This is a genomic window from Chelativorans salis (genome assembly GCF_025336525.1).
GTDB classification, from domain to species: Bacteria; Pseudomonadota; Alphaproteobacteria; order Rhizobiales; family Rhizobiaceae; genus Chelativorans; species Chelativorans salis.
Window position 1 is genome coordinate 169132 of sequence record NZ_JAOCZP010000008.1, and the last position, 55997, is coordinate 225128.

A 55997-nucleotide genomic window follows, 5' to 3' on the forward strand; every position below is an offset into this window, starting at 1 on the left:
GCGGCGTCAAAGTCGAACCTGTCGAGCGACTTTGGGAAAGGTGCCGCCAGGTAGGAATGCTGAAGCAGCACGTGAAGACGCTCCTCGTCCGCCGTACCGGCGGCGGCGATTTCTCCGTCGCGGTCCATGGTGCCGGCGTCGTGCCTAGCGATCCAATCGTTGAGGGGTGCATTGGCCGGCCCCGTATCGAAGGCGATCAGCTGCTCCTCGCTCGCCCAGGTGATGTTCGCCACGCCGCCGAGATTTAGGATGGCGGTGTCGCCGCCGGCGCCGATCTTCTCGAGCATCGCCTTGTGGTAGATCGGTGCAAGAGGCGCGCCGTGACCACCGGCCGCCACATCGACAGAGCGGAAATCATAGACCACGTCGGTGCCGACGATCGCCGCCATCCGCGCGCCATCCCCCAACTGCCGTGTGTGTCCACGTCTGCCGCCCTCCGGCGCGATATGCAGCACGGTCTGCCCGTGAAAGCCCACCGCCGCGATGTCCGCGGGTGTAAAGCCGTGCTCTTCCAGAAACGCCTTCACCGCATGCGCCTGTGCCTCGCTGAGCGCAATCTCCGCCTCGTGGAAGATCGCCGGCTCCGGCCCCTCGAAGCCCCACGCGCGGGCGGCCTGCAACGTCTCGGCCAGCAATTCGCGCATTCCGGCAGGGTAGGGCGCCAGCGCCCAAGGCCCGAACGCCTCGATCCGCTCCCCATCCGTCTTGATCGCCGCGATGTCGATGTTGCCGTCGAGAACGGTCCCGGTCATCAGGCCGATTGCCCACACTGGCTGCATTCTTCTGTCTTCCTTATCCCGCGGGTTGTGGTGTGGAGCTTAGCGGCTTTTCGCGCCGTGAGCGATGTGAGGCCGGCTTCGGCCTTTATATCTCCTCAGCCACCCTGCTCTCCTCGATGCGCTTTCCATCCGCGTCGAAGGCATGGAGAAACCGCTCATCGAGGGCCAGCGAAATGGTGTTGCCGCTGGTGATCGACCGCTGTCCTGCAAGAGCGGCGACGATGCGAGGCTGGCCTTCCGCCTCGGCATGGACGATCGTCTCGGGGCCGAGCGCTTCGACAAGGGTCACGGTGGCGGGGATGCGCGCCTGCCCGCCCTCCGTCTCGATGTGGTGCGGTCGGATGCCGATGGTAATGGGCTCGCCCTCCGGCCGCGCCGGAATGGGCAGCAACAGCACGTGCCCGCCATCAAGCTCGATGCGCGCTGCGCCATCGTCCCCGCCCGTAAAGCGGCCTTCCAGGAAGTTCATGTGCGGTGCACCTATGAAGCCGGCGACGAAGCGGTTGGCCGGGCGGTTGTAGAGTTCGAGCGGCGTGCCGATCTGCTCCACCCGCCCGTCGCGCAGGACAACGATACGGTCGGCCAGGGTCATGGCTTCCGTCTGGTCATGTGTGACGTAGATCATGGTGGCGTCGAGCCGCTTGTGGAGCGCGGCGAGTTCGGCGCGCATGGTCACACGCAGCTCGGCGTCGAGGTTCGACAGCGGCTCGTCGAGCAGGAAGACGCCCGGTCGGCGCACCATGGCCCGACCGATGGCCACGCGCTGGCGCTGGCCGCCGGAAAGCTGCCGCGGCTTGCGCGCCAGAAGCTCCTCGATCCTCAGCATGCGGGCGATCTCGGCAACGCGCTCCTCGATCTTGTCCTTGGGCGTCTTGGTATTCTCCAGCCCAAAAGAGAGATTTTGGCGCACGCTCATATGCGGGTAAAGCGCGTAGGACTGGAAGACCATGGCGAGCCCGCGGTCGGCGGCCGCCAGATGATTCACCACCTCGCCATCGAGCATCACCTCTCCCGAGGTCGCCTTTTCAAGGCCGGCGATGATGCGCAGCAGCGTGGACTTGCCGCAGCCGGAGGGACCAACGAAGACGACAAACTCCTTGTCCTTCACCTCAATGTCGACCTGGTGGAGCACCTCGACGGGGCCGAAGGACTTGCTGACGTTTTTCAGTTCGAGATGGCTCATGCGCTGCGGCCTATTTGATACCGGTCGAGGCGATGCCGGAGGTGATGAAGCGTTGCAGGAAGGCAAAGATCACCACCACCGGCAACATGCTGACCACCGTCATCGCCAGGACGTAGTGCCATTGCACGTTAAGTTCGCCCTGGAAGGAGTTGAGGCCTACCTGCAGGGTATAAAGTTCCTGGTCGGACAACACGATCAGCGGCCAGAGAAAGTCATTCCAGCGCCACATGACCGAGAAGATGGCAAGCACCGCCACCGCGGGCATGGCGAGCGGCAGGACGATGCGCCAGTAGATCTTCCATTCGGATGCATGGTCCATGCGGGCGGCCTCGAGAAGCTCGTCGGGGATGGTGAGCATGTATTGGCGCAGCAGAAATACGCCCGTCGGCGTGGCCACCGTCGGCAGGATCACGCCCCACAGGCTGTTGAAAAGATTGAGTCCGTTGATGACGGAGAACAGTGGGACGATGATCACCGAAAGCGGCACCATCAGCGTGGCGAGGATAACGGCGAGCACGGCAGTGCGGCCCTTGAACTGGTATTTGGACAGAGCGAAGGCGGCCATGGAGTTGAAGATCAGCGTGATGATGGTCGCCACAACCGTCACGAAGACGGAGTTGTAGAAATAGCGCAGGAAGTTGTAGCGCTCGAAGGGTGTCGAATAGTTTTCCGTGGCGAGCCTGACCTCCCGCACCGGCTCGCGGGCGACAAGCGGCACACGGATGATCTCGTCGGGCGCTTCCGGGTCGGCCATCTGCGCCACAGTGCCGATGCGACGGACCTGGACCAGCAGGCGCTCTTCACCGTCTTCCGTCTTCACTCTGTAGAGCGGCAGTGGCTCGTCGAAGCCTTCGACTTCTACCACCGACGTCTCGTAGGGCAGCAGCGTTGGGGGGAACTCGCTTAGGGCCGCGCGGGTCTTGAACGAGGAAAGCCCCAGCCAGACCACCGGGCCGAACATCAACAGAAGCCCGGCTAAAAGCCAAATCCAGGCCAGCACGTCGGTGAAGTGCCAGGAAGCGCCCCCGCGCCGACGGGTGAGGAAAGTGGCGATCCCGCTCATCGCTGCTCCTTCCGCTCTCGCCAGGCCGAGGCGAGAAGCTGAACGAGTGTCAGCACGATCAGCACGGCGGCCATGAGGATGGAGGCGGCGGAGGCCAGCCCCAGATTGCGCACCTGCTGGGCAAGGCCCGTCTCGTAGATGTACTGCACCAGGAAGAGCGTCGCCGTGCCGGGGCCGCCGCCGGTAAGCACGAATACCTCGTCGAAGACCTGCACGGCGCGGATCAGCGCCAGGAGGATGACGACGACCAGATTGGGCCACAGAAGCGGCAGGGTGATGCGGGTAAGCACCCGCCAGCTCGGCGCTCCGTCCATCTCTGCGGCCTCGTAGAGTTCACGCGGGATGGCCTGCAGGCCGGCGAGCAGAATGAGCGTGTAGAAGCCGAGATGGGCCCAGATGGAGAGAAATATCGCCCAGAACATCGCCCAGCCGCGGTTGACCAGCCACAGGGTGGGCTCGAAGCTCAATTCCACGAGCACCGCATTCAAGAGACCGTTCCTCTGCAGGATCCATTTCCATATCAGCGCCACAACCACCGGCGACAGGAGCACGGGAAAGAAGAAGACAGCACGCCAGAAGCCGCGTGCCCGCATTTCGCGGTTGAGCACCAGTGCCGTGGCAAGCGAGATCAGCACCAGCGCCGCAACCTGCACGATGACGAAGAAGCCGGTGTTGCCGACGGCGCGCCAGAACCGGTCCTCGCGGCAGGAGGAGGCATCGAGAAAGTCGCGGCAGGAAAGCAGGGTCTCGTATTGCAGCGTGCCGACGAAGACGCGGTTGTTAAGGAACAGCGCCCCGCCGCCGGTGAACGAGTAGGCGACGTTCAGCATCATCGGGAACAGCACGAAGATGCCGAAGACGAGCAGGTTCGGCGCCAGGAATGCGGCGGCCACACCGCCGAGACCTAGCCGCCGCTGCAGCCATGTCATCGGGCGGTCGATGAGGTTCATCCCCCAGCGGACGGGGGCCAGGAGAAGGCCGGCGAGACGCTCGCCGGCGGTTTCATGTCTAGCCTCGGCCGTCATGGCTTCGAGTGGGCTGTCGCTGACGGGCCCCCTCCTGGATCCCAACGCACTCCACCAGCCGCCTACCGCTGCGCCTCCTCGACCTGCTGCGCAATGTCATCCTCAATGCGGCTATAGGCCTCCTCCAGCGAAAGCTCGCCCGCTACCACCTGGCCGAGGCGGCCGATGATGGCGAAGTAGACGACGTTCGCCCACTCCCAGGACGGCATGCGGTTGGCGAGGGGGGCGAGATTGCCGACGGCGCCAACGAAGGTGTCGAGCGACTCCTTCACATTTGGATTGTCCGACTGGTAGTCGAGGCCGGCTTCGGTGAGCCCCTTGTGCCCAGGCAGGAACAGCGTGCGCTCGTAAAACTCCTTCAGAACCGGCTCGCTTGCCAGCCAGTCGATAAGGCGGGCGACCTCTTCGGGATGCTCCGTGTACTTGATGCCGACCACGCCGGCGCCACCGGGAAGGCCGGTGCAGGCCGCCGGGCCGCAGGGGTTGGGAACGGCCGCCCAGTCGAAGGCGTCGCCGATGGTCTCTTCGAACTGCGCGATCTGCCAGGAGCCGGAGTAGTACATGACGACTTCGGCGTTGGCGAACTCCTCGTTGGCGCCGCGATAGGTGGTGCCTGACACGCTACCCCAGATCTCCGGCGACATCGTGCCGTCCTCGTGCCACCGGGCGATCCGCTCCGCCATGGCCTTGAAACCGTCGTCGATGACGGCAGGCATGCCGTCCTCGCCGATGAAGCCGGCCCCCATGGAGATGGCGGGGCCGGTGAAGCGGTGGCCGGAGCGGTCCATGGCGAGCGGGATCGGAATCTGCTGGTCCTCGGCCACTTGCTTGACTGCTTCGGCCCATTCGTCCCAGGTGGCGTCCTCGCCTGGAAGCTCCACGCCCGCCTGCTCGAACAGCGTTCGGTTGACGAAGGGCCCGGTGACGGTGAGCTGGGTCATGTAGCCGGGGATGATGTCGCTGCCTTCCGGCCGCATCCAGTCGAGATAGTTGCCGAAATTCTCCTCCCAATAGGACGCGTCCTCGACGAGGTCGCGCAGGTCGAGCCAATGGGGGGCGAGGTCCTTCAACGTGGTAACGCGGGCGAGATCCGGCCCCTGGCCGGCCTCAAGCTGCACGGGAAGCTGATCGCGGATGACGGTGTAGGCGACGTTGTCGAGCACCACCTTGATGTCCGGGTTCTCCTCCTCGAAGCGGGACAGAAGATCGGCCATGACATCGCCTTCGTTGCCGTCGGAATACCACATGAAGCGAAGTTCTACGGGTTCCTGGGCGTAGGCCGCAGCACCGAACGATGCCGTCGCGGCGAGCGCGGCCACGAGTGTCGTCTTCCTCAACATCGAGATGTCCTCCCTACCGGTCTATCTTTTTTCACTTCCGATTTCCAATGCCGGACCCCGCGCGTGTGTCCGCCGCATGTTGCCCTCTTCGCGCTCTGTCGTCCACCTGCTCGAAGTGGGAAAGGGGTCCCGAAAAGGGGCAAACGCCCTCGAATGGGTGTGGAAGGGCACCGGTTTTCGGCGGCAGCCGCCTACCGTCCGCAGCGCTGCATCTGGTAGGCGTAGTCGTTCGCCATCGCTGCCGCCCTGCCGGCGGCCTTCTTCATGTGCGCGTTGTTTTGCCAGGTGCCGCGCGAATAGCCGGCGTGGCCGGCATAGTAAGCCAGGTAGAGATTGTAGGTGTCGTCGAGCGCGATGCCGTTTTTGTGGTGGCTCTGGCGGTGATACCACCCGACGAAGTCCACCGCGTCGGCGAAATCGCCACGGCGGGCGCCTCGTCTGCCGGTTTCGCGCCGATAGCGATCCCATGTGCCGTCGAGGGCCTGGGAGTAGCCATAGGCGCTGGAAGGACGCTTCCAGGGAATGAAACCGAGCAGCTTTTTGCGTGGAGGTCTGGCATTGGCCTTGAAGCCGGATTCGGTGCGGATGGTTGCCATCAGCACGGGAACCGGCACGCCGTACTGACGCTCGGCGCGTTTGGCATCGCTATACCAGCCGCCGAACCAGCCGTCCTTCTGGTCGAACACGGAACAGAGATTGTTGATGTTTCCTGGCGTGGAGGCACAGCCGCCAAGCGCCAGAAGCACAACGGCGATCATTATGGCGCGCATCATACGCCGACCATAACCCATAAAATTCTAACAATTCCTAACCGCGGCGGGGGGGAATCAGCTCGAAAGGGCCGGAAACAGGGCGGCAGATAGGCTTCCCGGGAGGCGAAAGTATTCCGTCCACCCGGCTTCACCAAGCAGCTGGCGCTTGCATAGGGATGGCAAAAATGACATCCATTCGTGCGGGGACTGCGCATTGTACCAGATGCAATGCGGTTGGGGGTGAGAGGACGTTGAAAACGCCACAGAAGCGATCAAGTCGCCCTCGTGCGCCTGTTCGCAAGGCAGCGCAGCTTGAGGCCAAGCTGCAACCGTCGCAGAAGCGCGCGAAAAGCACGTTCGAGACCATTCTCGACGTGACGGGCCGTCTGCTGGGCGAGGTTGGGGTCGAGCGGCTTTCGACCAACATGATCTGCGAACGGGCGGGGATGACGCCACCTGCTCTCTACCGCTGGTTTCCTAACAAGTACGCGATCCTTGCCGAACTCGCCCGCCGGCTGTCCACGGCGCAGTTGGAGGCAGTGGGAGGATTATGGCAGGAGCGGGTGGAACCCGCTGAGACTTTCCCCGAGGCGGCGAACGAGATTGCCGAGGTCCTGAAGCAGCTGAACAAGATCACGCAGAGCAGGCCCGGCGGGATCTGGATCATGCGGGCCATGCGCGCCGTGCCGATGCTGCGCGACATCCGTATGGCATTCCGGACGCAGCTCGCCGCCATCATCCGCGACGGCCTGCGCGCACGAGGGGTGCGGATGGCGTCGGAGGAGGATCTCGATATTGCCGCTCATCTGATCGCGGAAACCATTTTGGCCGCCGACGAGATGGCGACGGAAGGCCCCGCCTCCGATGTCGACGCCATCGCGCGGGAGATCGGCTGGATGATAGAGCTTTACGCCCGCGAGCGCTGGGGGTCGCCGCAGTAGGTCTCCCTCAGATCTTGGTCTCGGCGGGCGCCGGAGTCGCTCCAACCTCCGACGGTGCTCGACCAGCAGCCTTGAAAGGTGGCGGCCAAGGGCTTGATAACGCTGGTCGCCTTGGCGTTGCAGGGGCTCCGAGCGCTCGACGCAGCCGGTAGATAGGTCGGAGCGCCTTGACCTCCATCAACGGATATCCAGGTCAAAAGGCGTTCCTTCGTATGCTTCCGCGCCCCGGCCGATGGCGCGGATCGCCGCGACCATGCGGCCGCGCCGACCGAGGATTTGGTCGGCGAAAGAGACGATGCGGATGTTGGGCGTGGCGGACGGTGCGCGGCTGCGGAGCTCCTGCGAAAGCGCCATCTCGTCGCGGTCGGGCTGGAGCGCTGCGGCGATGGCGTAGGCGGCGGCTGTCGAGCGGCTGATGCCGGCATAGCAATGCACCACCATCGGAGCCGTGCGATTCCAGGAGTGGGCGAAATCAAGAAGCGTTTCGACGTGCGCCCGCGACGGCGCGACCAGTCCCGGCATCTCCTCGACAATATCATGCATGGCCATATGCAGGCAGCAGGACGGATCGAGATGAGCTGGCCGCGGAGGCACTGCATCAACGGAAAGGAGCGAGATCAGGTGGCCTGCGCTGCTCGCTTCCAGTGTTGCGGCAAGCTGGGAAAGGGGGGTGACGTGGATCATCCCGATTGCCCCTGTGCCTTCCGCCAGCGGCCGAGCGATCGCGCCAGCCGGCGGAATTCTTCGTCTGCTCCGGGCAATCCTATGCGCAGTGTCTGTGGGTAGGCACGGAAATTGCGCACCAGGATCCCATCCTCGCCGAATGACCGGAAGAGGGTTGCTGCGTGAACCGTTTGCAGGAAACGGAAGAGCGGCGTGCCGCCGGCTACGGTGAGGCCGTTTTCAGCCAGCAATGTATCGAGTTCCAGTGCTTGCCGGATAAGGCGCTCGCGCATTTCCGCCTGCCATGGAAGATTGGCGAGGGCGCGCCGGCCGATTTCAAGCGCCGGGCCGCTGATCGCCCAAGGGCCAAGGCGGGCTCGCAATGCTTCCGCAACCGGGTGCGCGGCAAGGGCAAAGCCGAGCCTGATGCCCGCGAGCCCGAAGAACTTGCCGAAGGAGCGCAGGACGACGATGCCGCCGGCTTCAACATCCCCGTCCAGCGCCTCCGCGCGCGCTCCGACGTCCATAAAGGCTTCATCGATCACGAGAAGACCGTCTTTCGCCCGCATGTGCTCGGCCAGATGCAGGAGATCGGCACGAGCGGTGATCCGGCCGTCGGGATTGTTCGGATTGACGACGACGGCAAGGTCGGCGTCGTAAAGTGCGCTGAAGTCGGAGACTTCGCTCACGTCATGCCCGGCAATGGCGGCCGCGCGCCTGTGCTCTGCATAGGTGGGCGACAGAATGGCCGCCTTGCCCCCGGCGACGAGGCCTGCCACCAGCGGGAGCAGGATTTGGGTGCCCGGCGCGGCCGCGATGTTCATGGCGCCCGGCGCGCCATAGGCCTGTGCTGCAGCATCCATGAGCGCTTCAAGCTGTGCTGGCTCCGGCAGGCGCTGGAAGGTACTGGCAGATAGATCGGAAAGCGGATAGGGATGCGGGCTAATGCCCGTGGAAAGATCGAGCCAGGGCTTCGGTGCACCGGGGAAAAGCGCCTCGGCGCGCGAAAGACTGCCGCCGTGATCGGTCACCTCCCTTGCCGGATTGTCCCTCAGCAACGCCATGTTCGTCCTTCTAGCCTTCCTGTCGCTCGTGTTGGAACTGGCGCTCGGCTATCCGGATCGCCTGTTTCGCGCGATCGGCCATCCCGTCACGTGGATCGGGCGACTGATCGGTTTCCTCGACCGGATGCTGAACCGGCAGGGCTGGACCCTGCAGAGCCGGCGCGCCGGCGGGGTTGCAGCTCTGTGTATTCTGTTGGCGGTCGCGGGCGGGGCCGGTTGGGGGCTTCAGTTGCTGCTGGGCGCTGGCGCCGGGCTCCTCTTTACTGCGCTTCTGGCCAGTTCGCTCATTGCCCAGCGCAGCCTTGCTTCCCACGTCGAGGCTGTTGCGTCCGCGCTTGAGACCGAGGGGCTGGAAGCCGGGCGTCGGGCCGTCTCGATGATCGTCGGCCGTGATACTGCAGTGCTTGACGAGGCGGGGGTTTCCCGCGCGGCCATCGAGAGCCTTGCGGAGAATTTTTCGGACGGCGTGGTGGCGCCGGCGTTTTGGCTGGCGGTTCTGGGGTTGCCGGGCGCGCTCGTCTACAAGGCCGTCAACACCGCCGACAGCATGGTGGGCCATCGCACGCCGCGGCACCAGGCGTTCGGCTGGGCGGCGGCGCGCTTCGACGATCTCATAAACCTGCCCGCCTCGCGTCTGACGGCGCTGCTGATCGTGGCTGCGGCCTGGTTTGCAGGCACAGGCTCGCCGGTGAAAACCTGGAGCACCGTAAGGCGCGATGCGTGGCGGCACCGTTCGCCCAACGCTGGATGGCCGGAGGCTGCGATGGCCGGTGCGCTCGGGCTGGCGCTTGCGGGGCCGCGCAACTATGGCGGTGTGCTGGTCGACGACGCGCTGATGGGCGAGGGCGGTCGGCGCCAAGCTGTGGCGGCTGATATCCGCCGCGCTCTGCGCCTCTACAGGGCTGCCGACGCGATCCTGATTGTGCTCATGGGCGTTCTGGCGGGTCTTCTCTTCCTGCATGGCTGATGAGCCTGTCGGGCCAACTAGAACTCGACACCCTTCTGCGCCTTCACGCCGGCGGAGAAGTGATGCTTCACCTGCCCCATCTCTGTCACGAGATCGGCAGCCTCAACGAGCTGGGGCTTGGCGTTCCGACCAGTCACCACCACGTGGAGATCGGCTCTTCGTGCCTGGAGTGCCGTCACTACGGTGTGCAGATCGAGATAGTCGTAGCGCAGCGCGATGTTGAGCTCGTCGAGGATGACGAGCCCGAAAGAGGGATCCGCCATAAGGTCCAGCGCCTTCTGCCACGCCCGCTCCGCGGCCGCGATATCGCGCTTGAGATCCTGCGTTTCCCAGGTGAATCCTTCGCCCATCGAGTGCCATTCCACCTGATCGCCGAAGCGCGCCAGCGCATCCTTCTCGCCGGTATGCCAGGCGCCTTTGATGAACTGCACGATGCCGACGCGCCGGCCGTGACCGAGCATCCTGAGCGCCAGGCCGAAGGCGGCGGTGGACTTGCCTTTGCCGGGACCCGTGTTGACGATCAGGAGACCCTTTTCGACGTGCTTGTCGGCCACCTCGGCATCCTGCACCGTTTTGCGTTTGGCCATCTTGGCCTTGTGACGCTCGGCTTCCCGGTCTTCTATCTCGCGCATATCACTTCACCTTCATCGGCAGGCCGGCGACCATGAAGACGACGCTGTCGGCTTCCGCCGCGACCATCTGGTTGAGTTTGCCCGCTGCATCCCGGAATTGCCTGGCCATCGTGTTGTCCGGCACGATGCCAAAACCGACCTCGTTGGACACGAGGACCCAGGGCCCGCGGGGGCGCTTGAGAACCTCGGCCAGCTGCTGGCATTTCGCCTCCACGTCATGTCCCGCAAGCATCACATTGGTCAGCCACAGTGTCAGGCAATCCACCAGGACGGGCCTTCCCTCGTCGATCGCGGAAAGGGCCTCTCCGAGTTCCAGCGGTGCCTCAAGCACCGTCCAGCGTTCGTCGCGCCGGGCGCGATGCTCAGTGATCCGCGCCCGCATTTCCTCGTCGAAGGCCTGGGCCGTGGCTATGTAGCTCCACGGCGCCGGATGGGCTTCGATCAATGCCTCGCCGTGGCGGCTCTTGCCGGAGCGCGCCCCGCCGAGGACGAAGGTCAATTGGCGGCCGTCAGGCAAGGCTGTTCTGCGGTGTGCCGAGGGCTCCGGAGAAGCGTGTACGTATGAAGCCCGTGGCGGCACCAAGCACTGCCCAGAACAGGAGATTTGTGACCGTCACGGTCACCACAAAGCGCTGATGCAGGTCCGCCGGAACCGGCGTCTCATGGCTTACCGGCTGCGGTGCACCGACGACGTGCGGCACCACGATAAGCGCCAAGCCCAGTGCCGCAAGGGGCAGCGAACGCCTAAAAGCGATCAGGGCAAGCCCTGCCGCCGTGGCGCCGACCGTTGCGATCCACCATACCTGCCTCGCCAAAAGATTGGCCGCCGGCATGGCCGGAAGCTCCGGAGGCAGCCCCAGACCCGGCGCAAGCGTGAAGACGGCAAAGCCGGCAAAGCCCCAGACAAGTCCCTGCCTCCAGCCCGTGATGCCGCCGGCGATCTCGGAGACAGCGACGAGCAGCAGCCCGAAGCCAATGCCCGTCACGATGTTGGCAAGTGCCGTGTAGAAGGTGCGTTCAGCACCGTCGGCGGGAGCCCAGGCCTCCTCGTCGTGATGGTGGTCGGCAGCTGCGCCTTCGCCGTGGTCATGGGCGGGCGCGGCGGCTTCATAGGTTTCGGCCTGAAGGATCAATGGTACGGTGAAGAAGCTTTGGAGCCCCGTCATGACGATGCCGGCGAAAAGCCCGGCGATGGCGGCAAGGAAAACCGCGTTTCTGAAAACGGACATGGATTCGACCTCTGCTTTAAGTTTTTGTCCCGAAAGGCGGGCGCCTTGCGGTCATTGATCACGGACGGCGTGACCACACGAATCGCGGTGGCGAATCAGCGGTCGACAGGACGTGCGATCTAGTGGCAGGGGAAAGCCATGGAGTGGCGGTAGTCGTGTCCGGCGTTGTGGACGACGTCCATCTGCGCGAAGCCGGAAACGGCGATGATGAAGACGCCGAGCAGCCCGGTCATGAGAAGCGGGAGAACGCGTGCTTTCGCGGATTCGACTGCACCGAAGGTCGTGGATGTGTTCATGTTCAGATCCTCTACCCTCCACCCGAGGGCTGTTGCGGTTTCGTCTCGTCGAAGGCAGGTCTCCTGGCTTGCGGGTCCTTGCTTGGCCCGCCTTCCCGAAGCGCAGGGCTTCAGTGGCTCTTGGGCGCAAGCTCACCGCTCACAGTTGCGGGGGCAGCCGCGGATCGGGGCAGGTGGCCCTTACCGCGTTCCCTCTTTCGTCCCCGAGGGGAACCGACGACGGTGCCGACCTTAAACGAAATGTGCGCCGGGACAAGATGAAATCATCCTGCGTTGACAGCACAGCCGCTGCCCATCTAAATGGCCGGCGACGGTCTTCCATCCGCCAGGGTGGGAGCTAAGAGGGAATGCGGTGCGCCCTTGGGCAATTCCGCAGCTGTCCCCGCAACTGTAGTCGGAGAGCTCTCCGCCATACGCCACTGAGCATTGCGCTTCGGGAAGGCGGCGGCAGGGCGACGATCCGTAAGCCAGGAGACCTGCCGTCGCGAAACTTAATCCTGACCGTCCGGCGGGTGACCCGGGCAAAGGACGTGACCTTGGCTGACGGCTTACCAGATCGGGCGGACTTCCCCTCAACAGACGCTTCCGGCGATGCCGGCCGAAACAGTTCGGTCACCGTCGTGGTCTGCAGTTCCTGCCGCCGCTCCACCGACCCCGAGAACCTGCCGCGCCCCGGCGCTTTGCTGGCCGAGAATACGGCCCGGGCCGCGAACGGCGCCGGCGTGCGCGTGCGCCAGGTTGCCTGCCTCGGCAACTGCAAGCGGGGCCTGAGCGCGGCAATCCTGCGCGAGGGGGCGTGGAGCTATGTCTTCGGTGAGCTCGAGCCCGACAGCGGGCCGGACCTTATCGCCGGTGCCGAGCTCTTCGCCAATTCGAGCGACGGCTTCATGCCGTTCCGGCAGCGCCCGCAATCGCTGAAGCGCGGCCTCATTGCGCGAATCCCCACAACCGACAGCCTGAAGGAGGTCCCATGACCGTTTCGTTCGACCGCGTTCCCTGTACCGTCGTGACGGGTTTCCTGGGGGCCGGCAAGACGACCCTTATCCGCAATGTGCTGGAGCGTGCGAACGGCAAGCGCATCGCCATCATCGTCAACGAATTCGGCGATGTCGGCATCGATGGCGAGATACTGAGGAACTGCGGTATCGAAGGCTGCGCCGACGATGACGTTCTGGAACTTGCCAACGGCTGCATCTGCTGCACCGTTGCCGATGATTTCGTGCCGGCGCTCGACAAGATCCTGTCGCGCGAGCCGAGGGTGGATCATATCCTCATCGAGACCTCGGGCCTGGCGCTGCCCAAGCCGCTGGTGCAGGCCTTCAACTGGCCGAACGTCAAAAACCGCGTCACCGTCGATGGTGTGGTGGCGGTTGTCGATGGGCCGGCGCTGGCGGAGGGCAAGGTTGCAACCGATATGGAGGCGCTGGAGCGGCAGCGCGCCGCCGACGAATCGCTTGACCATGACGACCCGGTGGAGGAGGTGTTCGAGGATCAGGTCGCCTGCGCTGATCTCATCATCCTGTCCAAGGCGGATCTTCTAGACGAGCAAGCGCTCGCCCGCGCCAAGGGCGCGATGGCCGGTCATCTATCGGACGCCGTGAAGGTCGTGCATGGGATGAACGGCAATGTCGATCCCAGCGTCCTTCTCGGCCTTGGCTTTGCCGTCGAGAACGACATCGAAAACCGCAAGACCCACCATGATGGCGTGCTCGACCACGAGCATGACGATTTCGACACCTTCGTTGTGGAACTGCCGGCCATCGCTAGTCCGGACGAACTGGCGCGCAAGGTGGCACTTGCGGCGGAAGCGGAAAACGTGCTGCGCCTGAAGGGATTCGCCCATGTGGAAGGCAAGCCGATGCGGCTCCTCGTTCAGGCTGTGGGCCCGCGCGTGACACATCACTACGACCGCCCCTGGAAGGCGGACGAGGCGCCTTCGACGCGTCTTGTCGTCATCGGCCTCAAAGGCCTCGACAGGGCAGCGGTCGAGAAGCTCCTGGCGGCATGAGACGATGCATATTCTCGCCACCAGTTCCGCCTCGCTGGAAGACCTGATCGACCCGGTCGATCTGCGCCAGACGCCGGCGGAGATGGTTGCGCTGTCGTTCACCGACAGCGATCTGGCGGCCATTGCGGCGGCATGGGGTGCGGGGCGGGAGACGTTGCCCTCGCTCCGGCTCGCAGCGCTCAGCGACCTGCGCCACCCCATGTCGGTCGATCTGTGGATTGACAGCGTTGCCTCCCACGCGAAGGTCGTGGTGGCACGGATTTTGGGCGGCTACGACTGGTGGCGCTACGGCTGCGACAGGCTGGCGGCGGTTGCGCGCGAGCGCGGCATCTCCCTCGTTCTGCTTCCTGGCGAATGCCGCGCGGATGACGAGCGGCTTGCCGCGCTCTCGACGGTCGGCACGGAGACTTGCGAAACTCTGCTCGGCTGTTTCCGCGAGGGCGGGCCGGAGAACATGACGTTGTTCGTGCGCCACATGGCGCGCCTCGCCGGCCATGCGATTGCGGCCGGCGAGGCGCGGCCGCTGGCGCGCGCGGGATATTACGCGCCCGGCGAAGGCATTGTCGATCTGGCGTACTATCGGTCGGTAGCCAGGTCCGGCCGGCCTGTCGTGCCGGTGTTGTTTTACCGCTCCATGCTGCTTGCCAATGATGTGGCGCCTATCGACGCTCTTTTCCGTGCGCTCGACGAGAGGGGCATCCTGGCGGTGCCCGTTTTTGTCTCGACGCTGCGCGACGCTTCCGCCCGGCAGCTTCTAGACGAGGTGGTGAAGACGTTACGATCTGCTGCTCTCATCACGACCACCGCCTTTGCGATCGGCATGGAAGGTGAGGACGAGAGTCTATTCGACAGCCTCGGCCTGCCGGTCTTCCAGGTCGCTGTCGCGACAACCAGGCGCGATGCGTGGGAGAGCGGCCAGCGGGGCATGGCACCTGCCGATCTTGCCATGCATGTGGTGCTGCCCGAACTGGACGGCCGCATCATGGCCGGGGCGATTTCGTTCAAGGACAGGCAGACGCCGGACCCGGCACTGGCGGTTAGCCTGCAGGTCAACCGGCCGGAGCCGGACCGGGTGGCGCAGGTGGCCGAGCGGCTGGCGGCGTTTTTGAAACTGCAATCCACACCGCCCGCAGAGCGGCAGATCGCCATCATCCTGCCGGATTATCCGGCGGCAACCGGGCGTAGTGGTTATGCCGTCGGACTCGACGTGCCGCAAAGCGCCATCGCCATGCTGCATGACCTGAAGGCGGAAGGCTATCGGGCAGTGGATATTCCCGAAACCCCACGTGCCCTGATGCGCCTTCTGGAGCGGGAGAGGGCCGGCATTGCCGCCGAAGATTATGCCGCTGCCTTCGCACAGCTGCCGCAGGAGGCGCGCAATGCGGTGGAAGCCGCCTGGGGCGCGCCTGGAGGCGAGGACTTCTGTTTCCGCACGGCCCGCTTCGGCAACGTCACGGTGGCTTTTGCGCCCGACCGTGGCCGCTCGGCAGATCGCAGGATGGACTATCATGATCCGGTCCTGCCACCCGGCCATCCGCTCATCGCCTTCGGTGTTTGGCTGCGCGAAGGACTGGGCTGCCATGCACTTGTCCATCTGGGAGCACATGGCACTCTGGAATGGCTGCCGGGCAAGGCCGTGGCATTGAGCGCTGCTTGTTTCCCCGAGCTCATGGCCGGCCCGCTGCCGGTCATCTATCCCTTCATCGTCAGCAATCCGGGTGAGGCGGCGCAGGCCAAGCGGCGGATCGCAGCTGTGACGCTGGGCCATCTAACGCCGCCGCTGGTCGGCGCCGGCCTGAGCGAGGAGCAGCAGGCGCTGGAGCGGCTGGTCGACGAATATGCGCAGGCCGATGGCCTCGACCGACGCCGCCGCGACAGGCTGGCAAAGCTGATTGTGGAGACGGCGCAGAAGACCGGCCTTGCTCGGGAGGCTGGCGTTGACGAGAGGGACGATCCGGAAGCCGCACTGCTGCGCATCGATGCCTGGCTCTGTGACCTCAAGGACTTCGCTATCAAGGACGGACTTCACATCTACGGCCGCGCAGCGGATGGTGAGGCGGACCCGCTGAGGATGGCGAGTGCGGAGCGCGAGCGCGCCGCGTTTATGGCTGCGCTGGATGGCAAGCGGGTGCGGCCCGGGCCGTCGGGCGCGCCGTCGCGCGGTCGTACCGACGTGCTGCCTACGGGCCGCAACCTTTTCACTGCCGATCCGCGTACGCTGCCTACTCCCACCGCCGTGGCGCTCGGCACTACCGCTGCCGATGAGATCGTGCGGGCATATCTGCAGGACCATGGCGATTACCCGTGCGCGCTGGTGCTCGACCTGTGGGGCAGCGCCAGCTTGCGCACGGGCGGTGAAGAGATCGCGCAAGGGCTGGCGCTGATGGGCTGCCGGCCGCAATGGGATGCCGCCACCGGGCGCGTGACCGGGATCGAGGTGCTACCCCCCGCCGTCATCGGGCGACCTCGCATCGACGTCACCTGGCGCATCTCGGGACTTTTTCGCGACATGTTCCCGACACAGATCGCCTTGATCGACGCAGCCATAGCCGCCGTCGCCGCGCGCGACGAAACACAGGACGAGAACCCGCTTGCCGCCGCGAGCCGTAGCGAGGGAAGGGTGCCGGCTCGCATCTTCGGATCCGCCCCCGGCACCTATGGCGCTGGTATCGAGGAGCGCCTTGCGCGTGGCGACTGGCAAGACCGCTCGGAACTCGGCAAGGCCTATCTCGACGCTGCCTCCCACGTCTTCGGTGGGGCGGAAGGGGAAGGGCAGGCAGCCCCCGGTACCTTCGCGGAGCGTGTCGGCGGAGCCGATCTGCTTGTGCATACGGGAGATGATCCTGGCCGTGATATCCTCGAGGGTTCCGCCGACGTGGCCTTCATCGGCGGCTTCTCCGCCGCACTTGCTGCCCTTGGCGGCAAGGCGGATCTCGTCGTGCTCGATACGACAGATCCGGAACGACCGCGCGCTCGCTCGCTGGCCGCAGCCGTTACGCGCGCCGTGCGGGCTCGCGCGCTCAACCCGCGCTTCATCGATGGGCAGTTACGGCACGGACCGCGCGGGGCGGCTGAATTTGCAGAGACCGTGGATCGTCTCGTCGGCTTTGCAGAGACGACGAATGCGATACCCGGTGCGCTGATCGAGGCGGTGCATGCGGCTTATCTGGAAGATGAGCGCGTGCGCGACTTTCTGCTCCGGGAGAATCCCGCTGCCCTCCGTGCCATTGCCGAGCGCTTTGCCGACGCGCGCCGCCGCGGCCTCTGGCACCCCCGCCGCAATGCGGTGGACAACGGTCTTGCGGGACTGATCGCGGAAGCGCGCAGGCAGGAGGAAGCCGCATGAGCCTTCGCCGCGGTGTCTGCCCCTCGCTTTCCGCGCCGATGCAAACCGGCGATGGACTGCTTGTGCGCCTCAACCCGGTGGAGGGGCATCTTTCTGGACGCCAACTGGCGGGGGTTGCGCGGGCGGCCGAGAAGTTTGGCAACGGCATTCTGGAGATCACCGCGCGCGGCAGCCTGCAGGTGCGGGGGCTGACGGCGGAGAGCGCGGCCGCGCTTGGCGCGGAGGTGGACGCGCTGGGGATAGGGGTGCGCTGGGGGCTGCCGATCGACAGTAGCCCGCTTGCCGGGCTGGACGCCGAGGAGGTTGCCGATCCGCGTGGGCTCGCGCGGGAGATTTGGGAGCGATGCGAAGAACTGGGGCTGACTTCGCGGCTGGGGCCCAAGGTTTCGGTAACCGTCGATGGTGGCGGGGTGCTGGGGCTTGGCGGCGTGCTTGCGGACGTGAAGCTGGAGGCAGTGACCGGCGGGGAAGGTTCTGGTGGGGCAGCACTCCTTCGCGCCCCCCTCTGTCCTGCCGGACATCTCCCCCACAAGGAGGGAGATCGGCAATCATCGAGGCTTTACCGAATCTCAGAAGAAGGTGCCGACGCGAGCGGCAGACCAATCTCCCCCCTCGTGGGGGAGATATCCGGCAGGACAGAGGGGGGCGCCATAGGGCATACCGTTTCCGACGGGAGTACCATCACCTGGCTCCTTCGCGTCGGCAGCACTTCTGCCACTGCCCGCGACCTGGGCTGTTTCGCGCAAGCCGATGCAGCAGAAGCTGCGGTTCGCATCCTCAAAGCCATTGCCGAACTCGGCGCTGAAGCGCGGGCGCGGGATCTTTCCGATAAGGATTTGGCGGCGGTCACGGGCAGCGAGCCGGTATCCAGCGTCACAGCAGTAGAGCCTATGCGCCCGCCGGTGGGGAGGTTCGCACTTGTCGGCGGCAGAAAGGCGAGGGGTTCCGTGCTTTCTTATGGGCAGATCGAAAGTGGTGCACTTTCCTTCTTTGCAGAAGCCCTTGGCGAAGAGAGGAGCGTGTGCCTCGCGCGCGGCAGGGGCCTCATCGTCCTTGACGTGGCAGAGCACGAGGAGGCGGCACTTGTGGGTGCCGCGGAGCGCCTGGGCTTTGTGACGAGGCCCGACGATCCGCGCCTTTCCATCGCCGTTTGCGCGGGCAAGCCGGCCTGTGCCTCGGCACACCTGGCCACGAGGCACCTTGCCGACCGGATTGTGGCAAGCCGGCCAGACCTGCTTGACGGCTCCTATCACTTACAACTCTCAGGCTGCGGCAAGCAGTGTGCCCGTCCCTCCGGCCCTAGGGTAACGCTGGCGGGTGTCGAGGGGGGCTTTGACATCAGCGCTGAAGGCACCGCCATCCCATCCGATCTCGAAGCTCTGCTTTCGGAGCTGGCCGAGGAACAATTCAGGCAACGCCCATGACAACCGATTACATCCGCGACGGCACGGCCATCTACGAGAAATCCTTCGCCATCATCAGGGCGGAGGCGGATCTTTCACGCTTCTCCGAGGCGCAGGCGGATGTGGCGATGCGCATGATCCATGCCTGCGGGCTAGTCGAGGCGGCGCGTGATTTCGTCTTCTCTCAGGATTTCGTGGAGGCGGCGCGTGCGGCGTTGGCCGGCGGTGCGCCGATCTTCTGCGACGCGGAAATGGTGGCCCACGGCATCACGCGCGCCCGCCTGCCGGCTGGAAACGAGGTGATCTGCACGCTGCGCGATCCGCTCACGCCGGAGATTGCCGAGAGAATCGGCAACACGCGCTCGGCCGCGGCGCTCGAACTCTGGCGCGAGCGCCTCGAAGGCGCCCTGGTCGCGATCGGCAATGCGCCGACGGCACTTTTCCACCTGCTCGACATGTTCAAGGCAGGGGCGCCGAGGCCTGCGGCCGTTATCGGCATGCCGGTCGGCTTCGTAGGTGCGGCGGAATCGAAGGAGGCGCTGGCAGTAGGCAATCACGGCATTCCCTTTGCCGTCGTGCGGGGGCGGCTCGGCGGCAGCGCGATGACTGCGGCTGCGGTGAATGCGTTGGCGAGGGTGGGTATATGAGCGGGCGGTTGATCGGCGTGGGTACCGGGCCGGGCGATCCGGAGCTTCTCACGCTGAAGGCGGTGAAGGCGCTTGGCGCTGCCGATGTGGTGGCGCATTTTGCAAAGCGCGGCAACGGCAGCAATGCGCGGGCCACCGTCGCGGCGCATATGCGCGCGGATGTGGTCGAACTGCCGCTGCTTTACCCCGTAACGACCGAGATCGCAAAAAGCGAACCGGCCTATGGCGAGGCCATCTCCTGTTTTTACGAGGAGGCGGCTGACGCCGTGGAGGCGCATCTGGCGGCCGGGCGTACTGTTGCCGTCCTGAGCGAGGGCGACCCGCTGTTCTACGGCTCCTACATGCATCTGCACGTGCGGCTAGCCGGCCGCTATCAGACGGAGGTGGTCGCAGGCGTCACGGCGATGTCGGGCTGCTGGTCGGCGGTGGGCCTGCCCATCGTGCAGGGCGACGACGTGCTTTCCGTGTTGCCGGGAACGCTGCCGGAGACCGAACTGCGGCGTCGGCTCGGTGATGCGGAAGCTTGCGTCATCATGAAGGTGGGGCGGAACCTGGCCAAGATCCGCCGCGCCCTTCAGGCGACGGGCAAGCTCGGTGACGCCATCTTCGTGGAGCGTGGCACCATGGCGGCCATGACGACGATGCGGCTTGCGGACAAGGCGGGCGACGAGGCTGCCTACTTCTCCATCGTTTTGGTTCCAGGCTGGAGGGACAGGCCGTGAGCGGGGGAATCGTGGTTGTGGGCCTCGGCCCCGGCAATCCCGACCAGATGACGCCCGAAGCACGCGACGCCCTGGCCGAGGCGAGCGACTTCTTCGGCTATGCCCCCTATCTCGACCGACTTGAACTTGCTCCCGGTCAGAGGCGTCATGCCTCCGACAATCGGGAGGAGCTTTCGCGCGCCGGCGCTGCACTTGAGATGGCGGCGTCCGGTCGCAGCGTGGCCGTGGTCTCTGGCGGGGATGCAGGCGTCTTTGCCATGGCCGCCGCCGTTTGCGAGGCGATTGAAACCGGCCCGGCGGCCTGGCGCGAGGTCGAGTTTCGTGTGGTACCGGGTGTGACGGCCATGCTCGCGGTCGCCGCACGCACGGGCGCGCCGCTCGGCCATGATTGTTGCGCCATGTCGCTATCGGACAATCTGAAGCCGTGGGACCTGATCGAGGCGCGGCTGCGTGCGGCGGCAGGCGCGGGTTTCGTGCTCGCCTTCTATAATCCCGTGAGCCGCGCGCGGCCTTGGCAACTCGGGCGGGCATTCGAGATTTTGCGCGAGATCCTACCCGCCGCGACGCCCGTCATCTTCGGTCGCGCTGCGGGCCGTCCCGATGAGCGCATGACGATCACGACGCTGCGGGAGGCGCGGTCAGACCAGGCGGATATGGCGACGTGCGTCATTGTCGGTTCGCCCGAAACGCGGGTTATCGCACGCGGCGGACGGCCACCGCTCGTCTATTCCCCGCGCTCCGCCGGGAGGCGGACGAGATGACGGATGCGGCCCATCGCTTCCTCGACAGTGGCTACCGCGTCGCCGGTCGGTGGGCGTGGCCGGCATACCATAATTACCGGGAGGCCGAGCATCCGTGCTGCGGCGATCTTTCCATAGGTCGCCTTGCCACCGCTGTTCTTGGCGACGATGACCTCGACGCCGTTTTTCTCAAAAAGCACCCGTTCCGCCGCCTCGTCGAAGGGTCCGCGCTCGAGGATGAAATGGGCGTTCGAGGGCGCGGCGGCGGGCTCGACCGGATCGACGCTGCGGACAACGTAGGAATGCTGCGGAAGGGCGGCGAAGGGAGCAAGCTCTTGCCGACCGATCGCCAGAAAGACAATATGTGGCTGCTCGCCGAGGAGCCTAGCTGCACCTGCGATGCTCTCCGCCTCGATCCACCGGTCGCCGTCGACCGCCTGCCAGGGCGGCCGCTCCAGCGAAACGAGCGGCACTGCCACTTCCTCGGCCGCGCGCGCGACATTTTCCGAGATACGGGCGGCGAAAGGATGCGTAGCGTCGACAAGCAAGCCGACACTGTTTTCGCGGAGATAACGCGCCAAGCCTTCCGCTCCGCCAAAGCCGCCGCTGCGCACTTCACCTGCCTGCGCGCGGGGAGCGGCGGTGCGCCCAGCCAGCGAGAGGGTGACGCGCAGGTCGCCCTTGCGGACGAGCGCTTCGGCAAGCTGGCGCGCTTCGCCGGTGCCGCCGAGGATGAGAACATGCCGAGGGTCCATCATGCCATCTAGGGAAGGGACGGCACCCGGCGCAACGGGAAAATGGCTCGCAATCGTCGGCATTGGCGAAGACGGGTCAGACGGGCTGAGCCCGCTGGCGCGGCGGCTTGTTTCCGAGGCCGAATTCGTTTTCGGGGGCCGGCGGCATCTTGATCTAGGCTGGGAACTGATCCGTGGCGAGGCGCGGCCATGGCCTGTGCCTTTCGACAGTGCCATGACGGACGTCGCTCGCCTGCGAGGCCGCAGGGTCTGCGTGCTCGCTTCCGGCGATCCGTTCCACTTCGGCGTGGGGGCGACGCTTGCACGCCATGTCGACGCCGCTGAGATGCAGGTGGTGCCCGCGCCGTCGGCCTTCAGCCTCGCGGCGGCCCGGCTTGGGTGGGCGCTTCAGGATGTCGAGACGGTTTCGCTGCATGGTCGGCCGGTGGAGCTTGTCCTGCCGCTCCTTCATCCCCGCCGCCGCATCATCGCGCTCACCTCCGACGGCGATGGCCCGAAGGCGGTTGCTGATCTGCTTGCGCGTGAAGGCTTCGGCGCCTCGCGAATGCATGTTCTGGAGGCGCTGGGCGGGCCGCAGGAACGGTTGGGCACCTTCGTGGCCGAGACGATGGGAGACGCTTCCTTCAATCCGTTGAATGTCGTGGCGATAGAGGTATCGGCGTTGGAAGGCGCGCGCATTCTGCCGCTTTCGGCGGGCCTTCCCGACGAAGCCTTCGAGCATGACGGGCAGATCACCAAGCGCGAAATCCGGGCGCTGACGCTCTCGGCACTCGCGCCGCGGCGTGGGGAGATGCTGTGGGATATCGGCGCCGGTTCCGGTTCGATCTCCATCACCTGGATGCTGGCGCACCCCTCGATGCGCGCCATCGCAGTCGAGGCGGTTACAGAGCGTACGGAGTGCATTCGCCGCAATGCTCGTGCGCTCGGCGTGCCGGGTTTGCAGATCGTTGAAGGCGCCGCGCCGGAAGCACTCGCTGGTCTGCCTGCGCCGGACGCGATCTTCATCGGCGGCGGCGGCAGCAATGCTGGTGTGACGGACGCCGCCATCGCGGCGCTCAAGCCGGGAGGACGGCTGGTCGCCAATGCCGTGACACTGGAGATGGAAGCGGTGCTTCTGCAGTTTCACGCGCGTCTAGGTGGTGATCTCGTGAGGCTCGCGTTCTCCCGCGCGGCGCCCATCGGCGGCATGACCGGCTGGCGCCCGGCTATGCCGGTGACCCGATGGAGCTGGGTGAAGCCATGAGGGTTGCTGGCATCGGGTGCAGGAAAGGTGTTGAGGTGGGCGAGGTGCTCGCGGCGGTGGAGGCATGCCGTGCCTATTTTCCGGACGGGGTCGAGGGATGGCCCGTGAGACCGGGCAAAGAGCCTTTTGGTGCATCCTCGTTGCGCGGCATTACCCCCACCCCCCACCCCTCCCCACAAGGGGGAGGGGAGGTTGAAGCGCCGCGGCTCGATGCCCTTGCGACAGCCGCCTTCAAGGCGGACGAGCCGGGCATCGTTGCGGCGGCAGAGGCGCTTGGCCTCTCTCTTATCCCGGTTCCGCATGACGATCTGAAGCGCGCCTCGGCGGGCTGCCTCACCCGTTCCGGCGCCTCGCTGGCGGCGACGGGTGTTGCCTCCGTTTCGGAGGCTGCGGCTCTGGCGGCGGCCGGGGAGGGCAGCCAGCTCTTGGGCCCGCGCATCGCAACGGGCAATGTCACATGCGCCATCGCGCAAGGGAAGGACCAGGCATGACAGTACACTTCATCGGCGCCGGCCCCGGGGCCGCCGATCTCATTACGGTCAGGGGGCGCGATCTTCTCGGCCGCTGCCCTGTCTGTCTCTATGCGGGCTCCATCGTGCCGGCGGAGCTGCTCTCCCATTGTCCGCTTGACGCACGCCTCATCGACACCGCACCGATGTCGCTCGACGAGATCGAGGCCGAGTATCTGGCCGCTCACGAAGCCGGGCTCGATGTTGCGCGCCTCCACTCGGGTGATCTGTCGGTCTGGAGTGCGGTGGCCGAGCAGACCAGGCGGCTGGAGCGGCATGGCATTCCCTACACGCTGACGCCCGGCGTGCCGGCCTTCGCCGCCGCCGCCGCTGCACTCGGGCGCGAGCTTACCATTCCGGAAGTCGCGCAGAGCCTGGTGCTGACGCGTGTTTCCGGCCGTGCCTCAAAGATGCCCGAGGGAGAGCGGTTGGAGGCGTTCGGTCGCACGGGCGCCACGCTCGCTATTCATCTGGCCGTCCACGCGCTCGACCGCATCGTGGAGGAGCTTGCTCCGCTCTATGGACCGGATTGCCCGGTGGTCATCGTGGCCCGCGCGAGCTGGCCGGACGAGCGTATCGTGCGCGGCACCCTTGCCACGATCGAGGCGGAGGTGGCGAAGGATCCAATCGACCGTACGGCGGTGGTGTTCGTGGGGCAGGGACTGGCGGCGGAAGGCTTCCGCGAAAGCGCCCTCTACGATGCCCACTATCAACGACGTTTCCGGGGGCGTGAACCTTCATGAGCCTTGCCGATGCCATAACGCGGCTGCCTTTCGAGCCGGTGCCTTTCGAGCCGGGTCATGTCTGGCTGGCGGGCGCGGGGCCGGGTGGGCTCGGCTGTCTGACGCTGGAGGTGGTCTCGGCCCTCAGCCTCGCTGATACCGTGATCTACGATGCGCTGATCGATCCCGCCGCGCTTCGGGCGGCAGGGCAAGCCGAGCATTTCTTCGTCGGTAAGCGTGGGGGTAAGCCCTCCACGCCGCAGGAGGAGATCAATCGCCTGATGGTCGACCAGGCGCGGTCGGGCAGGCGCGTGCTCCGCCTCAAAGGCGGCGATCCCAACACGTTCGGGCGCGGCGGCGAGGAGGCGCTGGCGCTTGCCCATGCGGGTATCCCCTTTCGCTTCCTGCCGGGCGTCACCTCGGCCTTCGGCGCACTGGCGGCGGCGGGCATCCCGGCCACACTGCGCGGCGTCAACAAGGCGGTGATCCTTGCTACAGGCCACGCTGCCGGCATGCCGGATGATCTCGATTGGGCGGCGCTGGCGCGGACCGGACAGCCGATCGTCATCTATATGGGCATGAGCAATCTCGAGAAGATTACAGCGGCGCTCATCGGAGGTGGGCTTGCCGCGAGCACGCCGGCTGCTGTTCTCATGTCGGCGACGACTGCCGATGAAAGGGTACTTGTCGGCACGCTTGGCGATCTTCCGCGACGGGCGCGCGAGGAGGGTTTCGGCTCTCCGGCGCTGATTGTGGTGGGCGGCATCGTCGGGGCCCGTGAAGCGCTCCTCCGACCGCGCGAGGAAGGAACGAGGCCATGACCGCCCGCGGCCTCATCATTGGCGCTCCGCGCTCCGGATCCGGCAAAACCAGCGTTACCATCGGTCTTATGCGGGCGCTGAGGCGCCGTGGGCTCAACGTCACGGGTGCCAAGTCCGGTCCCGATTACATCGACCCTGGCTTTCATGCCGCCGCCACGGGCAGGGCCGGCGTCAATCTCGACAGCTGGGCGATGGCGCACGACCTGCTCGATAGCCTGCTGGCACAGCAGGCGGAGGGTGCCGACATGCTTCTTGTCGAGAGCGCCATGGGGCTTTTCGATGGTGTGCGCACTTCTGCCGGCCGCACCGGTGCTGCCGCTGATCTTGCGCGACGCCATGGTCTGCCGGTGCTGCTGGTGCTCGATGTTTCGGGCCAGTCGCAAACCGCTGCCGCCGTTGCCCATGGCTTCGCCACCTTCGATAGCGGTGTGCGCATCGCCGGCGTGGTGCTCAACCAGGCAGCCAGCGAGCGGCACGAGCGGCAGGCGCGGGAGGCGATCGAGGCAAGGGCGATCCCGGTCCTCGGCACAATCCATCGCAACCCGGATATGGCGCTGCCGGAGCGGCATCTGGGGCTCGTGCAGGCGAGCGAGCACGCGGCGCTCGAAGACTTCATCGAGCGGTTGGCCGACATCATGGAGAAGTCGCTGGATCTTGACGCGATCCTGCAGGCAGCGGGGCCCTTCGAGGCGGTCGCGGGTGCGAGCGCGCACCACCTGTCGCCCCCGGGGCAACGCATTGCCATTGCCCAGGATGCGGCTTTTTCCTTCGTCTATCCTCACGTCGCGCGGCATTGGCGCGGCGCGGGTGCGGAGCTTGTCGCCTTCTCTCCCCTAAACGACGAGGGTCCGGATCCTTCTTGCGACGCCTGCTGGCTGCCCGGCGGCTATCCCGAGCTTCATGCGGGCAGGCTCGCTGCCGCGTCCGGCTTCAAGGCGGCGCTCCGGCGCTTTGCGCAGACAAGGCTGGTGCATGGCGAGTGCGGCGGCTACATGGTTTTGGGAAAGGTACTGGAGGATGCGGACGGCGTCAGCCATGAGATGACCGGGCTGCTCGGCCACGGGACGAGCTTTGCGCGGCGCAAGATCAATCTGGGCTATCGGGAGGCGCGGCTTCTCTCCGACTGTCCACTCGGACGGGCCGGAGAGATGGTGCGTGGACATGAGTTCCACTATTCCCGGCTGATCGAGCGTGGCGCCGACGGGCCACTGGCCGAGCTTGCCGACGCGATCGGCAATGCGCTCGGGCCTTCCGGCGGCCGGCGGGGCCTCGTCACCGGCACCTATTTCCATGCCATCGCGCGAGGCGGCGGATGAACGGAGAGGCCACCTACGCCCGAAGGCTTGTTGCCGACGCCATGGCCTGCATCAGCTTCTATACGCGCCTGCCGTTCTCCGCGGCGGTCGATTCGTTCGCCGCGGCGCAATGGGCGGCACCTGTGGCGGGTGCTGTTGTCGGCTTGGTTTCCGGAGCGGTTTTGTGGGCAGTCCTCTTGGCGGGTGTTCCGGCCACGATAGCGGCGGCTGCCGCGGTGGGTGCGGGAATGCTTGCGACCGGCGCACTGCATGAGGATGGACTTGCGGACGTCGCCGACGGCTTCGGTGGGGGAAAGACGCGCGACGAGAAGCTCACCATCATGCGCGACTCGCGGGTCGGCAGCTATGGGGTGCTGGTTCTGATCGTCTCCGTGCTTGCACGCTGGGCCGCGCTGGCCGCTATCGCGGGTATGGGAGGCGCTGTCGCTGTGCTGGCGCTGGTGGTCGCCCATGCCGCTTCGCGAGCGCTGATGCCGCTTTTCATGATGCGCGTGCCGCCCGCCCGCACCGACGGCCTTTCCGCCGGGATAGGTCGTATTGAGAGACCGGTCGCCTTTGCTGCGCTTGCCATCGGCGGCTTCTTTCTCTTTCTTGCCGGGCCTTTTTTCGCACTGTTGTCGGCCGCGCTTCTCGCCGTCTGGTTCCGGGTTCTGGAACGGCTCTGCCGCCGCCAGATCGGCGGCCAGACAGGAGACGTGTTGGGCGCGCTGCAGCAAGGGGGCGAGGCGGCCGTTCTCATAACCGCTTCTGCAATTCTCGTCTGAAGGAGAAAAGATGACGGATCTCTCGTCGACCGATGCAATCCGCGCCGCCTGTCGGGCGTTGCCGGAGGGCGATGCGGATGCCGCGCGCGCCGCTGCCGAGAGGCAAAATACGCTGACGAAGCCGCCCGGCAGCCTTGGTCGGCTGGAGGAGATCGCGGTTTTCCTGGCGCAATGGCAGGGGCGGGCTCAGCCGGCGCTCGAGACGGTAGATATCCTCGTATTCGCGGGGTCGCACGGTGTTGTGGCACGGGGTGTTTCCGCCTTCCCCGGTGAGGTCACGCAGCAGATGGTCGCCAACTTCGCTGCCGGTGGCGCGGCGATCAACCAGCTCGCCAAAGCCGCCGGCGCAAGGTTGAGCGTTGTGCCGCTCGAGGTCGAGCGCCCGACAGGTGATTTCACCTGTGAACCCGCTATGTCGAATGCCGAGTTCGCGGACGCGGTGCAGAAAGGATACGAGGCGGTGCCTGCCGATGCGGACCTTGTCTGTCTCGGCGAGATGGGCATCGGCAACACAACAGCGGCAGCGGCGGTCGTGGCAGCGCTGTTCGGTGGCGGTGGCGCGCGGTGGGTAGGACGCGGCAGCGGTGTCGATGATGCCGGGATGAGACGGAAGGCAGATGCGGTGGATGCGGCACTTGCCTGCCACGGAAGCACGCTCGCCGATCCGCTCTCCGCATTGCGTCTCGTCGGCGGACGCGAGCTTGCGGCGATGTTCGGCGCCGCACTGGGTGCGCGCCACAAGCACATTCCTCTCCTGATCGATGGCTTTGTCTGCACCGCAGCAGTTGCACCGCTGGCCCGGCTAGAGACCGGCGGGCTTGCGCATGCGCTTGCCGGCCATGTCTCGGCCGAGGCGGCGCACGGGAAAGTGCTGGCGGAGCTCGGCCTTCGCCCGCTGCTCGATCTCGGCATGCGCCTCGGTGAGGGCTCTGGCGGCGCCGTGGCGATTTCGATTCTGCGCGCGGCGCTCGCCTGCCACAATGGCATGGCGACCTTTGCCGAAGCGGGTGTTTCCGGCGGATAGGGAATAGGACGATGCGGAAGCTTCTCGTCATCGGCATCGGCACCGGTAATCCCGAGCACATGACCGTGCAGGCGATCAACGCGCTCAACCGCGCCGATATTGTGCTGGTGCCGCGCAAAGGCGCCGACAAGGAAGATCTCGCCGAGCTGCGGCGTGATATTTGCCGGCGGTACCTTTCCAACCCCGATACGAGGCTGGTGGAGTTCGACCTGCCGGTCCGCGACGAGAGGGAACCGTCCTATACCAAGCGGGTTGCCGACTGGCACGACGAGATCGCCGCAACTTATCGCGACCTGATCCGGGAGCATACGGACGCGGGGGGCAGCGTCGCCTTTCTCGTCTGGGGCGATCCTTCGCTCTACGACAGCACGCTGCGCATTCTGGATCGCCTGCGCGACATAGCCGGCTTCCCGTTCGAACGTGAGGTCATTCCCGGGATCACCAGCGTCCAGGCGCTTACGGCAAGCCACTGCATTGCGCTGAACACGGTGGGCAATGCAGTCCATCTCACTACCGGGCGCAAGCTGAAGGAGGGCTTTCCTGAAAATGCGGACAGCGCCGTCGTCATGCTCGACGGCGATATGGCGTTCCGCACACTTGATCAGGATAAGTTCAGCATCTTCTGGGGGGCCTATCTAGGCTCACGAGACGAAATCACCATCTCCGGCACCCTGTCCGAAGTGGGCGGCCGCATCGTCGAGACGCGCGAGGAGGCACGCCGGCGAAAGGGGTGGATCATGGATACATATCTGCTGAGGCGAAAGGCCTGACCGGAAAGGCGCACCTGCCAGAAGGCGTCGCCGAAAGGACAAAACGGTATCGGCGGGCACACGTTGCCTCCATAGGTCTTGGCTGGAACAATCGCATGAGGCCGACGTTCTCCGTGGGTCATCTTTCCGTGGGAGGACAGTATGAGCGTTGCTCGCGTTACCGAAATATCGGCGACTTCATCCAACAGCTTCGATGATGCAGTGAAACAGGGTATCGAGCGAGCCTCGAAGACACTGCGCAACATTGAAAGTGCCTGGGTGAAGGACCAGAACGTCGAGATCCAGAACGGCAAGGTAGCAGCATACCGCGTTAACCTGCTCGTCACGTTCGTACTGGAGGACTAGCGATCTGCGGCCCCGGCCGATGGCGTCATCGTTTGTCGCCGCCGCCGGTTGGCTTGGTGGGTTTTCGCCTCGGCTGGCGAAGCTTTTTCCCCTATCGGTTCTGCTTCTTTGCCCGACGGTCAGCCGCGCGGAGAAGCCCGCGGCCTCCACACCGGCTAAGATGACATAAATCGTGATCGCAGCAGTGCCGTGCGGGCATCTGTCGGAGCTCGAATCGCGCGCTAACTGCGATGGTCTAGGGCGTGGTTGCTCATCGTACGGAGGAAACCATGAAGCACCAGACTCCACAGGAAGTTGCGGCTGCCGCAGAGGTATATCCGACACCGCAGAAGCCGCGCATGTCCCAGCGAGAGCGCATCGAGCGCTGGGCTGCGCTTCTCGAAAGCCATGGCGGACCGCTAAATGCGTTGAGACAGATCGAATATCTGTCTCCGGCGGCGCGCAGAGATTACAGGGACGTGAACACGCCACTGACCATAGCGTTCAAGGACCAAGTACTGCGTGACGAGGGACTGAAGAGCGATGGGCTCGGCGACGCCATGGACTTCTTTGGTATGAACGATTTCGAGTCGCATCGTCTTCTTTGCGATTGCCACTATCTTGGAAGGATGACGGGCAGGGCCGTGGCCAAATCTCTGCGCCGCTATGTCGCTCGGAAGGAAACTGGCGCGACCGTGAGGCAGGCAATCTGGCGCCTGTTCGGTTTTGCTGCTTGAGAAAATACGTGGCCCCGCTGGTGTCCGGTCAGCGGGGTTTTCATGCGACGGGCTTTAACGGAACATTGCGGTCGCACGGCGGTTCGCTAGCCATCAACCAAGGAGACTGGAATGGCGACCGTCGGAGAGAGACTGGATCAATGGCTGCGGGACGCTCACGCGATGGAAGCGCAGGCCGAGCAGATGCTGAAGGTTGAAGCGGACCGGATCGAAAACTATCCCGAGTTGAAGGAGCGCATTCAGCAGCACATTTCGGAAACGCGATCACAGCGGGAGCGCCTGGAACGGTGCCTCGAAGCACGTGGCACATCTCCTTCCGGAGCGAAAGACTTTGCCGGTCAGTTCATAGCGGTTCTGCAAGGCGTGGGGGGAATGCCCGCCGGTGACGAGGTCGTGAAGGGAGTGCTCGCCAGTTACAGCTTTGAGCATATGGAGATCGCCTCCTACAGGATCCTCATAGCTGCCGCAGAGGCCGCTGGTGAACCCGACATTGCCGGTGTGTGTGAGGAGATTTGTCGTGAGGAGGAGGCGATGGCCTCGTGGCTTGCAAGCCACGTGCATGGAACCGTGCAGGCCTATCTGTCTCGTGAAGCGACCGGTAGCGAGGCTGCAAAGCGCTAAACGGCCCTCATCGTACCAACCACGCCTCCTAGCTTGAAAGCTAGGAGGCCCTTCACGCTGCGGCTTAGGCAGCCTCTCCGACGACAAGCGCTCCGCTTTCCTCCTTCCCACCGCTGATACGGATGCGGAAGAATAGCGCGTAGAGCACGGGCACGGCGATCAAGGTGAGCAGGGTGGCAAAGGCGAGCCCGCCCATGATGGTCACCGCCATGGAAGCGAAGAAGGCGTCGGGCAGTAGCGGTATCATGCCGAGCACGGTGGTGACGGCAGCCAGAAAGACGGGCCGCAGGCGACTGACGCTGGCATCAACCACCGCCCTTTCGCGCGCAATGCCCGAGGCGATCTGTGCATCGATCTCGTCGACGAGCACGATGCCGTTCTTCATCAGCATGCCCGACAGGCTCAAAAGGCCGAGCAGCGCGGTGAAGCTGAACGGCAGGCCGGTGAACAGGAGACCGGCGACCACTCCGCAGACCGCCATCGGCACGACCAGCCAAATAATCAGCGGCTGGCGGATCTTGCCGAACAGCAACACCGATATGATCAGCATGACGAGGAAGCTGAGCGGGAGCTGGCGGCCCAGCGACTGCTGTGCCTCGCTCGAATTCTCGTATTCGCCGCCCCATTCGAGCTGGTAGCCCAGAGGCAAGGGCATTGCCTCGATTGAAGCACGCACGCTGTTGAGCGCATCGGTCGGCGTCAGGCCGTTTATCGGCTCGGCCTGCACAGTGAGCGTCCGCTCGCGGTCGCGGCGGCGGATGAGCACCTCCTGCGGCTTTGTGTCGAAGCTGCTGACGATCTGGGTGATCGGCACATAGGCGCTTTCGCCTGAGCTCCACACAAGACGATCCTGCAGGCGGCTGACATCGAGCCGCTCCTCAGCCGGCGGGCGCGCCACGATGGGGATCGCCCGGTCGCCTTCGCGATAGGTTCCGGCCTGGACACCAGCGGTGGCGAAGGCGAGCGTCTTGGCCACGTCGGTCCGGCTGATACCGGATAGGCGGGCGCGTTCCTCGTTGATCTCCGGTGCAATGACGAGCTCGCGCTGGCGCCAGTTGTGACGGATGTCCGTGAGCGAGCCGCTTTGCTGCATGATGTCGATCGCCTCATTGGCGAGGCGGCGCAGCACGGCCGGGTCATTGCCGGAGAAGCGGGCCTCCACCTTGGCGCCACCGCCCGGACCGAAGACCAGCCGCTCGGTGCGGATTTCGGCTTGCGAATATTTCCGCCCCAGCTCCTCGCGCAGCTCGGCGGTCAGCGCGTCGATCTGGTCGCGGTTCTCCATTTCGACGATGAACTGACCATAGGCCGTATTGGGTTGCTCGGGCGCATAGGTGAGCATGAAGCGGCTGGCGCCCTGGCCGGTGAAGCTGGAGATCGCCGTCACGCCGGGCTTTTCCATGATGATCTTTTCGATCTCGGCCATGTCGCGCGCCGTGGCGCGGATGTCGGAGCCCTGGGGCAGCACGTAATTGACGTAGAAGAGCGGCGTGTTGGAATCGGGGAAGAACTGCTGCTTCACCAGGCCGAAGCCGTAGAAGGAGGCACCGGTCAGAAGGATGAGCGCAATGACGGTAAGTCCGCGTACGCGCAGCGCGCCACGCAGGAATGCGCGGTAGGCGCCATAGATCGGCCCGCGATAAGGATCGTCCTCGGCCGTATCCGTACCGGTTCTCAAGAGGTAATGGCCGAAGAGCGGCGTAACCGTGATGGCCAGAACCCAGCTCAACAGGAGCGATATGCCGATGACTGCAAAGAGCGAGAAGAGGAACTCGCCCGTCGCGTCCGGCGATAGGCCGATGCCGGCAAAGGCCATGATGCCGATGACGGTGGCGCCCAGCAGCGGGATCTGCGTGCGCCGGGCCGCATCGTCGGCCGCGGATTCGGCATTCATGCCCTTCTGCATGTTGATGAGCATGCCTTCGGCAATCACGATGGCGTTGTCGACCAGCATGCCCATGGCGATGATCAGGGCGCCGAGCGAAATGCGCTCCATCTCGATGCCGAAGACGGCCATGAAGAACACTGTGCCCAGCACCGTCAGAAGCAGTGTGACACCAACCACGATGCCGACGCGCCAACCCATGAAGATACACAGGACGCCGATGACGATGGCGACCGACATGGCGAGGTTGGCCATGAAGTTGTCGATCGCCAGGTCCACCACCACATGCTGCTGGTAGATGGGGTTGATCTCGACGCCGAGCGGAATGCGCGAGGAAAGTTCGGCGAGCTTGGCATCCACGGCCTGGCCGACCTCGACGATGTTGGCGGTCGAGACACCGGCGACGGCAAGCGTAAATGCCTTCTCGCCATTGAAGCGGATCACTTCGTCCGGCACCTCCGTGGGCGCGCGCACCACCTTGGCCACGTCGAGCAGGCTGATCTGTTCGGTGGTGCCAGGCCGGCCGATCCTGAGCGCCTCGATGGCCGCCACCGAATTGAAGGAGGGCTGCATGGAAATGCGCACGTGACGGTCGCCGATCCGCACGGCACCAGCGTTCTCCACCGCGTTCTCGCTCTGGATGGTGGAAAGCACCTGCGAGACGGGGATGCCGAAACGGGCCAGGCGCTCGTTGGAAATCTCGATATAGACGGTTTCGGTCGGCTTGCCCGCTGTCGTGACCTTCGCCACATTTGGCACGGTGAGCAACTCGCGACGCAAGAAGGTGGCGATGTCGCGCTTGTCGGCGTCGGAAAAGCCTGGCGCGGTGACGGCATAGAAAAGGCCGAAGACATCGCCGAAATCATCATTGACGGTCGAGGGGCCGGCGCCGTCCGGCATCGAGGACTGGGCATCGTTGATCTTGCGGCGCAGTTCGTCCCATATCTGCGGGATTTCCGAGCCGTCATAGGTCGACTTGAGCTCCACCTCGAGCTGCGACATGCCGGGCGTCGACTTCGAGATGACGGTATCGAGCTGCGGCATCTGCTGGACAGCCGATTCCAGAACCTCGGTAACCTCCTGTTCCACCTCCTCCGCCGTCGCGCCGGGATAGGGCGTGACGACGATTGCCTGCTTGATGGTGAAGGCAGGATCTTCCAGACGGCCGACGCTGCTTAGGCCCCAGAGCCCGCCGAAAAGGCAGAAGAGGACGACGAGCCAGGTATAGATCGGACGTGCGATGGCGAGACGCGCAATGTTCATGGCGTAAAATCTTTAATGATATGGAGAAGGTTGGATGGGTGCCGGGCAGCCGTCAGAGCGCGCCCATCGGGTGCACGTTCATGCCTTCGCGCAGAAGCTGTCCGCCGGCTGCCACGATCTGCTCGCCGAGATGGAGGCCCGATAACACCGGAACGCGCTCGCCGGTGAGCGTGCCGATCTCGACCTTGCGCGGGCTGACCGAGCCGCTCTCTGCGTCGTAGATCCAGACACGGAAACCGCCCTCAGCGCTGGTATCGACCGCCGCAATCGGCACGGAGTAAGCCTCCCGCGGTTGCGGCGCCACGCTCTTGACAGCCACGGAGACGGTCATGCCGGGCAGGAGATTGACATCGCTCGGCGGCGCCATGCCGAAGGTCACCTCATAGGTCTGAGCGACAGTGTCGGCCTCAGTGTTGTGCTCGCGATATTCGAGCGGATAGCGCTTGTCCGTCCCCGGGATGATCGCCTCGGCCTGGATCATCTTGGGGTCGCCGACCAGCCGCAGGATGTCCTCCGGCACGGAGATCTTCACGCGGAACTCGCTGATATCCTGAATGCGCAGGATTTGCTGTCCGGCCTGCACGTTGGTGTAGGCGTCGGTCAGGCGGCGGGTGATCAGCGCATCGAAGGGCGCCCCGATGGTGGCCTCGGAAAGGTCGCGCTGCGCATTCTCGACCGCCACTTCCTGCAGTTCATAGTCGGTCTTCGACTGATCGTAGGCGGAGCGCGAAATGGACTTGCTTGCCAGGAGCTTTTCCTTGCGCTCGAAATCGGCCTTGGCGAGCTCGGCCGAGAGCTGCGCCTGACGCAGGGCAAGCTCATAGTCGGTCGGATCGAGCGCGGCCAGAAGACCGCCCTTCTCGACTTTCGTCCCTTCGCTGACCGGCAGGTCGATCAACTCCCCGCCGACGCGGAAGGATACATCCACCGTGCTGACCGGCGCCAGCCGGCCAACGAAATTGCGGGTGCCGATGGCGGCGAACTCCGAGACCGGCTCGATGACCACCGTCTGGACCTGCGGTTCCTCGGCTTTGTTGGCCTCGCTTTCCGAACAAGCGGCAAGCAGGAGGGCGGCCAGCGCTAGAGCGCCGGAGCGATGAAGTGCGGACATGGACCTATCCTATTTGCAGGTAGTTGTGGCCAGATTGTCGAGTTTTTCGAGGAGCTCGGCTCGCTTTTCAGGCGGGAAAACGCCGATATCCATGAGGGCATGAAACATGAGACCGTCGGCTGCGGCCCACAAAAGGGCAGCCATGTCGCGGTCCTCGCACTCCTGTTGAACCTGCTCCCAGCGCCTTGCGAGTTCTGCGCGCAGCGGAGCGAGCATCTCGGGGTCTTCCGCTGCCACGGCCAGGATGGCCCTGCTGAGGGCCGGATCGAGGCACTCTTTGTTTGCGCTTGTCTTGATGATGGCTCTCAGCGTGGGATTGGGACCACCGGCAAACTCTTCGCGAAAGGCATCGAGCATCGGCATGGTGTTCTGCATCATGCGGTCGAGCATGCCCTTGAGCAGGCTTTCCTTGTTGGGGAAATTGTAGAGCACGCCACCCTTGCTCAGGCCCGCCTCGCGCGCAACGCCGTCGATCGTCAGACGGCCGGCGCCGTCGCGCTGCACGATGCGCTGGGCGGCATCCAGGATCTCATCGCGGGAATTGGAGGTGCGCCTGTCAATCCGCGCCGTCGTCGTTTCGCTCGTCATTTCCGTGTGCCCTCTGCGGCGCCTGCTTGCGTGGCTCTATATGTGACGGCTTTTTCCGCGTGTGCCTCGCAAAGCCCGGGAATGCGGACTGTCATCATATGCCGCATTCCCGGGTTGCAAAGACTTGGGAGGTCAATTCAACGCTGAGTTCTTACTTAACCGTCCAGACGGTACATATACCGTCCAGATGGTATATTCAAGGGAAATGTTGCGGCGCAATGTGCGCCGCTGCCGTCCCGCCGTGGCCTTTCTTGATACGGGCTGCATTGCGCAAACAAGTGCAAACGATTGCATCTAGCCAATTCGTGCGGTAGAAGGCTTTGGGGAGCGCTCGCTCGACCGGAAGGGGAACCGTTGCGCCGCAGCAGCAAGGGAGGAGAACCAATGCTGATTTCCAGACGCACCATTCTGATCACCGCCGCAGCCGCCGCGTTGCCGACACGCGCGGCTTTCGGGCAGGAGACGGTCAACCTTACGATCTCCTCCAGCCACCCTCTCGCCATCCCATGGGTGGGGCCGCTCAAGACAGTGATCGTGGAGCGCTCCAACGAAATGCTTGTGCAGCGAAGCAGCAGCTACCGGATCAACTGGACGGAGGCTTTCGGCGGCTCTCTCTACGGTTTCGAGGACACGCTGGAAGCGGTCAGCCAGCAGCTGACCGACATGGGCTGGATCGGCGCGCTGTGGGAGCCTTCTGCGCTGCCGCTGCAGAACATCATGTACTCCACGCCGTTTGCCACCAGCGGGGTGCAGCAGGCGGTGGACGTGATGAACGAGCTGAACGTCACCAACGCGGCCATGAAGGCCGAGTGGGAGGCGAACGGCATCGTCTTTCTGGGCGCCTGCGTGTCGGACGGCTATCACCTCTTCACGAAGAAGCCGATCGAGCAGCTTTCCGATCTCAAGGGCCTGAAGATCCTGGGCGTGCCGGTATGTGCGCCCTGGATCGAGCCGACCGGCGCCACGCTGGTCTCCACCGGTCTGCCGGCGCAGTATTCGCAGCTGCAGACCGGCGTCGGCGATGGCTCCATCCTGATCGCCACCGGCGCCTATCCGCTGAAGATCCACGAGGTTGCGCCTTTTGTAACGCTGGTCGACACCGGTCCGCTCACCTTCGGCGGGTTCGGTGTGAGCCGTGCCACCTGGGACACGCTGCCGGAGGACGTGCAGGAGGTGTTGACCGAACTCGGCATGGAATATTCCAACGAGAACGCCCGGCTCATTGAGGAGCGCCAGGCGAGCGCTATCCAGGCGATGAAGGAGGAGGGCGCCACGATTGCCGAGATGTCGCAGGAGCAGCGGCTGGAATGGGTCAATATGATGCCCGATCTCGGCCGCAACTGGGTGGAGGCCGGTGAGGCCGAAGGCATCCCGGCGCGCGAGATCATGAAGGAGTTCATGGCCGCCATCCGCGCCAAGGGCGGCAAGCCGCTGCGCGACTGGGACGCGAATATTTAGCAGCGCTGCCGAAGCTCAGGCGGGCCGGCCGCGCCCGCCCGGACCGCAATCCCTGTATCAAGCGAACCAAAACGTATGGCCGAACACATCGCCACAGGAAGTGCCGGCACCCCCACCGTTTTTGGGCGCGTCTATCAGGCGGTTCCCTTGGCGCTTTCGGCCATCGCTTCTTCTGCGCTGGTCGGGCTGATGCTCCTGATCGTCGCCGATATTGGCCTGCGCTTTTTCTTCTCCAGACCGATCAACGGCGTGAGCGATATCGTGGCGCTCACCATCGTGGCCTGCGTCTTCCTCCAGCTTGGCAGCACCATCGGCGGCGGGCGGCTGGTGCGGGCCGATTTCCTGATCGGTGCCTGGCACGAGAAGCGGCCGCATCTGGCGCGCACGATGGAGTTGGTTTTCTACGCCGCGGCGGCTGCGATCCTGGCAGCGGCCCTCTTGTGGCTGTGGCACGACCTCGTGAAGTCTTATCATTCAGGCGAGTTCACCGGCGCCGTCGGCGCCTATCAGATCACGGTCTGGCCGTTCAAGCTCGCTGTGGTGACCGGCTGCGCGGTGGCATTCGTCGAGGCCGCGCGGAGGGCCCTCCTTTCCGGCTTCGACCTTGTGCGCGCCCTGCGGCGGCCAGCGCCTGGGGAACCGGCGCTGTCCCGCGATCTCCTGCCGATTGTGATCTTTGTCGGTGCTATCGCTGTCTTTCTTGTCCTGAACTTCGCCCTCACCCTGTCGCCGGTGTGGGTTGGCATCATCTCGCTTGCTGGTCTCCTGGTGGCGGTCACGATCGGCATGCCGATTGCTTTCGCACTTCTGGCACTTTCCTTTCTCGGCCTGTGGCTGGTGCGGCACAATCCGGCCATTGCGCAGAACGCATTGGGGATTGCCGCGGGCGGCGCGATCCGCTCCTACGAGTTCGGCGTGGTGCCGCTCTTCGTGCTGATGGGGCTGGTGCTCGACAGGGCCGATGTCGGCCGCGATGCCTTTCAGGTTGCCGTTCATCTCCTGCGCCGCGTGCGCGGCGGCCTCGGCATGGCCACCGTTGCCGCCAATGCCATCTTCGCCTCGATCACCGGCAGCTCGATCGCCTCCGCAGCCGTCTTCAGCCGCATCGCTGTGCCGCCGATGATCGAGAGCGGGTATACGCCCCGCTTCGCGGTCGGCGTGGTGACGGGGAGCTCGGTGCTGGGGATGCTGATCCCGCCAAGCCTGCTTCTCATCATCTACGGTCTCCTGGCGGAGGCCTCGGTGGGTAAGCTGTTCATCGCGGCGATCGTGCCGGGGCTTCTTCTTGCTTCGGCCTTTGCGGCGCTCAATGTGGTGCTGGCCACGTGGTTTCCGGCCTTTGTCGGCACACCCAAGCCGGTTGCGGAGGAGGGCATGCCGGCGGCGCAGATGGCGCAGCGGCTGGCGCCTGTCATCGCCATCGTCGCTGTGGTGATGGGCGGGATCTATGCCGGCGTCTTCACCGCGACCGAGGCGGGAGCCGTGGGTGCCCTCGGCGCCTTCATCGTCGGCTTTGCCCGTCGCAAACTCGGGCTGAAGGAGATCGGCCGGGTGGTGTTGGAAACGGGCTATATCGCCGCCGGTATCCTGTTCCTGATCATCGCCGCCAATCTCTACGGCCGCATGCTGACGCTCTCCACGATCCCCATGCAGATGACCGCCGCATTTGCCGCCCTCGATCTTGGCTTCATGGGCTTTCTCGTCGTCTATCTCGTCATCCTGATCCTGCTTGGCATGATCCTGGATTCGGTCTCCATCATGCTGATCATCCTGCCGATCGTGCTGCCGGTGGTGGCCGCCTTCGGCGGCGATCCGATCTGGTTCGGCGTGGTTACCGTGATCGGCGTGGAGATCGGGCTCCTAACGCCGCCCTTCGGGCTGTCCGTCTTCGTGGTGAAGGGCACGCTGCCGCCCGGCTTCGCCTCCCTTCGCGATATCTTCACGGGCGCCTTTCCCTTCGTGATTGTCATGGCGACCATCACGCTCATCCTAATGGCCTTCCCCGCCATCACCCTGTTCCTTCTGTAAATCTTCCGGAGGCCGATCCATGTCCCGCATTCTCATCAAGGGCGGCACCGTCGTCACTATGGACGGGAAGGGGACGATCCTCGCACCCGGCGACCTGCTGGTGGAGCGCGGCCGCATCGCCGCCCTCGGGCCGAGGCTGGAGGTGGAGGAGGTGGGCGAGGTGATTGATGCTGCGGGCATGATCGTGATTCCGGGCTTCGTCAACGCGCACATGCACACCTGGCAGACCGGCCTGCGGGGGATTGCCGCCGACTGGACGATCAAGGAATACCTGCGGGCAATGCATGCGGGGCTCGCAATGCATTTCCGGCCGGAAGACATCTACATATCCAATCTGATGGGCGCCTACGCTCAGCTGAACGCGGGCACCACGACGTTGGTCGACTGGTGCCACAACAACCCGACGCCGGAGCACACGGATGCTGCCATCGATGCGCTTCAGGAGAGCGGCATCCGGGCGCTGTTCCTGCACGGTTCGCCCAAGCCTGACCCCAAGACAGGGCAGAAGCATTTCAGCGAGATTCCGCTGCCGCGCGCGGAGGTCGAGCGGGTGCGCCGCGAGCGGCTTGAGAGCGACGATGCGCTGGTGACGCTCGGGCTTGCCATCCTTGGCCCCGGCATGTCGGTGCACGAGGTGTGCCTGGCTGATTTCCGCCTCGCGCGCGAACTGGGCCTCGTCGCCAGCATGCATGTGAGCGGGAGCTTCATGGTCCCCGACGGCTTTGAGCGGCTGGCCGCGGAAGGGCTGCTGGGGCCGCGCATCAACGTTGTGCATGCCAACATCCTCACCGACGAGCAACTGTCCCTGCTCGTCTCCAGCGGCGTCTCCTTCACGGTGACGGCGGAGGTGGAGATGCAGATGGGGTTCGGCAGGCCGCTCACGGGCCGGCTGCGGGCGCTCGGCGCGCCGGTCTCGATCGGCTCCGACATCGAGTCGGCGATATCGAGCGACATGTTCACCGTGGCGCGCATGACGCTGCAGTGCCAGCGCCTGCTCGACAGTCTTGATGCTATCGCGGAAACGGGGAGCGGACCGGAGGCGATCACCGTGCCCACCGTCGAGGCACTGCGTTGGGCGACGATCGACGGCGCGCGCATGGCCGGCATGGACCACCGTGTCGGCTCGCTCGTACCGGGCAAGGCGGCGGATATCGTGCTGCTCAACGCACGCGCTCATGGACTTCATCCCGTCAACGACCCTATCGCCTCCGTCGTGTTGCAAGCCGGCACCGCCAATGTCGACACGGTCATTGTGGACGGCGTTGTCCGCAAACGGGCAGGACGGCTGCTTGCGGGCGACATCGACCGCCGTGCGGACGAGCTTGCCGCCTCCGGCGCACGAATCCTCACTGAATTCCGCGCTGCCCAAGGCTGATAGGACGGCGATGAGACTGGCCTGCTAGATCAGCTTTTCTGCAACAAAGTCGGCGGCCATGGGGCGATAGGCCCAGGCGATGTTGTTGCAGACGTGATTGCCGTCCGGGTAGATCATGAGGTCGGCGTCGCCCGCCCAAGCAGCGCAGCGCTCGGCTTCCTCCGGCGGAAAGATGCGGTCCTTGCCGCCGTGGATGATGAGTGTCGGACAGGGCGCTGGAAGGGCGCGCGCCAGGGTGAAGGCACGCGCCCGCTCCGCTGCCTCTTCCAGATCGGCGGCGCCAAGCGCGTAGGTCATGTTGTCGCGATAGACAGGCGGAAAACCTGGCCACATCGCCGCGAGGTAATGAAAGCCGTTGATGGAGACCACGGCCTTCAGGCCGGGTACGGCGCGGGCGGCTCTCAGCGCCAGGTGGCCGCCGAAGGCCATGCCCACGAGCGCAATGCCGCCGGCAATTCCCGGTACGGCGCTGACGTGCTCAACAATAGCAGCCAGCGCGGGGCCAATATCCGTCCTGAGCGGACCGAGGCTGCGGCCTTCGCCCTGACCCGGCCCGTCGACCGATAGCGTGGCAAGGCCGCGTTTCAGGAAATGCGCTTCGAGTGCGGGAAACTCCTCCTTCGTGGAGTCGGAACCGGGGATGAGGATCACGAGAGGGTGGCTCGTGGCGCCGTGCGCCGGCTTGCGAAGCGCCGCCCGGATGACGCCGCCTTCGAAGGAGATCGACAGAAGCTCGCCCGGCGGATCGAGCATCGGCAACGCCCGCGCATAGGCTTCGCGCTTTGCGTGGGCTGCCGCGCTTTTCTGCGCAATGTCGTCGAAGAACATGAATTGTGCGAAGTGATAGAACAAGCTTGCGCGAGCAAAGGCCTCGCCTGCCGTCACGTGACGGCCGAGGGACAGGGCCTCTTCTCCAGCGGCCTGATGACGATTTCCTTCCGCGGTCCATGCGCGGCACCAGTTCTCCCACGTGCCGGCAGCCTCCATCACCGATTTCGCCGTCGTCGACGGGATGCCGGCCACTTCCATGCGCGGCAGCCAATGGCCGGCGACTTCAACCAAGCGGTTCTCCGAAGCGGCCATGAGCGAATCCCTTGCCTGTTGTCGAGTGTAAGGAGAGGTGCGGGCCGCCTCAGCCGGTCTCCCGACCACGGCCATTCGGGGGACGTATGGCGCGGGTTGAGCCGCGGACGATCAGTTCGATGGGAAGCACGATATGTTCTGCCTCATACTCGCCCGGCGGGCGCTCGATCATTTTGACTAATAGTTGCCCCGCTTCAAAGCCGACCTTGTTGGATTGAATGCGAATGGTGGTGAGGGGCGGCTGCATGCGCTCCACCATCGGCATGTCGTTGTAGCCAGTCACTGACACGTCCTCCGGGCAGCGCAAGCCGTGGCGGGAAAGCGCGGCGATGGCGCCGACGGCCAAGCGGTCATTCGAGCAGACGATGGCCGTGAACTCAGCGCCGCATGCCAAAAGCTCCTCAACGCAACGCTCGCCTTCCGCTTCGTTGAAGGCATTGGCGAAGACGACGAGGTCACGATCGTCGACGAGCCCCATCGGGCCACGGTATTTTTCGAAGCCGGCGTAGCGTGCCGCGCCCGTCGACAGCGACTGCGGGCCAGCGATGTTGGCCACGCGCCTGTGGCCGAGCGAGACGAGATGGGTGAGCACTCGCCGGATGCCTTCCGCCTCATCGTTGACGACGGAGGCCACGGTGCTGTCGTCTACGCGGCGGTTGACGGTGATTACCGGCAACCCCTCGGCAGCGAGCTTCGAGACCGCGGCGTCCTCGCGCTCCACGCTTGCCAGGATCAGCCCGTCGACGCCGCGCGAGCGGAAGGTCTCGACAAGGCCGGTCTCGCGGCGCATGTCGCCATCGGTGTTGCCAAGGATGGCGACATAGCCGCGGCTCGCCAAGGCGTCCTCCACTCCGCGGATGATCGGCGGAAACACCGGGTTGGTGATGTCGGGCACGACGACGCCGATCGTCCTCGTGCGGTTGGTCTTGAGAGAATAGGCGGCCGCGTTCTGGCGGTAGTCGAGCCGCTCGCTGGCTTTCAGTATCTGCTCGGCCACCTCCGGCGTGATGAGATGCCGCGTGCGCGGATCCAGCGCGCGTGAAACCGTCGAGACATGGACCCCCACGGCGTTGGCGACGTCCTTAAGCGTCACTCGTTTCTTGATGGACGTCTTCTGCATGGTGGCTGGTACGGCTCCGGAATCAAACAACCATGGTCAGAATATCGTCTCGTGCAAACGTTTTCAAATACATGAAGCGGGATGTGCTTCGGTTGAGCCGGATCTGGAAGCGGCGGCCTCTCGACGGCTGGAAGGTGAACATTATTCTCAAGGCCGATCTTGCGATTGACACTGCGCATCGATGATGTTTATGTGCAAACGATTGCACCAGCCATGTTGGCTGAGGAAAACTTGGCGGCGAGCAGCATTGATGGCGGCCATGCCCCAACGAACGCCGCAACCGGGAGGACGAGGCGATGAACGAACCTATCCTGCAGCCGCGCGAGATCGACGCGGATACGGCGCTGCGACAGGCGCTGGCGCCGAACTGGCGCTGGGACCGGGCGATCCCCGCGCCCGGCCATATGAGCGTCGATTTCGAGGTGCGTGTCGACCACCGCCGCATGCATGCCTATCGCCTGGCCCGGGCACGCCAGGCATTGAAGAACTCGAAGTGCGGTGCGCTGCTTCTCTTCGACGTCAACAACATTCGCTACGTCACCTCCACCAAGATTGGTGAGTGGGAGCGCGACAAGCTGTGCCGTTTCGCGCTGCTTGCCGGCGATAATGAGCCGGTGCTGTGGGACTTTGGCTCGGCGGCAGTGCACCACCGCCTCTACTGCGACTGGATGCCGGAAAGCCATTTCCGCGCCGGTATGCTCGGCATGCGCGGTACAGTACCGCCGGCGGTCGGGCTGATGAAGGCCCATGCGGAGGAGATCGCCGACCTCCTGCGCCAGGCGGGCGTGGCGGACATGCCTGTCGGCGTGGACCTTGCCGAGACGGCGATGCTCTTCGAGCTTCAGCGGGCGGGGCTCGACGTCGTCGACGGCCAGCAGATCATGCTGGATGCGCGCGAGATCAAGAACATCGATGAGATCGTGTTGCTCAATCAGGCTGCTGCGATGGTGGACGGGGTCTACCATATGATCTGGGAGGAGCTGAAGCCCGGCGTGCGCGAGAACGACATCGTCGCCAAGGCGAACAAGATGCTCTACGAGATGGGCTCGGACGACGTAGAGGCCATCAACGCGATTGCCGGCGAGCGTTGTAATCCGCATCCGCACAACTTCACCGACCGGTTGATCCGCCCCGGCGACCAGGCCTTCTTCGATATCCTGCAATCCTATCAGGGCTACCGCACCTGCTACTACCGCACCTTCAATGTCGGCCGCGCAACGCCGGTGCAGACCGACGCTTATGTGAAGTGCCGCGAGTGGCTGGATGCGGCTATCGAGCTCATCCGGCCGGGTGTTTCGACCGACAAGGTCGCAAGCGTGTGGCCGAAGGCGGAGGAATTCGGCTTCCCCTCCGAGTTGGCGGCCTTCGGGCTGCAGTTCGGCCACGGGCTGGGTCTGGCGCTGCACGAGCGGCCGATCATCTCCCGCCTGGTCTCGCTCGACAATCCGATGGAGATCAAGACCGGCATGGTCTTCGCGCTGGAAACCTATTGTCCAGCGTCCGACGGCTATTCGGCCGCCCGTATCGAGGAGGAGGTGGTGGTGACCGACACGGGCTGCGAGGTGATCTCCCGCTTCCCGGCTGAGGAACTGCCCATCGCCAACCGCTATTAAAGCCGGACCGCCTGCTTTGAAGAACGAGGAGAGCGCTCGATGAATGTGCGCCAGAAGCCCGGCGCGGCCGCCCGCGTCAACGATGATATCGGCTCCGAGACGCGGCTCGATCTCTACCGGCGCCAGGTGGAGATCCGCGACTTCGAGAAGCGGGCCTATGACTTGTTCCTGCAGAATCTCGTCAAGGGCACGAGCCATCTGTCGCTGGGACAGGAGGCGATCGCGGCGGGGTTCGCGGTGGCCATGAAGGACGGGGACAAGTCCTTCTGCACCTATCGGGGGCACGCGCATACACTGGCGCGGGGAGTGCCGATGGAAGCGGTGCTGGGCGAGCTCATGCAGCGCGACAACGGGCTGATGCGTGGCAAGGGCGGGTCGATGCATCTGACCTCCGTCGACCACGGGGTAATGGGCTCCTACGCCATCATCGGCGCGCATCTGCCGATCGCCTGCGGCTCGGCGTGGCGGGCACAGTACCTCGGCCACGACGACGTGTCGGTCTGCTTCTTCGGTGACGGCACGACCAATATCGGCGCCTTTCATGAGGCGCTGAACTTCGCCGCCGTGTGGAAGCTGCCGGTGGTCTTTTGCTGCGAGAACAACCTCTACATGGAATATACGCCGATCGGCGAGGTGACGGCGGTGGAGCATCCGGCGGCCGACCGGGCGTCGGCCTACGGGCTGGAAAGCATCATCGTCGACGGGAACGACGCCGACGCGGTTTATCGCGCCGCGCAGGCAGCCTTCGCCAGGGCGCGGGCGGGGGAGGGGCCGTCGCTGATCGAGTGCAAGACCTATCGCCACTCCGGCCATTCGCGTGCCGACCCCGGCAAATACCGGCCGGAAGGGGAGTTGGAGAAGTGGCTGGAGCACGATCCCGTCAAGATCTACCGCGCGCGGCTTGCCGAGTTCGGCGTCTCGGAGAAGCAGATCGCCGCGATCGAGAAGGAGATCAAGGCGAAGGTCGACGCGGCGACGGAGGCATGCAAGGCCGCACCCCAGCCGCCCGATGAGATCCTTGCGACCGATGTATATGCCGACGGGGGCTGGGCATGGCGGAACTGACCTATCGCGAGGCGGTGGCCCGCGGCATCGCGCAGGAGCTGGAGCGAGACGAGAACGTCGTGTTCCTCGGCGAGGACGTGGCCAAGGCCGGCGGGGTGTTCAAGGCGACGGTGGGGCTTTACGAGAAGTTCGGGCCGAAGCGCGTGCGCGACACGCCCATTTCCGAGCAGGCTATCCTGGGCGCCGCCATGGGGGCGGCGATGACGGGGCTCAAGCCCATTGCGGAGATCATGTTCTCCGACTTCCTGGCCGTCTGCTTCGATTACATCGCCAACGAGTTTCCGAAGTCGCGCTACATGTCGAACGGGCAGCTCCGATGTCCGCTGGTGGTCAGGACGGGCAATGGCGCGGGCTCGCGCTTCGGTGCGCAGCACTCGCAGTCGGTCGAGAATTGGGCGATGATGATCCCGGGGCTGAAGGTGGTGGCGCCGTCCACGCCGGTCGACGTGATCGGGCTCCTGGCGGCGGCGGTGCGCGATCCTGATCCGGTGATCTTCTTCGAGCACAAGTCGCTCTATGGCTCAAAGGGCGAGGTGCCGGACGGGGAGATCCTCGACCGGCTCGGGACGGCGAAGGTAGTGCGCGAGGGCCGGGATGCTACCATCATGGCGCTGGCGTTGATGGTGCCGCGCGCGCTTCAGGCCGCGAAGAAGCTGAAGACCGAGCACGGCATCGATGCCGAGGTGATCGACGTGCGCTCGCTCGTGCCGCTCGACACGCAGACCATTCTCGCTTCGGTGGCCAAGACGGGGCGGCTCTTCACCGTGGAGGAGAACCCACGCTTGTGCGGCTGGGGCGCGGAAATTGCCTCCATCGTGGCCGACGAGGCCTTCTACGATCTCGACGGGCCGGTGGTGCGGATCACCACGCCGCACATCCCGCTGCCGGCGGCCGACAATCTGGAAGACATTGTCCTGCCGACGCCCGAGCGCATTGCCGAGCGTGTCCGCCGGGCGATGGCGTGAGGACGGAGGAGGTTCGCGATGAAACATGAAATCCCCTCCAGGCTCGCGACGGAGCTTTATATCGCCGGCAGGTGGCGCGATGCGTCGGATGGCGGTACTTTTCCCGTCTACGATCCGGCGACGGAAGAGAAGATTGCCGATGTCGCCAACGGCACGGTGGAGGATGCGATAGCCGCGGTCGACGCAGCTCAAGCCGCCTTTGCCGGCTGGGCGGCGACGAAGCCGCGCGAGCGGGCCGAGATCCTGCGCTGCGCCTTCGACATCCTGACCCGTGAGAAGGACCGCTTCGCCCGGCTGATGACGCTGGAGAACGGCAAGTCGCTTGCCGATTCCCAGGGCGAGATGGCCTATGCGGCTGAGTTCTTCCGCTGGTACGCGGAGGAAGCCGTGCGGAATATCGGACAGGTGATGCATTCGCCGGCATCCGGAGCGCGCATTTTGGCGCATCACAAGCCGGCAGGCGTCGCCCTTCTCATCACTCCGTGGAATTTTCCCGCCGCCATGGGCACCCGCAAGATCGGGCCGGCGCTGGCGGCGGGCTGCACCGTGGTCATCAAGCCTGCCTCGGAGACGCCGCTCACCATGCTTGCGCTGATGGAGGTGCTGGAGGAGGCGGGGGTGCCGGCTGGTGTCGTCAACGCGCTGCCCTCGCGCGCCTCCGGCAAGGTGGCGGACGCCATGCTGCACGATCCGCGCGTTCGCGTCGTCTCGTTCACCGGCTCGACGGCGGTCGGCCGCACGCTGCTCAAGAGTGCTGCCGACAATGTCGTCAAGCCGGCGATGGAGCTGGGTGGCAACGCGCCCTTCATCGTCTGTGCCGATGCAGACATTGACGCGGCGGTGGAAGGCGCGATCCTCGCCAAGATGCGCAACATCGGCGAGGCCTGCACGGCGGCGAACCGCTTCTATATCCATGACAACGTGCATGACGCCTTTGCGGAAAAGCTTGCGATCAGGATGGGCGCCATGAGGATGGGGCACGGGCTTGCAGAGGGGGTGCAGGTCGGTTCGCTGGTCAATGCCGAGACGCGCGACAAGGTGGCGGGGTTCGTGGAGGATGCGCTGGAGAAGGGCGCCCGCGCGCTCTGCGGCGGCAGGCGGCACGAGGGCAGGGGCTTCTTTTATCCGCCGACGGTGCTCGTCGATGTGCCCGACACGGCGAAGCTGCTCTGCGACGAGATCTTCGGTCCGGTCGCAGCGTTGCAACGCTTTTCCGACGAGGACGAGGTGGTGTGCAGGGCCAACGACACCGAATACGGGCTCGTCGCCTACATCTACACGCGCGACCAGAAGCGCGGGCTTGGGCTCGCCGAACGGCTCGAATTCGGGATGATCGGGCTCAATCGCGGGCTGGTCTCCGATGCGGCCGCGCCCTTCGGCGGGGTCAAGCAGTCGGGGCTCGGCCGCGAGGGCGGGCACGAGGGGCTGATGGAATTCCTGGAGACGCAATATGTCTCCGCGGAATGGTGAGGTGAAGTGATGGACGTCGTCATGCCGCAGCTCGGCGAGACCGTGAGCGAAGGTACCATCAGCACCTGGTTCAAGGCCGAGGGCGATGCGGTCGCCGAAGGCGATGTGCTGTTCGAGATCGAGACCGACAAGGTGTCGATGGAGGTGCAGGCTGTCGGCGCCGGTGTCCTCAGGAAAATCCATGTGGGTGCGGGCGCCACTGCGCCTGTGGGCGCCGTGGTGGCGGTCATCGCCGGTAAGGCGGAGCCGGCGAGCAAAGGGGACGTGACCGCCGCCACGGCGAACCCGCGCGCGGGGGAGACCATGCCCGCCGGGTCGCCCGCCCCCGCACCGGTGCCTGTGCCGAGGATGAACGGACACGGGGGGCTCGATCTTTTCTTCGAGGTGCGTACGCCGGAGCGTAACTACGGCAAGGCGGAGGCCGCAAACGGTGTGAAGATCACGCCGCTCGCCCGTCGGCTGATTGCCGAGGCGGGGCTGGATGCGGTGACGATGGCTGAGGAGGCGGCGAGGCAGGGCAAGCGTCGCGTCGTCAAGGCGGATGTGGAGGCGGCACGAGCGCGTGCACCGGCGGCGCCTGTCGAGACACGACAGCCGCGGCCTGCACAGGGGCAAGCCGAGATCGGCCCGGAGGTCGACGTCGTTCCGCTCAATCGCATCCGCAAGCGCTCGGCCGAGCATCTGTCGGAGGCCTGGCGCACGGTTCCGCATGTGGTGCAGGCGGTGGAGGCGGATTTCACGCGGCTCGACAAGATGCGCCGCAAGGCCAATGAGGAGAATGCGGAGCGCTGGGACTTTCGCCTCTCCTATCTGCCCTTTATCGCGCGGGCGACCTGCCTTGCGATCCGCGATTATCCTCAGGTGAATGCACGGCTCGACGGCGAGCGGCTGCTGGTCGCCCGTCGGGTTCACCTGGGCATTGCGGTCGACCTCGACCATGACGGGCTTGTGGTGCCGGTGGTGAGGGGTGCGGACGACCTGACGCTGGTGGGGCTGGCGCGTGCGATCAACGAGGCGGTGGCGCGGGCGCGGGCCGGCAAATTGACCGCTGACGATCTGTCCGGGGCTACCTATTCGATCTCCAATTCCGGCACGTTCGGCACGATGTTCACCGCACCCATCGTCAACGCCCCGCAGGTAGCGATCCTTTCGACGGATGGCGTGCGCAAGAAGCCGGTGGTCGTATCCGACGAAGACGGTGACCGTATAGGCGTCGGCCTCATCGGCATCCTGGCGCAGTCTTTCGACCACCGCGCCTTCGACGGCGCCTATTCGGCCGCCTTCCTCGCGCGTTTGCGCACAATCATCGAAACCCGCGACTGGTCACAGGAAATCTGACCGGCGCGAAGGCAGAAACAACCCCGACATGAAGACTTTGACGGAGGGTCTATGACGATGCAGGAAAACAAACACAGGCTGGGCTGGATCGGCCTCGGCCGCATGGGCTTTCCGATGGCCGAGCGCCTGGTGAAGCGTGGCTACGACGTCAACGTCTGGAACCGTACGAAGTCCAAGGCCGAGCCGCTTGCGGAAAAAGGCGCCCGGCTCGTCGACCGACCTGCCGATCTTGCGGGCGTGGATATCCTCTTCACAATGGTCTCGATGGGGGACGATCTCGAACAGGTCTATTTCGGCGAGCACGGTGTGATCGACGGGGCGGCCAGTCCTGTGCCGCGCATCCTCGTCGACTGCTCTTCGATCGGGGTCGACCAGTCGGAGGAAATCCGTGTGCGCGTGGAAAGGGCGGGTGCGGCCTTTCTGGTGGCGCCGGTCTCCGGCAACGGGAAGTGCGTGAAGGCCGGCAAGCTGAGCCAAGTGGTCTCGGGCGACCGGGACGTCTTCGAGACCGTGCGGCCCTATCTCGAGACGATCGCCGGTAACGGGGTCGCCTATGTGGGCGAGGGAGAGTTGGCACGCATCTGCAAGATCGCACACAACGTGCTCCTCGGTGTCGTCACGCAGAACCTTGCCGAGATCACCATCATGGCGGAGAAGGCCGGTGTGCCGCGCCATGCCTTCCTGGAGTTCATCAACAACTCGGTGATGGGTTCGATCTTCACCCGCTACAAGACGCCGGCGTTGGTCAATCTCGACTGGACGACGACATTTACGCCCGAGCTTCTGCGGAAGGATCTTGATCTCGGGCTGAAGGCCGGGCGCGAGATGGGGGTGGCGATGCCGGTGACGGCGACGACGCGCGAGGCGTTGCAGAGCCATTTCGGGGCAGCACAGCTTCAGGACGATCCGGAGGCGTATCTGCAGAAGGATTTTGCGGCGTTGATCGAGACGGTGGCGCTTGCCTCGGGGCATAAGCTTGTCAGCGAGGATAAGCCGGTGAAGACGGGGCTGGAGGTGGAGGAGTAGGCTTTCCATCGGCGGGTAGCGTCGCCCTGGTTGTTGCCTGTGGTCTTGTCGGCAAATCGAAGCGGCCAAAAGGTGCCGCGCCGATGCAGAACCATCGGTACCGCTTCTCCAGAATCCACATTGGGAAATGGTTTCGGCAGGTACGAAGGCCAAGCCATACTTATCCGTTCCCGCGCGGCGGTCCGCCGGGTCATGTCAAAGAACGTGGGAAGCGGGGCGCGTTGTCCGAGCCACTCTATTCATTTTAAGGCGCGGGCAACGCGCCCCGCCGGCCGCTGTCCCGACATTCGACCGGTCTAAGGGCTCTTTCTGGCTCCGGACGGACACACGCAGTGAAGCGCCTTTGCCGAACCCCGCGGCTTTTCCGCATCCGGCATCGCCCATCTTGCGATGGGTCTGCCGGACTCCGGCCTGTTCGCGGGCCCTCACATGCCTCCAGGTACCGTTCCTGAAGGGGGAGGCTGCCGCCGCCCTCCCGAACACCCGGTGCGCATCCGGTTCCCGCGAGAGCGATGGGGCTATGATAGGGGCGGCGTGAGGTGGGGGGCGAATTTTGCTGCGAGAAAAGTTTGCAGGTTGTGGGGGATCAATAGGTTGGCTGGAAATCGGGTCGAAATTTATCCCCGCTTTGGATCTGTTTATTGAGCCAGCCAGTGTCCGTGGTCGACGTGCAGGCATAGGGCCCCGAGGTCTATGCCTGTTGAAGGCACGGATTGTGCACGACGGAAGGCGAAATGCGTTCACCGGCTTCGCGGCCTATGCTCGCTCCCTTTTGAGCTTCGCCAGGTGCGGATATTTCTCCGTCAGCAGCGCGCCGTGATAGTAGGTCGGGCGGAAGGCGGGGTGGGCGCGGATTGCATCGAGCCAGCGCTGGATCGATGGCCGGCCCTGCCACATCGTGTTGAGGTTGATGTCGTCCAGGCGCACGATCACGGGCATGAGGGCGACGTCGGGGAGGGTGAGGGTCTCGCCCATCAGCCATGGACCGCCGGAGGCGGTAATCGTCTCGTCCATACGGACGACAGCGCGGCTCAATCGGTCGCGAGCGGCGTTCATCTCCTTTTCCGGAAAGCCGGTGCGGCCCATGGAGAGCAGGAATTCCTTGCGCAGGGGCTTCGATTCGGCCAGCGCCTGGAACTCCTCCTCGCTCATCGCCTGGAAGTGGGGCAGGAAGGCGAGGTTGTAGGAGGGGACACGGATCGCCGGCGTCGGCACCTCGTCGATGTAGCGCATCAGCGAGCGCATGCGGGCGATGTCGTACAGGGAAGAGGGGCGGAAAGGGGCGGGCTCGGGATAGAGCTCGTCCAGATATTCGGTGATGACGGCGGAGTCGGTGACCGGGTGGCCGTCATGCAGCAGCGCGGGGACTACGCCGTTGGGGTTGATGGCGAGATAATCCGGCTTCAGCTGGTCGCCGGCGAAGAGGTCGAGCTTGATTTCTTTGAAGGGAAGGTTCTTGGCGTTGAGCACGAAGCGTACGCGCTGGCTGCAGGTTGATTGGGGTGCGTTATAGAGGGTGAAGTCGGCCATCGGTCCTCAGTCCCAGTCGAGCACGCGCGGGAGGCGGCCCTTCTTGGCCAGCGTGCCGACGATGCCGGCAGGGAAGAATTTGAGCGCCAGCACCATGACGAGGCCGGTGATCAGAAGATTGATCTCGCTGGAGCCGAAGAAGGTGACGGAGAACTCGTTGAAGGCGATGAGCACGACGGCGCCGACGATCGGACCTGCCACCGTGCCCTTGCCGCCAAGGATGCACATCAGCACCATGTTGGCGGCGACCAGGATGATGAGGAAGATGTTGGGGCGGAGATAGGTGATGTACTCGCCCCAGATGGCGCCGGCCATGCCGACGAAGAAGGCGGAGATGGCGAAGGCCAGAACCTTGTAGAAGCGGGTGTCGATGCCCGCACTTTCCGCCTTCACCTCGTCTTGGCTGATGGCGCGCAGGCCGAGGCCGAATTTGGAATGCTTGATGCGGTAGGAGGCCCAGACGGTGAGGGCGCAGACGATCATCATGCCGTAGTAATAGGGCAGCTTGGCCCATTGGGCGGGGATGTCCATCTGCGGCAGGGCCACGCCGTTGGAGCCGCCGACGAACTGCCAGTGATCGAACAGGATGCGCGCGACCATGAGAAGCGCGATGGAGGAGATGATGAAGGTCGGCCCGCGCATCTTGAGCGTGATGAGGCCGACGGCGAAGCCGACGATGGCGGCCGCGAGGCCGGCGAAGGGCGCGGTGAGAAGCGAGGTGACGCCGAAATAGGCCAGGATCATGCCGGAGAAATAGCCGCCGATGCAGAAGAAGACGTTGTGGCCGAGCGAGATGTAGCCCGTGTAGCCGCCGAGAATGTTCCAGCTCGAGGCCATCGCCGCATACATCATCGCGTAGAGCATGAGGTGGAGCGTGTAGTTGTGGCCGCCGGTGATCTGCAGCGCTGGCAGGAGGGTGAGCAGGATGAGGAGGGCGAGCGGGAACCAAGTGGCGCGCTCGCGCCGGCCGGCGGAGGCCAGGGCGGCGTTATAATCCTTGCGCGCCTTGAGGACGTCGCTGACGCCGAGTTCCGTTGCCATTCTTCAAGCCTCTTCGATCTTGTCGCCCAGAAGCCCCTGCGGTCTCACCAGCAGGATCACGAAGAGGGCGAGGAAAAAGGTCATGGTCGACCAGGTTGAGCCGAAATAGGTGCCGACGAACGCGGCGATGACGGAGAGCAGGAAGGCGCCGAGGATGGCGCCCATCAGCTTGCCCATGCCGCCCAGCACCACCAGCGACATCAGGATGGCGATCCACTCCCAGTGCTTGGCTGGGAAGAAGGAGAAGATGAAGCTGACCAGCGCGCCGGCAGCCCCCGCGAGCGCGATGCCGATGCCGAAGGTGATGAGGGAGACGCGGCCGACATTGACGCCCATGAGTTGGGCGGCCGCGCGGTTCTGTGTCGTGGCGCGGATCGCCGCGCCGAAGCGGGTGAAGTTGAGGAAGGCGAGCAGGGTGCCGATGACCAGAAGCGAGATGGCGCCGGCATAGGCTTGGCCCTTGGGAATGAAGATGGTGCCGAAGATGAAGGCATCCGTCCCGTAGGCCGGCGTGGTGACGCGCTGGGTGTTGGAAAAGAGCGCGCCGAGCAGGCCGTCGGCGCACAGCGCCACGGCGAAGGTGAGCAGTACCGTCATCTCCGAGTATTTCGCGTTCGCCGCCTCCTTCTCGAAGATGAGCTTGTAGAGCACGATACCGATGACGAAGAGGACGGCGGCGGCGATCGGCATGGCCAGGATTGGGTCGAGGCCATAGAGCCGGAACAGCCAGTAGGCGACGAAGGCGCCGGCGATGATCATGATCGGATGCGCCAGGTTGACGATGCGCATGACGCCGAAGATGAGGGTGAGGCCGGAGGCCATCAGCGCATAGACTCCGCCCAGCGCGAGGCCGAGGATCAGGACCTGGAGGATGGATGAAAGCATGGGTGTTCGGTCTCCTCAGGCGGCGGCCTTGCCGAGATAGAGTTCGCGCACGCGCGGGTCCTTCAGGATGTCCTCGGCCGGGCCGCTGAAGAGTGTGCGGCCGAGGTCGAGCACGGTGCCGCGATCGGCGTTCTTCAGGCCGACCACCGCGTTCTGCTCGACGAGCAGCACGGTCATGCCGGAATCGCGGAGCTGGCGCATGATGTCGAACATCTGCTGGACGATCATGGGGGCAAGCCCCAGGGAGGGTTCATCGAGCATGACGATCTTCGGCCGCACGATCAGCGTTCGCGCCATGGCGAGCATCTGCTGCTGGCCGCCGGACATAGTGCCGGCGTGCTGGCCGGCGCGCTCGCGCAGGATGGGGAAGCGGTCGAGCACATCATCGATATGCCGCTTCAGCTCTGCCTCGTCGCGGATCGTGTAGCCGCCCATGCGCAGGTTCTCGCGCACGGTCATCTTGGGAAAGAGCGCGCGCTCCTGCGGCACGAAGGCGATGCCCTTCTTGAGGATCTGGTCGGGCCTTAACCTATCGATGCGCTCGCCCATGAGGCGGATCTCGCCCGAGCGGATGGGCAGAAGCCCGGTGATTGCCTTCATCAGCGTCGATTTGCCGGCGCCGTTGGGGCCGATGATGCATTGGATCTCGCCTGGCGCGACGTCGAGGTCGGCGCCGTTGAGGATGGCGGGGCCGGAGCCGTAGCCGGCGACGGCATTTCTGACTTCCAGCAGCTCAGGCATGGGCCGGCTCCACGTTCGTGCCGCCGAGATAGGCTTCGAGCACCTTGGGATCGGTTTGGACCATTGCGGGCGGGCCTTCGGCAATGATCTCGCCATGGGCCATCACCACCACCTTGTCGGACAGGCTCATGACGAGTTCCATATTATGCTCGACGATAAGTACGGTGAGGCCTTGGCCGTTGAGCGCCCGGATGTGCTCGACGATCTCGGCCAGAAGGCTTGGATTGACGCCGCCGGCGGGCTCGTCGAGCAGGATGATCTTGGGGTCGGACATCAGAAGCGCGCCGAAATCCATGAGCTTCTTTTGGCCGTAGGAGAGGTTGCGCGTCTCCTCATATGCCAGCCGCGTGATGTTGAGGAAGGCGAGGATCTCCTCGGCCTTCTTCAGCTCCTCCTTCGTGATCGCTGGCTCAAAGAGCGCGCGCCAGCCGTGGACCTTCGACTGGACGACGAGGTTTTCCAGGACGGTCAGATCCTCCAGGTTGCGGGTGATCTGGAAGGTGCGCGAGAGGCCCCGGCGGGTCACCTGATGGGGCTTCAGGTGGTCTATGCGCTCGCCGTCGAGGAGGATCTCGCCGGCGGTCGGGGCCATGGTGCGGCTGATGCAGTTGAAGGCGGTGGTCTTGCCGGCGCCGTTGGGGCCGATGAGTGCGGTGATCTTCCCGGCCTCGGCCGTGAACGAGCAGTTGTCCACGGCCTTGATGCCGCCGAAATGCTTGGCCAGTGCGCGCACTTCGAGCATGCGGCGCCTCCTCCCTTCAGCCTCTGTTTGCCTGCTTTGACAGCGAATGGGCGGGACCGCCAGAGCGGCCCCGCCCCGTGGCCGATCACCACTGGGGCTTCGGGAACTGGAGTTCGGCCACGCCTTCGAACTCGTTGGTCGGGTAGACGAACCGGAGTTCGCCGTCCTGCCACTGCGCCATCAGGAAGGTGCGGTCCTTGGGCAGGCCGCGCTCATCCCAGGAGAAGGGGCCGAGCACGGTGCGGATCGGGTCCTCGATCGTGCGCTGATGCAGCCATTCCGACAGCTTCAGATTATCGGTGGACTCGGTGCCGCGGATCGCCTGTTCGACGCCCTGGCAAAGGGCGAATGGGATCGCCGAATCTTCGTCGGGCGTATAGTTGTAAGCTTCCTCGAAGGCGGCGATGAAGTCCTGGTTGGAGAATGCCTTGCCGGAAAGCTCGCCCTTGAACGGTACCTCCGGGTGCCATGAAGTGTGCATGATGACGCCCTCCGAGGCCTCGCCCATGCCCTCGAGGAACTCGGCCTGGGTTCCCTGGCTGAGATAGAGGACGTCCGGATTGACTTTGAGCGTCTGCAAGGCGCGGGAGAGCTGCACCGCCTCCTCGGCCGATGCCGTCAAGCCGATGACGAGATCGGGATTGGCCTGCTTGATGGAGTTGGCAAGGTTCAGCCAATCGGAGAAGCCTTCCTCCGGCCAGCGCTCCTCCATCACCACCTTAATGCCGAGCTCGGCGAGATAGCCGGGCGCGAGATCTGCGATGACGCCCTTGCCCGGCTCCTCCACCTTGCCGCCGAGGAAGCCGGCGGCGATGCCGTTGGCGAAGAAGTCGTCGGCATGGACGAGGGCGGCCGTCTGGGGGCGGTCCGCTTCATCGACCAGGTCACGCAGGACACCGCGCAGGCCCGTGCCGACGAGCTCGGCCGCGTTCTGCTGGAAATAGAAAGCGTGCTTGAGGCCCTGTTCCCAGATGCGCAGGGCGCCGCCGGCGGGCACGGGGTGGATCATCCCGTAGCGCTCCACCACCGAGGAGACAGGGAAGGTCAGCTTCGAGGAGAAGGTGCCGAAGACGATGTCGGCATTCTCGACATTGATCAGGCGCTCATACTGGTTGATGGCGGTCTCGGTGTCGGAGCGGTTGTCGCTGATGATCAGCTCGACCTTGCGGCCGAGAACGCCGCCGGCCTCGTTGATGAGGTCGACGCAGAGCTGGTAGCCTTGCTCGTGCTTCTCGCCGCTGACGGAGAAGTTGCCGGTTAGCGG

The 55997-nt window shown here is 64.9% G+C and carries 53 protein-coding genes and 2 riboswitches (2 of these 55 only partly in view); of the genes, 29 read left to right on the plus strand and 24 right to left on the minus strand.

What is annotated here, in order from left to right; all coding sequences use genetic code 11:
• The 6 genes from N5A92_RS21760 to N5A92_RS21785 form a co-directional block, all read right to left on the minus strand.
• Positions 1-779 carry the 5' portion of an anhydro-N-acetylmuramic acid kinase gene (locus tag N5A92_RS21760; protein WP_260906259.1) on the minus strand. It extends 367 nt beyond the left edge of the window, so 779 of the gene's 1146 nt are visible here — the first part of the coding sequence; it begins with the start codon at positions 777-779; its stop codon lies beyond the left edge, outside the window.
• Positions 780-864: 85 nt separating this feature from the next.
• Positions 865-1962, minus strand: a complete 1098-nt coding sequence (locus N5A92_RS21765; protein WP_260906261.1) for an ABC transporter ATP-binding protein — start codon at positions 1960-1962, stop codon at positions 865-867.
• A gap of 10 nt (positions 1963-1972) precedes the next feature.
• Entirely contained in the window at positions 1973-3025 is a 1053-nt protein-coding gene (locus tag N5A92_RS21770) for a carbohydrate ABC transporter permease (RefSeq protein WP_260906263.1), read from the minus strand.
• Positions 3022-4050 carry a carbohydrate ABC transporter permease gene (locus tag N5A92_RS21775; RefSeq protein ID WP_260906342.1) on the minus strand — a complete coding sequence of 343 codons (1029 nt, stop codon included), beginning with the start codon at positions 4048-4050 and terminating at the stop codon, positions 3022-3024. The genes N5A92_RS21770 and N5A92_RS21775 overlap by 4 nt, the downstream gene beginning before the upstream one ends.
• A 62-nt stretch (positions 4051-4112) precedes the next feature.
• Positions 4113-5390: an ABC transporter substrate-binding protein gene (locus tag N5A92_RS21780; RefSeq protein WP_260906265.1), complete on the minus strand. Its 1278-nt coding sequence runs from the start codon at positions 5388-5390 to the stop codon at positions 4113-4115.
• 191 nt (positions 5391-5581) lie between these two features.
• Positions 5582-6160, minus strand: coding sequence for a transglycosylase SLT domain-containing protein (locus N5A92_RS21785; RefSeq protein WP_260906343.1), 579 nt, complete (start codon positions 6158-6160; stop codon positions 5582-5584).
• Between the two features lie 233 nt (positions 6161-6393).
• Here N5A92_RS21785 and N5A92_RS21790 point away from each other — a divergent pair, with 233 nt between their 5' ends.
• Positions 6394-7083, plus strand: a complete 690-nt coding sequence (locus N5A92_RS21790; RefSeq protein WP_260906266.1) for a TetR/AcrR family transcriptional regulator — start codon at positions 6394-6396, stop codon at positions 7081-7083.
• A gap of 177 nt (positions 7084-7260) precedes the next feature.
• Here the strand turns inward: N5A92_RS21790 and N5A92_RS21795 are convergent, their stop codons facing one another.
• Both N5A92_RS21795 and cobD read right to left on the minus strand, forming a co-directional pair.
• Complete coding sequence (locus N5A92_RS21795) at positions 7261-7767, minus strand: tyrosine phosphatase family protein (protein WP_260906268.1); 507 nt, start codon at positions 7765-7767, stop codon at positions 7261-7263.
• Entirely contained in the window at positions 7764-8810 is a 1047-nt protein-coding gene (gene cobD, locus N5A92_RS21800) for a threonine-phosphate decarboxylase CobD (protein ID WP_260906269.1), read from the minus strand. The genes N5A92_RS21795 and cobD overlap by 4 nt, the downstream gene beginning before the upstream one ends.
• Here cobD and cbiB point away from each other — a divergent pair.
• A complete protein-coding gene (gene cbiB, locus N5A92_RS21805; RefSeq protein WP_260906271.1) occupies positions 8809-9777 on the plus strand; it encodes an adenosylcobinamide-phosphate synthase CbiB in 969 nt (322 codons plus the stop codon). The genes cobD and cbiB overlap by 2 nt on opposite strands.
• A gap of 17 nt (positions 9778-9794) precedes the next feature.
• Here cbiB and cobO read toward each other — a convergent pair whose 3' ends face one another.
• The 4 genes from cobO to N5A92_RS21825 all read right to left on the minus strand — a co-directional run bounded on the left by cobO (position 9795) and on the right by N5A92_RS21825 (position 11934).
• A complete protein-coding gene (gene cobO, locus N5A92_RS21810) occupies positions 9795-10409 on the minus strand; it encodes a cob(I)yrinic acid a,c-diamide adenosyltransferase (protein ID WP_260906273.1) in 615 nt (204 codons plus the stop codon).
• 1 nt (position 10410) lies between these two features.
• Complete coding sequence (gene cobU, locus N5A92_RS21815; RefSeq protein WP_260906275.1) at positions 10411-10926, minus strand: bifunctional adenosylcobinamide kinase/adenosylcobinamide-phosphate guanylyltransferase; 516 nt, start codon at positions 10924-10926, stop codon at positions 10411-10413.
• Positions 10919-11638 (minus strand): CbtA family protein, encoded by a 720-nt coding sequence (locus tag N5A92_RS21820; RefSeq protein ID WP_260906277.1) that lies wholly within the window; start codon positions 11636-11638, stop codon positions 10919-10921. The genes cobU and N5A92_RS21820 overlap by 8 nt, the downstream gene beginning before the upstream one ends.
• Positions 11639-11757: 119 nt before the next feature.
• The gene (locus tag N5A92_RS21825; protein WP_260906278.1) at positions 11758-11934 is read right to left on the minus strand and encodes a CbtB domain-containing protein; all 177 of its coding nucleotides are present in this window, start codon (positions 11932-11934) and stop codon (positions 11758-11760) included.
• A gap of 36 nt (positions 11935-11970) precedes the next feature.
• Positions 11971-12167: riboswitch (cobalamin riboswitch) on the minus strand.
• Positions 12168-12228: 61 nt separating this feature from the next.
• Positions 12229-12432, plus strand: a riboswitch (cobalamin riboswitch).
• 38 nt (positions 12433-12470) lie between these two features.
• Here N5A92_RS21825 and N5A92_RS21830 point away from each other — a divergent pair.
• Genes N5A92_RS21830 through N5A92_RS21860 form a run of 7 tightly spaced genes read left to right on the plus strand, consistent with a single transcriptional unit; the run spans position 12471 to position 20821 of the window.
• Complete coding sequence (locus N5A92_RS21830) at positions 12471-12908, plus strand: DUF1636 family protein (RefSeq protein WP_260906279.1); 438 nt, start codon at positions 12471-12473, stop codon at positions 12906-12908.
• A complete protein-coding gene (gene cobW / locus N5A92_RS21835; RefSeq protein WP_260906280.1) occupies positions 12905-13942 on the plus strand; it encodes a cobalamin biosynthesis protein CobW in 1038 nt (345 codons plus the stop codon). Before N5A92_RS21830 ends, cobW begins: the two co-directional genes overlap by 4 nt.
• Positions 13943-13946: 4 nt before the next feature.
• Positions 13947-17288, plus strand: a complete 3342-nt coding sequence (cobN, locus tag N5A92_RS21840; RefSeq protein WP_260906281.1) for a cobaltochelatase subunit CobN — start codon at positions 13947-13949, stop codon at positions 17286-17288.
• Positions 17285-18712, plus strand: a complete 1428-nt coding sequence (locus N5A92_RS21845) for a nitrite/sulfite reductase (RefSeq protein ID WP_260906282.1) — start codon at positions 17285-17287, stop codon at positions 18710-18712. Before cobN ends, N5A92_RS21845 begins: the two co-directional genes overlap by 4 nt.
• Positions 18709-19338: a precorrin-8X methylmutase gene (locus N5A92_RS21850; protein WP_260906283.1), complete on the plus strand. Its 630-nt coding sequence runs from the start codon at positions 18709-18711 to the stop codon at positions 19336-19338. The genes N5A92_RS21845 and N5A92_RS21850 overlap by 4 nt, the downstream gene beginning before the upstream one ends.
• The gene (locus N5A92_RS21855; protein WP_260906284.1) at positions 19335-20060 is read left to right on the plus strand and encodes a precorrin-2 C(20)-methyltransferase; all 726 of its coding nucleotides are present in this window, start codon (positions 19335-19337) and stop codon (positions 20058-20060) included. The genes N5A92_RS21850 and N5A92_RS21855 overlap by 4 nt, the downstream gene beginning before the upstream one ends.
• Positions 20057-20821: a precorrin-3B C(17)-methyltransferase gene (locus N5A92_RS21860; RefSeq protein WP_260906285.1), complete on the plus strand. Its 765-nt coding sequence runs from the start codon at positions 20057-20059 to the stop codon at positions 20819-20821. Before N5A92_RS21855 ends, N5A92_RS21860 begins: the two co-directional genes overlap by 4 nt.
• On the opposite strand, the gene N5A92_RS21865 is transcribed toward N5A92_RS21860, so the two are convergent.
• Positions 20785-21555, minus strand: coding sequence for a cobalt-precorrin-6A reductase (locus N5A92_RS21865; RefSeq protein WP_260906286.1), 771 nt, complete (start codon positions 21553-21555; stop codon positions 20785-20787). The genes N5A92_RS21860 and N5A92_RS21865 overlap by 37 nt on opposite strands.
• 1 nt (position 21556) lies before the next feature.
• Between N5A92_RS21865 and cbiE the strand changes: the two genes are divergently transcribed.
• The 11 genes from cbiE to N5A92_RS21920 all read left to right on the plus strand — a co-directional run bounded on the left by cbiE (position 21557) and on the right by N5A92_RS21920 (position 30406).
• Entirely contained in the window at positions 21557-22798 is a 1242-nt protein-coding gene (gene cbiE, locus N5A92_RS21870) for a precorrin-6y C5,15-methyltransferase (decarboxylating) subunit CbiE (protein ID WP_260906288.1), read from the plus strand.
• A gap of 35 nt (positions 22799-22833) precedes the next feature.
• On the plus strand, positions 22834-23289 hold the full coding sequence (locus N5A92_RS21875; RefSeq protein WP_260906290.1) for a cobalamin biosynthesis protein: 456 nt from the start codon (positions 22834-22836) through the stop codon (positions 23287-23289).
• The gene (cobM, locus tag N5A92_RS21880) at positions 23286-24050 is read left to right on the plus strand and encodes a precorrin-4 C(11)-methyltransferase (protein ID WP_260906292.1); all 765 of its coding nucleotides are present in this window, start codon (positions 23286-23288) and stop codon (positions 24048-24050) included. Before N5A92_RS21875 ends, cobM begins: the two co-directional genes overlap by 4 nt.
• Entirely contained in the window at positions 24047-24850 is an 804-nt protein-coding gene (gene cobA, locus N5A92_RS21885) for a uroporphyrinogen-III C-methyltransferase (RefSeq protein WP_260906294.1), read from the plus strand. Before cobM ends, cobA begins: the two co-directional genes overlap by 4 nt.
• Positions 24847-26166, plus strand: a complete 1320-nt coding sequence (locus N5A92_RS21890; protein WP_260906295.1) for a cobyrinic acid a,c-diamide synthase CobB — start codon at positions 24847-24849, stop codon at positions 26164-26166. Before cobA ends, N5A92_RS21890 begins: the two co-directional genes overlap by 4 nt.
• Positions 26163-26930 carry an adenosylcobinamide-GDP ribazoletransferase gene (gene cobS, locus N5A92_RS21895; protein ID WP_260906296.1) on the plus strand — a complete coding sequence of 256 codons (768 nt, stop codon included), beginning with the start codon at positions 26163-26165 and terminating at the stop codon, positions 26928-26930. Before N5A92_RS21890 ends, cobS begins: the two co-directional genes overlap by 4 nt.
• 10 nt (positions 26931-26940) lie before the next feature.
• The gene (gene cobT, locus N5A92_RS21900; RefSeq protein ID WP_260906297.1) at positions 26941-27954 is read left to right on the plus strand and encodes a nicotinate-nucleotide--dimethylbenzimidazole phosphoribosyltransferase; all 1014 of its coding nucleotides are present in this window, start codon (positions 26941-26943) and stop codon (positions 27952-27954) included.
• 11 nt (positions 27955-27965) lie between these two features.
• Positions 27966-28724: a precorrin-6A synthase (deacetylating) gene (cobF, locus tag N5A92_RS21905; protein WP_260906298.1), complete on the plus strand. Its 759-nt coding sequence runs from the start codon at positions 27966-27968 to the stop codon at positions 28722-28724.
• 141 nt (positions 28725-28865) lie between these two features.
• Positions 28866-29069 carry a dodecin family protein gene (locus N5A92_RS21910; protein ID WP_260906299.1) on the plus strand — a complete coding sequence of 68 codons (204 nt, stop codon included), beginning with the start codon at positions 28866-28868 and terminating at the stop codon, positions 29067-29069.
• Between the two features lie 269 nt (positions 29070-29338).
• Complete coding sequence (locus N5A92_RS21915; protein ID WP_260906300.1) at positions 29339-29785, plus strand: hypothetical protein; 447 nt, start codon at positions 29339-29341, stop codon at positions 29783-29785.
• Positions 29786-29896: 111 nt separating this feature from the next.
• Positions 29897-30406, plus strand: coding sequence for a ferritin-like domain-containing protein (locus tag N5A92_RS21920; protein ID WP_260906301.1), 510 nt, complete (start codon positions 29897-29899; stop codon positions 30404-30406).
• 64 nt (positions 30407-30470) lie between these two features.
• Here the strand turns inward: N5A92_RS21920 and N5A92_RS21925 are convergent, their stop codons facing one another.
• From N5A92_RS21925 to N5A92_RS21935, 3 genes are read right to left on the minus strand one after another with little or no spacing between them, the layout of a single operon-like run.
• The gene (locus N5A92_RS21925) at positions 30471-33554 is read right to left on the minus strand and encodes an efflux RND transporter permease subunit (RefSeq protein ID WP_260906302.1); all 3084 of its coding nucleotides are present in this window, start codon (positions 33552-33554) and stop codon (positions 30471-30473) included.
• Positions 33555-33606: 52 nt separating this feature from the next.
• A complete protein-coding gene (locus N5A92_RS21930) occupies positions 33607-34665 on the minus strand; it encodes an efflux RND transporter periplasmic adaptor subunit (RefSeq protein ID WP_260906304.1) in 1059 nt (352 codons plus the stop codon).
• 9 nt (positions 34666-34674) lie between these two features.
• Positions 34675-35253, minus strand: a complete 579-nt coding sequence (locus tag N5A92_RS21935) for a TetR/AcrR family transcriptional regulator (RefSeq protein WP_260906305.1) — start codon at positions 35251-35253, stop codon at positions 34675-34677.
• A gap of 384 nt (positions 35254-35637) precedes the next feature.
• Here N5A92_RS21935 and N5A92_RS21940 point away from each other — a divergent pair, with 384 nt between their 5' ends.
• The 3 genes from N5A92_RS21940 to N5A92_RS21950 all read left to right on the plus strand — a co-directional run bounded on the left by N5A92_RS21940 (position 35638) and on the right by N5A92_RS21950 (position 40114).
• Positions 35638-36711: a C4-dicarboxylate TRAP transporter substrate-binding protein gene (locus N5A92_RS21940; protein ID WP_260906306.1), complete on the plus strand. Its 1074-nt coding sequence runs from the start codon at positions 35638-35640 to the stop codon at positions 36709-36711.
• A 75-nt stretch (positions 36712-36786) separates the two neighbouring features.
• Positions 36787-38739 carry a TRAP transporter large permease subunit gene (locus tag N5A92_RS21945; protein ID WP_260906308.1) on the plus strand — a complete coding sequence of 651 codons (1953 nt, stop codon included), beginning with the start codon at positions 36787-36789 and terminating at the stop codon, positions 38737-38739.
• Between the two features lie 19 nt (positions 38740-38758).
• Complete coding sequence (locus tag N5A92_RS21950; RefSeq protein ID WP_260906309.1) at positions 38759-40114, plus strand: amidohydrolase family protein; 1356 nt, start codon at positions 38759-38761, stop codon at positions 40112-40114.
• A gap of 24 nt (positions 40115-40138) precedes the next feature.
• On the opposite strand, the gene N5A92_RS21955 is transcribed toward N5A92_RS21950, so the two are convergent.
• Together N5A92_RS21955 and N5A92_RS21960 are read right to left on the minus strand one after the other, a co-directional pair.
• The gene (locus tag N5A92_RS21955; protein WP_260906310.1) at positions 40139-41176 is read right to left on the minus strand and encodes an alpha/beta hydrolase family protein; all 1038 of its coding nucleotides are present in this window, start codon (positions 41174-41176) and stop codon (positions 40139-40141) included.
• Between the two features lie 70 nt (positions 41177-41246).
• Positions 41247-42317 carry a LacI family DNA-binding transcriptional regulator gene (locus N5A92_RS21960; protein ID WP_260906311.1) on the minus strand — a complete coding sequence of 357 codons (1071 nt, stop codon included), beginning with the start codon at positions 42315-42317 and terminating at the stop codon, positions 41247-41249.
• A 296-nt stretch (positions 42318-42613) separates the two neighbouring features.
• On the opposite strand from N5A92_RS21960, the gene N5A92_RS21965 reads away from it, so the two are divergent.
• The 6 genes from N5A92_RS21965 to N5A92_RS21990 are packed head-to-tail and all read left to right on the plus strand — an operon-like array spanning position 42614 to position 49794.
• Positions 42614-43930: a M24 family metallopeptidase gene (locus N5A92_RS21965; protein WP_260906312.1), complete on the plus strand. Its 1317-nt coding sequence runs from the start codon at positions 42614-42616 to the stop codon at positions 43928-43930.
• A gap of 39 nt (positions 43931-43969) precedes the next feature.
• Positions 43970-44995 carry a thiamine pyrophosphate-dependent dehydrogenase E1 component subunit alpha gene (locus N5A92_RS21970; protein ID WP_260906313.1) on the plus strand — a complete coding sequence of 342 codons (1026 nt, stop codon included), beginning with the start codon at positions 43970-43972 and terminating at the stop codon, positions 44993-44995.
• Positions 44983-45960: an alpha-ketoacid dehydrogenase subunit beta gene (locus N5A92_RS21975; protein ID WP_260906314.1), complete on the plus strand. Its 978-nt coding sequence runs from the start codon at positions 44983-44985 to the stop codon at positions 45958-45960. Before N5A92_RS21970 ends, N5A92_RS21975 begins: the two co-directional genes overlap by 13 nt.
• Positions 45961-45978: 18 nt before the next feature.
• Positions 45979-47430, plus strand: coding sequence for an NAD-dependent succinate-semialdehyde dehydrogenase (locus N5A92_RS21980; RefSeq protein WP_260906315.1), 1452 nt, complete (start codon positions 45979-45981; stop codon positions 47428-47430).
• 9 nt (positions 47431-47439) lie between these two features.
• Positions 47440-48768 carry a dihydrolipoamide acetyltransferase family protein gene (locus N5A92_RS21985; RefSeq protein ID WP_260906317.1) on the plus strand — a complete coding sequence of 443 codons (1329 nt, stop codon included), beginning with the start codon at positions 47440-47442 and terminating at the stop codon, positions 48766-48768.
• Between the two features lie 57 nt (positions 48769-48825).
• Positions 48826-49794, plus strand: coding sequence for an NAD(P)-dependent oxidoreductase (locus tag N5A92_RS21990; RefSeq protein WP_260906319.1), 969 nt, complete (start codon positions 48826-48828; stop codon positions 49792-49794).
• Positions 49795-50550: 756 nt separating this feature from the next.
• Here N5A92_RS21990 and N5A92_RS21995 read toward each other — a convergent pair.
• The 6 genes from N5A92_RS21995 to N5A92_RS22020 form a co-directional block, all read right to left on the minus strand.
• Positions 50551-51324 carry a glutathione S-transferase family protein gene (locus N5A92_RS21995; RefSeq protein WP_260906321.1) on the minus strand — a complete coding sequence of 258 codons (774 nt, stop codon included), beginning with the start codon at positions 51322-51324 and terminating at the stop codon, positions 50551-50553.
• Positions 51325-51330: 6 nt separating this feature from the next.
• The gene (locus N5A92_RS22000; protein ID WP_260906323.1) at positions 51331-52365 is read right to left on the minus strand and encodes a branched-chain amino acid ABC transporter permease; all 1035 of its coding nucleotides are present in this window, start codon (positions 52363-52365) and stop codon (positions 51331-51333) included.
• Between the two features lie 3 nt (positions 52366-52368).
• A complete protein-coding gene (locus tag N5A92_RS22005; RefSeq protein ID WP_260906325.1) occupies positions 52369-53250 on the minus strand; it encodes a branched-chain amino acid ABC transporter permease in 882 nt (293 codons plus the stop codon).
• Positions 53251-53265: 15 nt separating this feature from the next.
• The gene (locus N5A92_RS22010; protein ID WP_260906326.1) at positions 53266-53991 is read right to left on the minus strand and encodes an ABC transporter ATP-binding protein; all 726 of its coding nucleotides are present in this window, start codon (positions 53989-53991) and stop codon (positions 53266-53268) included.
• On the minus strand, positions 53984-54733 hold the full coding sequence (locus tag N5A92_RS22015; protein ID WP_260906327.1) for an ABC transporter ATP-binding protein: 750 nt from the start codon (positions 54731-54733) through the stop codon (positions 53984-53986). Before N5A92_RS22015 ends, N5A92_RS22010 begins: the two co-directional genes overlap by 8 nt.
• An 85-nt stretch (positions 54734-54818) precedes the next feature.
• Positions 54819-55997, minus strand: the 3' portion of a protein-coding gene (locus tag N5A92_RS22020; protein WP_260906329.1) for an amino acid ABC transporter substrate-binding protein. Its footprint extends 171 nt past the window's final position; only the last 1179 of its 1350 coding nucleotides appear in the window; its start codon lies beyond the right edge, outside the window; its stop codon occupies positions 54819-54821.

Coding starts and splice junctions, on each gene's coding strand:
- N5A92_RS21960 (WP_260906311.1), bottom strand. CDS start 42,317: ATGCAGAAGACGTCCATCAAGAAACGAGTGACGCTTAAGGACGTCGCC.
- N5A92_RS21865 (WP_260906286.1), bottom strand. CDS start 21,555: ATGGACCCTCGGCATGTTCTCATCCTCGGCGGCACCGGCGAAGCGCGC.
- N5A92_RS22000 (WP_260906323.1), bottom strand. CDS start 52,365: ATGGCAACGGAACTCGGCGTCAGCGACGTCCTCAAGGCGCGCAAGGAT.
- cobF (WP_260906298.1), top strand. CDS start 27,966: ATGCGGAAGCTTCTCGTCATCGGCATCGGCACCGGTAATCCCGAGCAC.
- N5A92_RS21925 (WP_260906302.1), bottom strand. CDS start 33,554: ATGAACATTGCGCGTCTCGCCATCGCACGTCCGATCTATACCTGGCTC.
- N5A92_RS22010 (WP_260906326.1), bottom strand. CDS start 53,991: ATGCCTGAGCTGCTGGAAGTCAGAAATGCCGTCGCCGGCTACGGCTCC.
- N5A92_RS21950 (WP_260906309.1), top strand. CDS start 38,759: ATGTCCCGCATTCTCATCAAGGGCGGCACCGTCGTCACTATGGACGGG.
- N5A92_RS21850 (WP_260906283.1), top strand. CDS start 18,709: ATGACAACCGATTACATCCGCGACGGCACGGCCATCTACGAGAAATCC.
- cobN (WP_260906281.1), top strand. CDS start 13,947: ATGCATATTCTCGCCACCAGTTCCGCCTCGCTGGAAGACCTGATCGAC.
- N5A92_RS21975 (WP_260906314.1), top strand. CDS start 44,983: ATGGCGGAACTGACCTATCGCGAGGCGGTGGCCCGCGGCATCGCGCAG.
- N5A92_RS22005 (WP_260906325.1), bottom strand. CDS start 53,250: ATGCTTTCATCCATCCTCCAGGTCCTGATCCTCGGCCTCGCGCTGGGC.
- cobD (WP_260906269.1), bottom strand. CDS start 8,810: ATGGCGTTGCTGAGGGACAATCCGGCAAGGGAGGTGACCGATCACGGC.
- N5A92_RS21855 (WP_260906284.1), top strand. CDS start 19,335: ATGAGCGGGCGGTTGATCGGCGTGGGTACCGGGCCGGGCGATCCGGAG.
- N5A92_RS22015 (WP_260906327.1), bottom strand. CDS start 54,733: ATGCTCGAAGTGCGCGCACTGGCCAAGCATTTCGGCGGCATCAAGGCC.
- N5A92_RS21765 (WP_260906261.1), bottom strand. CDS start 1,962: ATGAGCCATCTCGAACTGAAAAACGTCAGCAAGTCCTTCGGCCCCGTC.
- N5A92_RS21785 (WP_260906343.1), bottom strand. CDS start 6,160: ATGCGCGCCATAATGATCGCCGTTGTGCTTCTGGCGCTTGGCGGCTGT.
- N5A92_RS21920 (WP_260906301.1), top strand. CDS start 29,897: ATGGCGACCGTCGGAGAGAGACTGGATCAATGGCTGCGGGACGCTCAC.
- cbiE (WP_260906288.1), top strand. CDS start 21,557: ATGCCATCTAGGGAAGGGACGGCACCCGGCGCAACGGGAAAATGGCTC.
- N5A92_RS21890 (WP_260906295.1), top strand. CDS start 24,847: ATGACCGCCCGCGGCCTCATCATTGGCGCTCCGCGCTCCGGATCCGGC.
- N5A92_RS21935 (WP_260906305.1), bottom strand. CDS start 35,253: ATGACGAGCGAAACGACGACGGCGCGGATTGACAGGCGCACCTCCAAT.
- cobW (WP_260906280.1), top strand. CDS start 12,905: ATGACCGTTTCGTTCGACCGCGTTCCCTGTACCGTCGTGACGGGTTTC.
- N5A92_RS21770 (WP_260906263.1), bottom strand. CDS start 3,025: ATGAGCGGGATCGCCACTTTCCTCACCCGTCGGCGCGGGGGCGCTTCC.
- N5A92_RS21985 (WP_260906317.1), top strand. CDS start 47,440: ATGGACGTCGTCATGCCGCAGCTCGGCGAGACCGTGAGCGAAGGTACC.
- cobT (WP_260906297.1), top strand. CDS start 26,941: ATGACGGATCTCTCGTCGACCGATGCAATCCGCGCCGCCTGTCGGGCG.
- cobO (WP_260906273.1), bottom strand. CDS start 10,409: ATGCGCGAGATAGAAGACCGGGAAGCCGAGCGTCACAAGGCCAAGATG.
- N5A92_RS21845 (WP_260906282.1), top strand. CDS start 17,285: ATGAGCCTTCGCCGCGGTGTCTGCCCCTCGCTTTCCGCGCCGATGCAA.
- cobS (WP_260906296.1), top strand. CDS start 26,163: ATGAACGGAGAGGCCACCTACGCCCGAAGGCTTGTTGCCGACGCCATG.
- N5A92_RS21995 (WP_260906321.1), bottom strand. CDS start 51,324: ATGGCCGACTTCACCCTCTATAACGCACCCCAATCAACCTGCAGCCAG.
- N5A92_RS21910 (WP_260906299.1), top strand. CDS start 28,866: ATGAGCGTTGCTCGCGTTACCGAAATATCGGCGACTTCATCCAACAGC.
- N5A92_RS21940 (WP_260906306.1), top strand. CDS start 35,638: ATGCTGATTTCCAGACGCACCATTCTGATCACCGCCGCAGCCGCCGCG.
- N5A92_RS21980 (WP_260906315.1), top strand. CDS start 45,979: ATGAAACATGAAATCCCCTCCAGGCTCGCGACGGAGCTTTATATCGCC.
- N5A92_RS21990 (WP_260906319.1), top strand. CDS start 48,826: ATGCAGGAAAACAAACACAGGCTGGGCTGGATCGGCCTCGGCCGCATG.
- N5A92_RS21825 (WP_260906278.1), bottom strand. CDS start 11,934: ATGAACACATCCACGACCTTCGGTGCAGTCGAATCCGCGAAAGCACGC.
- N5A92_RS21795 (WP_260906268.1), bottom strand. CDS start 7,767: ATGATCCACGTCACCCCCCTTTCCCAGCTTGCCGCAACACTGGAAGCG.
- cobM (WP_260906292.1), top strand. CDS start 23,286: ATGACAGTACACTTCATCGGCGCCGGCCCCGGGGCCGCCGATCTCATT.
- N5A92_RS21775 (WP_260906342.1), bottom strand. CDS start 4,050: ATGACGGCCGAGGCTAGACATGAAACCGCCGGCGAGCGTCTCGCCGGC.
- cbiB (WP_260906271.1), top strand. CDS start 8,809: ATGTTCGTCCTTCTAGCCTTCCTGTCGCTCGTGTTGGAACTGGCGCTC.
- N5A92_RS21820 (WP_260906277.1), bottom strand. CDS start 11,638: ATGTCCGTTTTCAGAAACGCGGTTTTCCTTGCCGCCATCGCCGGGCTT.
- N5A92_RS21930 (WP_260906304.1), bottom strand. CDS start 34,665: ATGTCCGCACTTCATCGCTCCGGCGCTCTAGCGCTGGCCGCCCTCCTG.
- N5A92_RS21915 (WP_260906300.1), top strand. CDS start 29,339: ATGAAGCACCAGACTCCACAGGAAGTTGCGGCTGCCGCAGAGGTATAT.
- cobA (WP_260906294.1), top strand. CDS start 24,047: ATGAGCCTTGCCGATGCCATAACGCGGCTGCCTTTCGAGCCGGTGCCT.
- N5A92_RS21965 (WP_260906312.1), top strand. CDS start 42,614: ATGAACGAACCTATCCTGCAGCCGCGCGAGATCGACGCGGATACGGCG.
- N5A92_RS21970 (WP_260906313.1), top strand. CDS start 43,970: ATGAATGTGCGCCAGAAGCCCGGCGCGGCCGCCCGCGTCAACGATGAT.
- N5A92_RS21945 (WP_260906308.1), top strand. CDS start 36,787: ATGGCCGAACACATCGCCACAGGAAGTGCCGGCACCCCCACCGTTTTT.
- N5A92_RS21780 (WP_260906265.1), bottom strand. CDS start 5,390: ATGTTGAGGAAGACGACACTCGTGGCCGCGCTCGCCGCGACGGCATCG.